Annotated in this window: 49 protein-coding genes and 6 pseudogenes (2 of these 55 running past the window's edge); 42 read left to right on the forward strand and 13 right to left on the reverse strand. The window is 41.2% G+C overall.

The features are described from left to right. The 5 genes and pseudogenes from DXA20_RS00510 to DXA20_RS00530 form a co-directional block, all read left to right on the forward strand. Positions 1-272 carry the 3' portion of a hypothetical protein gene (locus DXA20_RS00510; protein WP_118558921.1) on the forward strand. 379 nt of this gene lie to the left of the window's left edge, so the window shows 272 of its 651 coding nt (coding positions 380-651); the start codon falls outside the window, past its left edge; its stop codon occupies positions 270-272. Positions 273-345: 73 nt separating this feature from the next. Further along, a pseudogene (locus DXA20_RS00515) lies at positions 346-2,675 on the forward strand (VirB4-like conjugal transfer ATPase, CD1110 family). Positions 2,676-2,688: 13 nt separating this feature from the next. Next, complete coding sequence (locus DXA20_RS00520; protein WP_002594682.1) at positions 2,689-3,090, forward strand: DUF6075 family protein; 402 nt, start codon at positions 2,689-2,691, stop codon at positions 3,088-3,090. 6 nt (positions 3,091-3,096) lie between these two features. Beyond that, positions 3,097-3,864 (forward strand): class B sortase, encoded by a 768-nt coding sequence (gene srtB / locus DXA20_RS00525; RefSeq protein WP_118558922.1) that lies wholly within the window; start codon positions 3,097-3,099, stop codon positions 3,862-3,864. Between the two features lie 39 nt (positions 3,865-3,903). After that, positions 3,904-5,607 (forward strand): lysozyme family protein, encoded by a 1,704-nt coding sequence (locus tag DXA20_RS00530; RefSeq protein ID WP_118558923.1) that lies wholly within the window; start codon positions 3,904-3,906, stop codon positions 5,605-5,607. A gap of 64 nt (positions 5,608-5,671) precedes the next feature. Here the strand turns inward: DXA20_RS00530 and DXA20_RS00535 are convergent, their stop codons facing one another. Further along, the gene (locus tag DXA20_RS00535; RefSeq protein ID WP_015512786.1) at positions 5,672-6,124 is read right to left on the reverse strand and encodes a hypothetical protein; all 453 of its coding nucleotides are present in this window, start codon (positions 6,122-6,124) and stop codon (positions 5,672-5,674) included. A gap of 225 nt (positions 6,125-6,349) precedes the next feature. Here DXA20_RS00535 and DXA20_RS00540 point away from each other — a divergent pair, with 225 nt between their 5' ends. The 27 genes and pseudogenes from DXA20_RS00540 to DXA20_RS17310 form a co-directional block, all read left to right on the forward strand. Further along, positions 6,350-6,685, forward strand: coding sequence for a helix-turn-helix domain-containing protein (locus DXA20_RS00540; RefSeq protein WP_002594686.1), 336 nt, complete (start codon positions 6,350-6,352; stop codon positions 6,683-6,685). A gap of 202 nt (positions 6,686-6,887) precedes the next feature. Next, positions 6,888-7,094: a helix-turn-helix domain-containing protein gene (locus tag DXA20_RS00545; protein WP_101069754.1), complete on the forward strand. Its 207-nt coding sequence runs from the start codon at positions 6,888-6,890 to the stop codon at positions 7,092-7,094. Positions 7,095-7,166: 72 nt separating this feature from the next. Beyond that, complete coding sequence (locus DXA20_RS00550) at positions 7,167-7,769, forward strand: DUF1819 family protein (RefSeq protein WP_117886550.1); 603 nt, start codon at positions 7,167-7,169, stop codon at positions 7,767-7,769. A 3-nt stretch (positions 7,770-7,772) separates the two neighbouring features. After that, complete coding sequence (locus DXA20_RS00555; RefSeq protein WP_117886577.1) at positions 7,773-8,348, forward strand: DUF1788 domain-containing protein; 576 nt, start codon at positions 7,773-7,775, stop codon at positions 8,346-8,348. Positions 8,349-8,361: 13 nt separating this feature from the next. Further along, positions 8,362-11,979 carry a BREX system P-loop protein BrxC gene (gene brxC, locus DXA20_RS00560; RefSeq protein ID WP_117886551.1) on the forward strand — a complete coding sequence of 1,206 codons (3,618 nt, stop codon included), beginning with the start codon at positions 8,362-8,364 and terminating at the stop codon, positions 11,977-11,979. Between the two features lie 20 nt (positions 11,980-11,999). Beyond that, positions 12,000-12,467, forward strand: coding sequence for a hypothetical protein (locus DXA20_RS00565; protein ID WP_117886552.1), 468 nt, complete (start codon positions 12,000-12,002; stop codon positions 12,465-12,467). Further along, on the forward strand, positions 12,464-13,303 hold the full coding sequence (locus DXA20_RS00570; RefSeq protein ID WP_117886553.1) for a hypothetical protein: 840 nt from the start codon (positions 12,464-12,466) through the stop codon (positions 13,301-13,303). Before DXA20_RS00565 ends, DXA20_RS00570 begins: the two co-directional genes overlap by 4 nt. A 17-nt stretch (positions 13,304-13,320) precedes the next feature. Next, positions 13,321-17,054 (forward strand): annotated as a pseudogene (gene pglX, locus DXA20_RS00575) (BREX-1 system adenine-specific DNA-methyltransferase PglX). Positions 17,055-17,065: 11 nt separating this feature from the next. Further along, positions 17,066-17,947, forward strand: a complete 882-nt coding sequence (locus DXA20_RS00580) for a hypothetical protein (RefSeq protein WP_147403657.1) — start codon at positions 17,066-17,068, stop codon at positions 17,945-17,947. A 12-nt stretch (positions 17,948-17,959) separates the two neighbouring features. After that, positions 17,960-20,482 carry a BREX-1 system phosphatase PglZ type A gene (pglZ, locus tag DXA20_RS00585; protein ID WP_117886556.1) on the forward strand — a complete coding sequence of 841 codons (2,523 nt, stop codon included), beginning with the start codon at positions 17,960-17,962 and terminating at the stop codon, positions 20,480-20,482. A gap of 24 nt (positions 20,483-20,506) precedes the next feature. Next, a complete protein-coding gene (locus DXA20_RS00590; protein ID WP_118558924.1) occupies positions 20,507-20,938 on the forward strand; it encodes a hypothetical protein in 432 nt (143 codons plus the stop codon). Between the two features lie 54 nt (positions 20,939-20,992). After that, complete coding sequence (locus tag DXA20_RS00595) at positions 20,993-21,688, forward strand: hypothetical protein (RefSeq protein WP_118558925.1); 696 nt, start codon at positions 20,993-20,995, stop codon at positions 21,686-21,688. 153 nt (positions 21,689-21,841) lie between these two features. Beyond that, positions 21,842-23,872, forward strand: coding sequence for a protease Lon-related BREX system protein BrxL (gene brxL / locus DXA20_RS00600; protein ID WP_117886558.1), 2,031 nt, complete (start codon positions 21,842-21,844; stop codon positions 23,870-23,872). 63 nt (positions 23,873-23,935) lie between these two features. Further along, complete coding sequence (locus DXA20_RS00605; RefSeq protein WP_117886559.1) at positions 23,936-24,919, forward strand: helix-turn-helix transcriptional regulator; 984 nt, start codon at positions 23,936-23,938, stop codon at positions 24,917-24,919. A 31-nt stretch (positions 24,920-24,950) separates the two neighbouring features. Beyond that, positions 24,951-26,051: a PDDEXK nuclease domain-containing protein gene (locus DXA20_RS00610; protein ID WP_117886578.1), complete on the forward strand. Its 1,101-nt coding sequence runs from the start codon at positions 24,951-24,953 to the stop codon at positions 26,049-26,051. A gap of 251 nt (positions 26,052-26,302) precedes the next feature. Continuing rightward, positions 26,303-26,878, forward strand: a complete 576-nt coding sequence (gene lexA, locus DXA20_RS00615) for a transcriptional repressor LexA (protein WP_330413094.1) — start codon at positions 26,303-26,305, stop codon at positions 26,876-26,878. A gap of 130 nt (positions 26,879-27,008) precedes the next feature. Further along, positions 27,009-27,734, forward strand: coding sequence for an ImmA/IrrE family metallo-endopeptidase (locus DXA20_RS00620; protein ID WP_002594700.1), 726 nt, complete (start codon positions 27,009-27,011; stop codon positions 27,732-27,734). 555 nt (positions 27,735-28,289) lie between these two features. Then, positions 28,290-28,877, forward strand: coding sequence for a sigma-70 family RNA polymerase sigma factor (locus DXA20_RS00630; RefSeq protein ID WP_117886561.1), 588 nt, complete (start codon positions 28,290-28,292; stop codon positions 28,875-28,877). A gap of 105 nt (positions 28,878-28,982) precedes the next feature. Further along, complete coding sequence (locus DXA20_RS00635; protein ID WP_117886562.1) at positions 28,983-29,543, forward strand: type II toxin-antitoxin system PemK/MazF family toxin; 561 nt, start codon at positions 28,983-28,985, stop codon at positions 29,541-29,543. Next, complete coding sequence (locus DXA20_RS00640; RefSeq protein ID WP_117886563.1) at positions 29,536-29,757, forward strand: excisionase; 222 nt, start codon at positions 29,536-29,538, stop codon at positions 29,755-29,757. The genes DXA20_RS00635 and DXA20_RS00640 overlap by 8 nt, the downstream gene beginning before the upstream one ends. 93 nt (positions 29,758-29,850) lie before the next feature. Beyond that, a complete protein-coding gene (locus DXA20_RS00645; RefSeq protein WP_022146405.1) occupies positions 29,851-30,069 on the forward strand; it encodes an excisionase in 219 nt (72 codons plus the stop codon). A gap of 12 nt (positions 30,070-30,081) precedes the next feature. After that, on the forward strand, positions 30,082-30,300 hold the full coding sequence (locus DXA20_RS00650; RefSeq protein WP_022146406.1) for an excisionase: 219 nt from the start codon (positions 30,082-30,084) through the stop codon (positions 30,298-30,300). Between the two features lie 11 nt (positions 30,301-30,311). Further along, the gene (locus tag DXA20_RS00655) at positions 30,312-30,566 is read left to right on the forward strand and encodes an excisionase (protein WP_230398501.1); all 255 of its coding nucleotides are present in this window, start codon (positions 30,312-30,314) and stop codon (positions 30,564-30,566) included. 11 nt (positions 30,567-30,577) lie between these two features. Beyond that, on the forward strand, positions 30,578-31,819 hold the full coding sequence (locus DXA20_RS00660) for a tyrosine-type recombinase/integrase (protein WP_117886564.1): 1,242 nt from the start codon (positions 30,578-30,580) through the stop codon (positions 31,817-31,819). A 586-nt stretch (positions 31,820-32,405) separates the two neighbouring features. Further along, positions 32,406-33,263, forward strand: a complete 858-nt coding sequence (locus DXA20_RS00665) for a ParB/RepB/Spo0J family partition protein (protein ID WP_158577078.1) — start codon at positions 32,406-32,408, stop codon at positions 33,261-33,263. Between the two features lie 4 nt (positions 33,264-33,267). Next, entirely contained in the window at positions 33,268-33,948 is a 681-nt protein-coding gene (locus DXA20_RS00670; protein WP_158577079.1) for a zinc-ribbon domain-containing protein, read from the forward strand. A 523-nt stretch (positions 33,949-34,471) separates the two neighbouring features. Next, positions 34,472-35,287 (forward strand): annotated as a pseudogene (locus DXA20_RS17310) (N-6 DNA methylase); the annotation flags it as partial. Positions 35,288-38,441: 3,154 nt separating this feature from the next. Here the strand turns inward: DXA20_RS17310 and DXA20_RS00680 are convergent. The 12 genes and pseudogenes from DXA20_RS00680 to DXA20_RS00740 form a co-directional block, all read right to left on the reverse strand. Further along, entirely contained in the window at positions 38,442-40,340 is a 1,899-nt protein-coding gene (locus DXA20_RS00680; RefSeq protein ID WP_118558929.1) for a recombinase family protein, read from the reverse strand. Positions 40,341-40,394: 54 nt separating this feature from the next. Continuing rightward, complete coding sequence (locus DXA20_RS00685) at positions 40,395-40,586, reverse strand: hypothetical protein (RefSeq protein WP_002596259.1); 192 nt, start codon at positions 40,584-40,586, stop codon at positions 40,395-40,397. Positions 40,587-40,656: 70 nt separating this feature from the next. Continuing rightward, positions 40,657-40,887, reverse strand: a complete 231-nt coding sequence (locus DXA20_RS00690) for a YdbC family protein (protein ID WP_002596258.1) — start codon at positions 40,885-40,887, stop codon at positions 40,657-40,659. 45 nt (positions 40,888-40,932) lie between these two features. Then, the gene (locus DXA20_RS00695) at positions 40,933-41,787 is read right to left on the reverse strand and encodes a ParB/RepB/Spo0J family partition protein (RefSeq protein ID WP_118084890.1); all 855 of its coding nucleotides are present in this window, start codon (positions 41,785-41,787) and stop codon (positions 40,933-40,935) included. A gap of 8 nt (positions 41,788-41,795) precedes the next feature. Further along, positions 41,796-42,761 carry a MobV family relaxase gene (gene mobV, locus DXA20_RS00700; protein ID WP_001820668.1) on the reverse strand — a complete coding sequence of 322 codons (966 nt, stop codon included), beginning with the start codon at positions 42,759-42,761 and terminating at the stop codon, positions 41,796-41,798. 517 nt (positions 42,762-43,278) lie between these two features. Then, a pseudogene (locus tag DXA20_RS00705) lies at positions 43,279-44,311 on the reverse strand (AAA family ATPase). Positions 44,312-44,465: 154 nt separating this feature from the next. Beyond that, a pseudogene (locus tag DXA20_RS00710) lies at positions 44,466-44,940 on the reverse strand (RNA polymerase sigma factor). A gap of 83 nt (positions 44,941-45,023) precedes the next feature. After that, entirely contained in the window at positions 45,024-45,449 is a 426-nt protein-coding gene (locus tag DXA20_RS00715; RefSeq protein WP_000323895.1) for a sigma-70 family RNA polymerase sigma factor, read from the reverse strand. 94 nt (positions 45,450-45,543) lie between these two features. Further along, complete coding sequence (locus tag DXA20_RS00720) at positions 45,544-46,053, reverse strand: sigma-70 family RNA polymerase sigma factor (protein WP_105116765.1); 510 nt, start codon at positions 46,051-46,053, stop codon at positions 45,544-45,546. 599 nt (positions 46,054-46,652) lie between these two features. Beyond that, positions 46,653-47,872 (reverse strand): annotated as a pseudogene (gene tet(40) / locus DXA20_RS00730) (tetracycline efflux MFS transporter Tet(40)). A 50-nt stretch (positions 47,873-47,922) separates the two neighbouring features. Beyond that, a complete protein-coding gene (tet(O), locus tag DXA20_RS00735; RefSeq protein WP_117477955.1) occupies positions 47,923-49,842 on the reverse strand; it encodes a tetracycline resistance ribosomal protection protein Tet(O) in 1,920 nt (639 codons plus the stop codon). A 366-nt stretch (positions 49,843-50,208) separates the two neighbouring features. Further along, positions 50,209-50,583 (reverse strand): TnpV protein, encoded by a 375-nt coding sequence (locus tag DXA20_RS00740; protein ID WP_001129922.1) that lies wholly within the window; start codon positions 50,581-50,583, stop codon positions 50,209-50,211. 83 nt (positions 50,584-50,666) lie between these two features. Between DXA20_RS00740 and DXA20_RS00745 the strand changes: the two genes are divergently transcribed. The 10 genes from DXA20_RS00745 to DXA20_RS00785 form a co-directional block, all read left to right on the forward strand. Then, positions 50,667-51,581 (forward strand): hypothetical protein, encoded by a 915-nt coding sequence (locus DXA20_RS00745; protein WP_243100475.1) that lies wholly within the window; start codon positions 50,667-50,669, stop codon positions 51,579-51,581. Continuing rightward, on the forward strand, positions 51,578-52,222 hold the full coding sequence (locus DXA20_RS00750) for a class D sortase (protein WP_118558930.1): 645 nt from the start codon (positions 51,578-51,580) through the stop codon (positions 52,220-52,222). The genes DXA20_RS00745 and DXA20_RS00750 overlap by 4 nt, the downstream gene beginning before the upstream one ends. 115 nt (positions 52,223-52,337) lie before the next feature. Beyond that, entirely contained in the window at positions 52,338-52,955 is a 618-nt protein-coding gene (locus tag DXA20_RS00755) for a septation protein SpoVG family protein (protein WP_243100476.1), read from the forward strand. A 369-nt stretch (positions 52,956-53,324) separates the two neighbouring features. Then, a complete protein-coding gene (locus tag DXA20_RS00760; RefSeq protein WP_118558931.1) occupies positions 53,325-53,678 on the forward strand; it encodes an immunity 51 family protein in 354 nt (117 codons plus the stop codon). A gap of 117 nt (positions 53,679-53,795) precedes the next feature. Beyond that, complete coding sequence (locus DXA20_RS00765; protein WP_118558932.1) at positions 53,796-54,605, forward strand: CPBP family intramembrane glutamic endopeptidase; 810 nt, start codon at positions 53,796-53,798, stop codon at positions 54,603-54,605. Positions 54,606-54,712: 107 nt separating this feature from the next. After that, the gene (locus DXA20_RS00770; protein WP_015521659.1) at positions 54,713-55,408 is read left to right on the forward strand and encodes a DUF6033 family protein; all 696 of its coding nucleotides are present in this window, start codon (positions 54,713-54,715) and stop codon (positions 55,406-55,408) included. Positions 55,409-55,440: 32 nt separating this feature from the next. After that, complete coding sequence (locus tag DXA20_RS00775; RefSeq protein ID WP_012740998.1) at positions 55,441-56,232, forward strand: hypothetical protein; 792 nt, start codon at positions 55,441-55,443, stop codon at positions 56,230-56,232. An 87-nt stretch (positions 56,233-56,319) separates the two neighbouring features. Next, a complete protein-coding gene (locus DXA20_RS17025; protein ID WP_279222337.1) occupies positions 56,320-56,448 on the forward strand; it encodes a hypothetical protein in 129 nt (42 codons plus the stop codon). Between the two features lie 211 nt (positions 56,449-56,659). Continuing rightward, positions 56,660-56,896 (forward strand): helix-turn-helix domain-containing protein, encoded by a 237-nt coding sequence (locus tag DXA20_RS00780; RefSeq protein WP_118558933.1) that lies wholly within the window; start codon positions 56,660-56,662, stop codon positions 56,894-56,896. Next, positions 56,880-57,671, forward strand: partial view of a hypothetical protein gene (locus DXA20_RS00785; protein WP_147403658.1) — the 5' portion only. The gene runs 294 nt beyond the window's last position; the window shows 792 of its 1,086 coding nt (coding positions 1-792); its start codon is at positions 56,880-56,882; the stop codon falls past the right edge of the window. The genes DXA20_RS00780 and DXA20_RS00785 overlap by 17 nt, the downstream gene beginning before the upstream one ends.

Below are 57,671 nucleotides of genomic sequence, written 5' to 3' on the forward strand. Positions count from 1 at the left end.
TTTGCGAGGATACAGACGGGAACTATCATCGCCTTATTCACGATAAGCGACGTTTTCCAAACAGATATTTCTGGAATCAAGCACCTAATTCAAGAAACATTAGAGAGAAAGCGAAGTATATCAAAGAAAAAGGAAAATGGACATTAGTTAGAGAGCAGTATCTGAGAATAAAAAATCAGTATTTAACTTCCAACGACTACAACCATTCCTCTTTCATTTGCTATATTGAAGCAGTCAATAATGTATATAATTCAAGAAAGCACTGGAACTAAATAAAACCAATTTGATGTATCGTCACTATAATCAGTGGCGATATTTTTTTCCAAAAGGAGGTCATGAGTTTTTATGATTAAGACTCTTACGAACCTGTTTAAGCAGGATAAAGAAAAATTTGTTGTACCGAAAGGGGTGCAGGACGTGATTCCCGTGGCAGCTATCTTTGATGATGGCATTTTCAAAGTGGGAAAGGATAAATATTCAAAGACCTACCGCTTTACGGATATTAACTATGCAGTGGCAAGCCGTGAGGATAAGGAAGCGATGTTCCTTGAATATTCTGAACTTCTGAACTCTCTTGATAGTGGTGCAACGACAAAAATCACAATCAATAATCGTCGGCTCAACAGACTGGATTTTGAGCAGACAATCCTTATTCCGACAACCGGAGATAATCTGGACGAGTATCGAGAAGAATACAACAAAATGCTTCTGGATAAGGCAACGGGTGCAAACTCTATTGTTCAGGATAAGTATATTACCATTTCCATCAATAAAAAGAATGTGGAGGACGCAAGAACTTATTTTGCCCGTGTCGGTGCAGATTTGATTGCTCACTTCGGCAGGCTTGGAAGTAAGTGCGTGGAACTGGAAACAGACGAAAGACTTCGTATTTTCCACGATTTTTATCGTGTGGGAGAGGAAAGCTCTTTCCACTTTGATATTAAGGAAACAAGAAAAAAGGGACACGATTTTAAGGATTATATCTGCCCCGACACAATGGAATTTGAAAAGGACTATTTCAAGATGGGAAACCGTTATGGAAGAGTCCTTTTTCTTCGTGAATATGCGTCCTATATCAAGGACAGTATGGTAGCGGAACTTACTGATATGAACAGAAATCTGATGATGTCCATTGATATTGTTCCCGTTCCGACTGATGAAGCAGTAAAGGAAGCAGAGAACCGTCTGCTTGGGGTGGAAACCAATATTACAAACTGGCAGCGTAGGCAGAATGCCAATAATAACTTCTCTGCAACTGTTCCGTATGATATGGAGCAGCAGAAGAAAGAAATGAAAGAGTTCCTCGATGACCTTACGACCCGTGACCAGAGAATGATGTTCGCTGTTATCACGATGGTTATTACAGCAGACAGTAAGGAACAGCTTGAGAATGATACGGAAGCATTGCTTACCACAGCAAGAAAACATCTTTGCCAGTTTGCAACACTGAGATTTCAGCAGGTAGATGGACTCAACACGGTAATGCCATTTGGTACAAGAAAGATTGATGCGTTCAGAACACTTACAACAGAGAGCCTTTCGGTATTTATCCCATTCAGGGTGCAGGATATTTTCCACGAGAACGGTATCTATTACGGTCAGAATGTTATCAGCAAAAATATGATTATCGCAGACCGTAAGCAGCTTTTGAATGGTAACTCCTTTATTCTCGGTGTATCTGGTGGCGGTAAGTCATTTGCGGCAAAGGGAGAAATCATCAATCAGGTGCTTTCTTCAGACGCAGATATTATCATCATCGACCTGAGCGAGAGTATTCACAGCTTGTCAATGCAATGGGTGGAGAGGTAATCAATATTTCTGCTACTTCCGACAATCACATCAATGCAATGGATATGAATAAGGATTACGGCGACGGTGCAAACCCTGTCATTTTGAAATCCGAGTTTATTATGTCCCTTTGTGAACAGCTTATCGGAGGAACAAATCTCGGAGCGAAGCAGAAGTCTATCATTGACCGTTGCACGGCAAGCGTGTATCGCAGTTATCAGCAGAATGACTATCAGGGACATATACCGACCTTGCAGGATTTCAGGGCAGAACTTTTGCAGCAGGACGAACCGGAAGCAAAGGAACTGGCACTTGCCATTGAACTTTTCACACACGGTTCTCTGAATACCTTTGCAAAGCAGACGAATGTGGATACCAATAATCGCCTTATCTGCTATGACATTCTTGATTTGGGTAAACAGCTTATGCCGATTGGTATGCTTGTTGTCCTTGACTCTATCCTGAACCGTATCACACAGAACCGTGCAAAGGGTAAGAACACCTTTATCTTCATTGATGAGATTTATCTTCTGTTCCAGCACGAATACTCTGCAAACTTCCTCTTTACCTTGTGGAAGCGTGTGAGAAAATACGGTGCATACGCAAGTGGAATCACTCAGAATGTCGATGACCTTTTGCAGAGCCACACAGCGAGAACAATGCTTGCAAACTCAGAGTTCATCATTATGCTGAATCAGGCTTCCACAGACAGGCTTGAGCTTGCAAAACTTCTGAATATTTCTGACCTCCAGATGTCCTATATCACGAATGTGGAAGCAGGACACGGACTTATCAAGGTGGGAAGTTCGCTTGTACCGTTTGCAAACAAATTCCCTAAGAACACGAAACTTTATAAACTGATGACAACCAAACCAGGCGAAGCATAAGGAGGGATTTACAATGTCTAAAATTCAATTTCGCAATGCTGCACACAGAGATTTTGTATTGGAAAATCTGGATAAGTGCAAAGTCAACGACTGCTATCACAGAGCATTTTTCTATGTGATGGGTATTTCAGAAGAAACGAGAATGAACATCGGAAAGATGTTTGATTTTAAGAGGGACTGCATCATACCGGAAGGTATGCACGGCGGTTGGCAGACAAGTGGCACAGTCAAGGTCTGCCACCTTGCCTTTAATCTCTGGAATGGATTTACGGAAGAAGGCAGGGAAAATCTCTATACACCGGAGGAACTGTTCTGTTGTGGATATGCTCCGTATTTCATGGAGGGTATCAAGTTGAGGTATCCGGAGTATTGCAGAGATTTGACTCCACCTAAGAGAAACGATATGGAAAGGTAAGAGAAAATGAGCAGAAAAATCTATATTATTATTGCGATGGTGTTTACGGTAGTGTTGTCTGTAAGCACCTTCTTTATTATCCGTAATCACATTGACTCTGCCAAGCAGAATGAAGTCTATGATAACCTTGCGGAGATTGTGGAGGACGAGCCGCCAAAGGAAAATGAGGGCGTGACGTTTTCGGAAGATAAGGACTATCTTGCGGAATATTTTGAACTTTATCGGCAGAATGAGGATATGGTGGGTTGGATAAAGGTTGAGGATACCAATATCAACTATCCGGTCGTGCAGTCTGTAAATGAGCCGAACTTCTACCTGAAGCACAAGTTTGATAAGACCTATTCCGCTTATGGCTGTCCATATGTGCAGGAAAATTGTGATGTGCAGAAACCTTCAGATAACATCATTATTTACGGACACCACATGAATGACGGTTCGATGTTTACGGGACTGATGAAGTACAGAAACAAGAGCTTTTGGGAAGGTCATAAGACGGTTACCTTTGATACACTGACGGATAGACACCAGTATGAAGTGATTGCAGTCTTTAAGACGGTTGTTTATACAAACAGCTCTGACAGCTTTAAGTATTATGAGTTTACGGACGCAGAAAATGTGGCAGAGTTTGATGCGTATGTTGCCAAGTGCAAGGAACTTTCTCTGTATGATACCGGAGTATCGGCAGAGTATGGCGACAAGCTGATTTCTCTTTCTACTTGTGAATATTCAAGAAACAATGGCAGGCTTGTTGTTGTCGCTAAGAGAGTGGATTAAACCCCACTCTCTATTATTTTTCGAGAAAGGAGGAAACCGATGGCTGATATAAAAACAAGAGATACAAGCAAAGGTACAATCAAGACCATAAATAAGGCAGCAGTTGCCACGGAGCGAATGAAGAAAGCCTATGTGATGACGAAAGATAAGGCAGAACATTCCACCAATGCTTCGGAAAATTCCGCAGAGGAATATGCTTCCGATAAAATCGAAGCGGCAACGGATAGGGCTGTTCACGAAACTGCATACCGTGCGGATAAAGTCGGCAGATGGGGTGTGCGTGAAACAAGGCAGAATTATCAGAAAGCCAAAACGGGGATTGAGAATTTTAAGACCAAGCGTGCAGAGAAGCAGCTTCAAAAACAATCGGTCAATCCTGTCGGAAAACAGAGTATCCGAACTCTGGAACATACGGAGAAAACAATTAAGCAGTCTGCAAGGTCGGCAGGAAATACGACAGTCAAGACCGTATCGAAAGGTGCAACCAATACTGTTCAAAGGTCGGTCAAGACCGCAGAACAAACGGCAAAGACTTCTATTAAGACAACAAAAGAAGCTGCCATTATAGCACAGAAAACAGCAAAAACAACAGCCAAAGCAACACAGAAAGCGGCTCAGACGGCAAAGAAAGCGGCGAAAGCCACAGCAGATACCGTTAAAGCCACAGCGAAAGCTACTGTTGCGACAGTCAAAGCGATTATTGCAGGGACAAAAGCACTTGTAGCAGCAATCGCCGCAGGCGGTTGGATAGCGGTTCTGATTATTATGATTGTCGTGCTGTTTGGTGCTGCCGTAGCAATGTTTGGAGGAGGAAGTGACAGTAATTCCTATACTCCGGTAAGTGCAGAGGTAGAAGCCTATGAACCCATCATACAGAAGTATGCCAAAGAGTACGGCATTCCTGAGTATGTAGAACTTATCAAGGCGGTTATGATGCAGGAAAGCGGTGGCAGAGGACTTGACCCTATGCAGGCAGCAGAGGGAAGTTTCAATACAAGGTATCCGCACGAACCTAATGGAATTAAAGACCCTGAATATTCTATCCAGTGTGGAGTTCAGGAATTGAAAGCGGCTCTTACTTCGGCAGAAGTGGAAAGTCCGATAGATATGGAGCATATCAAACTTGCCTTGCAAGGCTACAACTTCGGTAATGGGTATATTTCTTGGGCAAAAACAAAGTATGGCGGTTATTCTTATGCCAATGCAGTGGAGTTTTCCACTCAGCAGGCACAAAGGCTTGGTTGGGACAGTTATGGAGATACCCAATATCCGGCTCACGTTCTGAGATACTATCCGTATGGGCGAGCCTTTACTGCCGGAGGTAATCAGGCGATTGTTGAGGTTGCCTTGACACAGCTAGGCAATCAGGGCGGACAACCTTACTGGAGCTGGTACGGCTTTAATAGTCGAGTGGAATGGTGTGCCTGCTTCGTATCTTGGTGTGCTGACCAATGCGGGTATATTGAAAGCGGACTTGTTCCGAAATTTGCAGGTTGCGTGGATGGTGCAAACTGGTTTAAGTCAAATGGAAAATGGCAAGACCGCACTTATGAACCAAAGGTAGGAGATATTATCTTCTTTGATTGGGAAGGCGACGGTACAACAGACCACGTTGGTATCGTAGAGAAGTGTGAGAATGGCACAGTTTATACCGTAGAGGGCAACTCAGGCGACGCCTGCAAGCAAAGACAGTACGCAGTCGGAAGCAGCAATATCTATGGATACGGTATTCCGGCATATTAAAAATTCCAGACGGTGTCTGGAAAATTGAAAAGATGGCTGCTCAGTTGAGTAGCCATCGGGTACATTATGAGAAATCAGTTGTTTCTCTGTTATTCAGGAAAATATGGTGTGTGTGATAAGTGAAGCTGAAAAGCATATCGGCATTTTCTTTACTGCCGTCTAAAAAGGAAATATCATCGGCAAGGATAAAAAGAATTGCTAACAGCTTCTTGATATATCCAGTGTAGCAGGCATAATCTACATAGATGTTGGCGATATATCCCTCGGCAAATTCTATCAGGTCAGCGTCAATTTCAAAGCTATTGGATAGTTCGTAAACGGTTTTGATAAATTTATCCTTGTCAGCAATTCGCTCTTTACTTGGAACACTTCTGCGGTTCTTCTGTATAAATTTTAAAAAATCATCAGCTTCCGTAAAGTCGGGAGTGACTGAGCTGTCAGTTCCCAAATCTGTTTTGTAATCCTCAAATTTCTCTTTTTCAAACCGATTACTGAATATTATCTTTTGTTCGTCCATTCCTTTTACCCCTAAGTTTATTCTATGGAGATTGTTTAACTTGGCTCTTGGGTTGTGATTTGTCTTTCGCCATTAACAATCGTGAATTACTACTTTTATAGTATAACATAAAAATAGTTGTGAATCATCACTAATAGTTGGCTTGACTTCCTTTGGGTGCGTGTGATTTGAAATCGACTTAACCTATACTATTAGTTATGGAAACACACTAAGGGAGGTGATGTGATGAAGCTCGATACAATCGGCAAGAATATAAGAAAGTTCCGACTTGCGAGAAAATTACGCCAAGAAGATTTGGCTGAGAAAACAGATTTGACAACAAATTATATTGGTATGGTTGAGCGTGGAGAGAAAATTCCGTCACTCGAAACTTTCATAAAGATAGTAAATGCTTTAGGTGTATCATCGGATATGGTTCTTACAGATGTTCTGGAAACGGGATATACAGTCAAGAACTCAATGCTGAATGAGAAGCTTGAAAAACTTGCTCCTGAAGATAGAAACAGAATTTATGAAGTCATAGATACACTTGTGAAGCAGTCAAAGCAAATACTTCCATAAAACACAGAAGTTCGTCCTAATCGACGAGCTTTCTTTTTTTGCTTTGAATCACTTTACTGTTAGGTGTCAGTAATAAATGACACCTAATCAATGACGAGTTGCGAATAAACGTCCATATATTGAAAAAATAGATTATTTATGGTATGATGTTAATCGAGTAACTGTAACCAGAAGAAGCGGAGAATACAAAGGAGAGTTACAGATGAGAATAAGCTATAATAAACTTCAAAAACTTATGATTGATAATCAGATGAAAAGACAGGATTTAATGCGTGCAGCAGAGATTTCATCATCTGTTGCGACGAAATTGAATAAGAACGAAACAGTATCTCTTGATGTCCTTATGAGAATTTGTAAAGTGTTCCATTGCGATATTGGAGATATATGTGAAGTTATATTGGACGAATAGAAGGAACATTGTTTCCAGTCAAAAATAAAACGGGATATTAAAGATTTAATGTCCATCAAAAGGATGAATTAGATGGTAGAAGAAACATATAGTGCAGGATTGATTTCCCAATCATTCTGGTTTGTTGAAATGAAGAAGGTCATCAAACTGATTGATGATGGAAAGTCTGAAGAAGAAATTAAAAAAATGTGTATAGAAGAAAATCTTTTTGGTGCGGCAAAAGAGTATCGAGCCAAAAGGATATATGGATACATTTGGAACAGAGCCAAAAGACTGGATAAGACACTGATTGACTTGTTTTGTACTTCTGACTTGGCAACCCAGAAGGTAATCAATTTGATTGCCGTTCTCAGGTCAGACCGATTGTTCTTTGAATTTATGTTTGAAGTGTACCGTGAAAAAAACATACTTGGTATTCCAGTAATCGAAGACGCAGACGTAAATATTTTTTTCAAGAATAAAGAAATTCAAAGTGAAGATATTGCAGCTTGGACAGATGGTACAAAACGTAGGCTTCGCTCGATATATTTTAACTATTTGACAGATGCGAACCTTTTAACGGTTGTTGATAAGAAGAAAACAATAACGCCACCAATTCTTGATATTGCTTTAGAACGTTATCTTGAAGCGTGTGGAGAGCGTGTAATTATAAAAGCAATTACGGGGGTGGACTAAATGATGTCGCTTGACGAACGATTAGATAAAGCAGAAGAAATGATACAAAAACCCTCGTTTAGAGAGAACAAAGGGTTAGGTAATGAAGTCGGATACTATATCTTTGATTATCCGGCTGAAAAAGAATTGTATATCCGAGAGAGGATAGAATACATCAAGAAAAAAAGTGAAAACTCAGATGATGATTTCAAGGTTGTAGTGTTTGACCTTTATGACATTATGATTGACATTCTTATCAAAAAAGGATATTTAGAAAAGTGTTATCAGTTTGAAAAGACAAAAGGCTTTGAGAGAGTATCAAAATCCATCAGCAATATGTTGAGGATAACATCATCGGACAGTCTGATAGTGAATCATATCAGGGATAATACACCGGAGAAAGCAGTTGTGTTTATTACTGGTATTGGAAAGTGCTATCCGATATTGCGTTCACATACGGTACTGAATAATTTACATCAGGTCATAGATAATGTTCCGGTAGTGCTGTTTTATCCGGGCAATTATGACGGTCAGGAACTGGTGTTGTTTGGAGAGATAAAGGACGATAACTATTACAGAGCGTTCAAGCTCGTGGATTAAGAGGAGAGGGAATATGATTATCAAGAATATGTTTTCAAAGCCTATTGACAGAGATATTAAAGGCGTAATCAAAGTTGGTCAGGATGACGATGCAAATATTAAGCAGGAGCTTGAAGAATATGTTGTGACAAGAGAACTTCAGAAGCATTTTTCTGATTTCTTTGCAAGCTACAAGAGAGGAATTACTGGAAATACAGACAAGATGGGCGTGTGGATTTCCGGCTTCTTTGGAAGTGGTAAATCTCACTTCCTGAAGATTTTATCCTATCTCCTTGAAAATAAAGAAGTTGGCGGTAAGAAAGCGATTGATTACTTCGTAGATGATAATAAAATTTCTGACCAGATGGTACTTGCAGATATGAAACTGGCAGGCACGATTCCGACGGATGTTGTCCTTTTCAATATTGACTCTAAAAGCGAAGTGAATGGCAAACAGTCTAAGGTTGCTATTGTTTCCGTATTGCAGAATGTGTTCAATGAAATGCAGGGATTTAGTGGCTCTAATCCGTTCCTTGCAGATTTGGAACGCAAATTGACAGAAGAAGGAAAGTACAATTTATTCAAAGAAAAATTTGAAGATAGCTTTGGTTCTGCTTGGGAGGAATCACGTAGCGACTTTGATTTCATTCAGGACGATGTGGTAGAAGTCCTTGATGAGATTGGATTTATGAGCATAGAAGCCGGTAGAAACTGGTGTGAGAAAGCTACTGGAGAATATACATATAAGGTTGAGGATTTCGCCAGACTTGTTAAGAAATATCTTGATAAAAAAGAAAGCAATCATCATATTGTATTCCTGATTGATGAGATTGGACAGTACATAGGCGATGATTCCAAACTGATGCTGAATCTTCAGACCGTAACAGAAGATTTGGGTACTGCTTGCGGCGGTAAGGCTTGGATTATCGTAACAAGTCAGCAGGATATTGATTCGATTACAAAAACAAAAGGAAATGACTTCTCAAAGATTCAGGGACGTTTTGATACCAGACTTTCTCTTTCATCAGCTAATGTTGATGAGGTTATCAAAAAGAGAATCCTTGAAAAGAACGAAGCAGGAAAACAGACACTTACACTGCTTTACGATGATAAGGCGACAGTCATCAAAAACCTCATTCTGTTTAACGATGGAGTTGAAAAGAAATTATATTCAGACAGAGAAAATTTTGCGGACATCTATCCGTTTATTCCATATCAGTTTAATTTACTTGGAAGTGTGCTGACTTCCATTCGTACTCACGGAGCATCTGGCAAGCATCTGGCAGAAGGCGAGCGTTCTATGCTTGCATTGTTTAAAGAATCTGCCGTAAAAGTTATGAATGATGAGCCGGGAACGATTGTGCCATTTAATATGTTCTATGACGCCCTTGAGCAATTCCTTGACCATTCTCATAAGGGTGTTATTTCCCGTGCCTTAGATAATGAGTATCTGAATCCAAATCACGAAAAAGAATGTTTTGATGTTAATGTACTGAAAACACTCTTTATGATTAAGTACGTTAAGGAAATCAAAGCAAATATTGAGAATATCACAAGTCTTATGGTATCGAATGTAAATGATGACCGTATGGCACTTGCACAGCAGGTAGAGGACGCTTTAAAACGCCTTGTTCGTCAGACGTTGGTTCAGAAGAACGGGGATATTTATGTATTCCTGACAGATGAGGAGCAGGAAATCAACAGAGCGATTGAATCACAGAACGTGGATTCCGGAGAAGTCATTGCAAAGGTATCTGAGATGATTTTTGATGGTCTTTACGATGAAAAGAAGTATCGCTATCCGGCATTCAACGGAAGATATGCGTTTGCTTTTAATCAGGTTGTTGATGATAAACCATATAAGGCAAATCAGAATAATGATATAACATTGAAAATTCTTACTCCGAACAGCGATGAGCGAGCAGATGAAACGACAATGAGAATTCTGTCTGGTCAGTCAAGTTGCGTACTTGTAGTATTGCCTGACGACAGAACATTTCTTGATGAAATCCGTTCTGCTTTGCAGATAGAAAAATTTATCCGCTTTGATGCTACAAATGCAGTTACACAGTTTGAAAGCATTAAGGAAGCTAAGAAAGTGGAAATGCGTGAGAGAAACGGTGCTGCAAAACTGTTCCTTTCAGAAAGCTTGAAGAATGCAGAAATCTATGTGAATGGCGATAAAATTCAGAGCGGAGCAAAGGAAATTGCATCCAAGATAAATGAAGCACTCGGCAAGTTGGTTTCAACTGTTTATCATAAGTTGTCTTATATTGATGCGGCAATGAGTGAGTCGGATATTCGCACATTATTTAAGAATAATGGACAGCAGCTTACTCTTGCAGGTACAAATACCGCTAAGAATGAATTGGCTTTGCACGATGTCAATGATTATATTGCTTTGAACACACAGCGTCACATGAAAACTTCTATGAAGTCCATTCTGGAACGTTTCTTGAAAGCACCGTATGGTTTTGTAGAAGCTGATGTGCAGTGGCTTGTCGCTAAGCTATTCAAAGATGGCGAAATTGCAATGTTCGTTAATAACGATGCAGTTACATTGCTTTCAAAGACTCCGGAAGAAATTATCCGCTATTTGACACGCAAAGAGTTTAATGAAAAGCTGATGACAGAGAAGCGTGTAAAAGCGAATGAAAAGCAGAAGAAGTCTGTCCGTACAGTAATGAAAGAACTATTCAATGTTACTTCGGCAAGTGATGATGACGATGCGATTATGAGAAGTTTTCTTGGTTATGCATCAAATCTGAAGAATGACCTTGAAAAATTGGATATTCACTATGCGACACAGCCTGCATATCCGGGCAAACAGCTTATTGCTTCTGGTAAAAAGCTGATGGCTGATGTTTTGCAAATGAAATATTCCAATGAGTTCTTCGCAGGCATTGACCATAAGAAAGATGATTTCCTCGATTTTGCTGAGGATTATGAGCCTGTTAAAAAGTTCTTTGCAGGAGAACAGAAGGGCATATTTGATAAAGCTCTGAAGCTGATGAAGATTTATGATGACAGTAAGACATTCATTGTAAATAGTGAGATTGAAGCAGTTGTTGCGGACATCAAGTCTATTTTGAAGAAATCTGTTCCTTATTCAGAAATCTTTAAATTACCGGAGTTACTGGACACTTTTATCAATCTTTACAGCAAACTCCTTAATGAAATGCAGAAGCCGATAGATAATGCCATTCAAGAAGCAAGACAGCGTGTTTTTGAAGAATTGCAAGATAAGAAATGCCACGATAAATTGGCTGATAAATATGTAAATCTGTTCAGAGAAATCAGTGACAAGGCAATGAGATGTAACAATGTGGCTACACTGCAAAATATCAAAGTGGAAGCAGACGCACTCAAAGTCCGCTGCTTAAATGAAATTGAAAAAGAAGAAGCGAAAATCATTGCAGAGGAACAGCCTGTTCACGTTGCAGAAACTGGAAACTATGGTGGAGAAACGATTGCTCCGGCTGCACCTGCTCCAAAGGTAAAGAGAAAGAAAACGGTTAGCATTAAATCTATCAACAATGCGACAACTTGGCAGCTTGAGAATGAAGCAGATGTTAAGAAGTATATTGCAGAACTTGAGAAAAAACTGATGAATACTTTGGAAGAAGACACGATTATCAACATTGAGTTCTAAGAGATTGGGAGGTGTATGCCTTGTCAACAGAAAATTTTACAATATCTATTCAGGGAGATAGCGAAGGATATGTGACTTTTGAATGCCCATACTGCAATTCAGAATTTAAGTTGCAAGCCGGAGAATATCAAAATGACGACGAGCCTTTTGAAGAATTATTTTGCCCTTATTGTGGTCTGGCGAAAGAAAAGAATGAATTTTTATCATCAGATGTAATCGAGCAGGCACAGGCAATCGCTTATAACTATATGGTAGAAGAATTGAACAAGACCTTTAAGAAAATGCAAAGGTCGGTTAATCGTTCTAAAGGTTTGATAAAGATAAAAATGGATTATAAGCCATTGAAAAAGGTTGCAACGAAAGAATTAAAGGATAAGGATACCACAGAAACAGAGTTTAAGTGTTCCTGTTGTGGTCGCAGAGTAAAGGTACTTTATTGTGCAGGAGCAGCAAAGGTGTTTTGTCCGTATTGTGGGGTGGATATATGAACAGATTAGAATTAAGAAAACTGAGTTTAGAATTTCGCAGATTATCAAGCAATTTGCTTAATAGCACAGATGACACGGCGGATATAAATCTTTCTCGATTCCTCAAATTTATAGATGGAAACGAGTTAATATCTGGAATCATTCAGGATAAAATATCAGGTGTCGATTATGATTTTAAAGAATGCTATGATATTGGCTCTGATGATTGGGCTGATTATACTCCGCCAGTAGATGAAGCCTGCCATATAAAGGCACAGTATGATTATTTGAATTTTATAAATAATGAGAATACAGTTAATGTCAGAAGTCAGGCTATGAATTATTGTTGGTCTGATAAGAAAATAAATACAATTATACAAAATTTTCTTGATATGGCATTTAAGCCACTTATAGATTTTATTAACGACCAACTTTCGATGGAAATGATTGTTTATGATGAGGAGGCAAAAGCTATGGGCGGAAATACATATATTCAGAATATTGAAACTGTCAATGGCTCTGCGAGTCAGCAGAACAGTGGCGTGATAAATACTTATAACACTACAAATGATACAAGTTCTATGCTTGATTTGATTGATAAATTATTGGCTTCATTACCTGAGATACAAGGTGTTGATGCAGAAGAAATTGAGAATGTAAAAGATGATTTGGAAATGGTTCAGGAACAGTTGAAAACCGATAATCCGAAAAAGAACCGTATAGGAAAAGCTCTTGTAGGTATCAAAAAGTTTGCAGGCGATTTTTCTATGAAACTTGCAGTAACACTTGCTGCCGGAGCAGTTACCGGAGCAGATTGGGGTATGTTACTGCAACAGCTTGAAAACTTTATTAGATAAGAGATGGAGAAAGCAAGATGAATAAAACAGCAATAAAAAATTTTTCTGTATGGGCAAGGGAAAAACTTATATCAGATATCATCTATAAGGCAAGTATGATTGGTATCACGGAAGATGGAATTGCAGATGAGTTACCTCAGTCAACAAATGACTTGCATTTTTTTGATATTGGAACGAAGAATTATGCTGAGGTTTCTGGCAAAGAAATTGAACAACGTGATGCATTAGTTAGTGCAATTAAGAAAAAAGAAAGAGACATTCAAAATTATAAAGAAGCATTTAGATATCTGATTGAAGAAGTTGCATATACTTGGTTCAATCGTCTAATTGCGATTCGTTTTATGGAAGTAAATGATTATTTGCCTTCCGGTGTTCGTGTGCTTTCTTCTGAAAATAAAGCAAAAAAAGAGCCTGATTTGGTAACGGCACCGTTTGATACCGATTTGGAATTTACATCATCTGAACAGGATAAAATAATCCAACTGAAAGACGATAATGAATTAGATGAGTTGTTCCGTATTCTTTTCATTAAGCAGTGCAATAAACTTCACGATATTTTACCTGATTTATTTGAAAAGACAGATGATTACTCAGAACTATTGCTTACAATTCCGTTCACAGACCCAGATGGAATTATATATCATCTTGTGAACGATATTGAAGAAGTTGATTTCCGCATTAACGATGAAATGTATACCGATGATGGAAAAATAAAAGCTGATGGTCAGGTCGAAATTATTGGTTGGTTGTATCAATATTATAATATTGAACCAAAAGCAGCAGTTTTTGGACGAGCAAGCGGCAAGAAAATATCGAAAGAAGAAATTCCGGCAGCAACACAGCTTTTTACACCGGATTGGATTGTTCGTTATATGGTTGAAAATTCATTGGGTAGAATTTGGATAGAGGGGCATCCAGATAATTCTTTGAAAGATACTTGGAAATATTATATTGATGAAGCAGAGCAAGAACCTGATGTTGTAGCTAAACTTGAAGAAATTAAATCAACATATAAGGAGTTAGCACCGGAAAGCATTAAGATAATAGACCCGTGTATGGGTAGTGGTCATATTCTTGTGTATGCTTTTGATGTACTTATGCAGATATATGAGAGCTATGGATATACGCAGAGAGATGCTGCACGTAGTATATTGAAAAATAATATTTTTGGTCTTGATATTGATAAACGTGCATATCAGCTTGCTTATTTTTCAATAATGATGAAAGCTCGTTATTATAATCGAAGAATTTTAACTGAGGGAATAGAACCGAACTTATGCTTTGTTCAAAATAGTACGTCGTTGTCAGAGTCTGCACTTGAGAAAATGGGGGACTGCAAAAATATTACCCAACAGCTTATTTCTGATTTTAAGTATGCAGCCGAATATGGAAGTGTAATGACAGGTTCTTTGTCGGAAGATGATTTAAAAATAATAAGCAACCAAGTTGGTTATATAGAAGAACACAAGAATGATGGCAACTTAATTGATATTATGAATTGCAATGAGGTTATTTCAAACCTTGCACCGTTGTTAAAACAGGCGATTATGCTTACACAGAAATATGATATTGTTGTTACAAATCCACCGTATATGCCGGTAAGCAATGCGGAAACGAGATTGAATGACTATGTTAAGAAAAAATATCCTGACAGTAAAACGGACTTATTTGCAGTATTTATTGAACGATGCAAGGAAATGTTGAAAGTAAACGGATACCAAGCAATGATAACAATGCATTCTTGGTTATTTATTTCCTCTTATGAGAAGTTACGTAAGAAAATATTATTGTCTGACATAATTAGTATGGCACATCTTGGAGCAAGGGCATTTGATGAGATAGCAGGCGAAGTTGTTCAAACTACAAGTTTTGTTATGAGAAAAAGTTATCTCGAAGAGTATAAAGGAACATATTGTAGATTGATAGAACCAACGTCTGAAAAAGGTAAAGCAGATGAATTTTTGGCTGAGAATAATCGTTATTATGCTAAACAAAAGGATTTTGAGAAAATACCGGGAATGCCAATTTCTTATTGGGTTAGTAAACAGATAATTAAAGCGTTTGATAAATATCCTTCCTTGGGAGAAATGGCATTAGCAAGAAATGGAATGAAGACAGGAGATAACAATCAATTTGTTCGTTTATGGTGGGAAGTCGCAGATAGCAAATTTAATTCAAAAGCGAATTCTACTAATGAAGCCGTGCAATCAGGAGCAAAATGGTTCCCATATAACAAGGGTGGAGAATATCGCAAATGGTATGGTAATAATGATTGCGTGGTTAATTGGGAGAATGAGGGAGCTTGCGTAATTGGAAAAGCAAAAATTGAAAAACGAAATGTACAGGATTACCCTAATAAATTAAAGTTTTTGCCATCTGCAACTTGGTCACTTATTACATCAAAGCCAGCATTTAGATATAAAAAATGCAATATTTCGGATATTGCAGGAATGTCATTTTACCCATATGATGATAATCTATATTACTATTTAGGCTTTTGTAATACAATAATTGCTTCTGAAATATTAAAGTTAATAGCTCCTACAATCAATTTTCAGGCAGGGGATATTTCCAGATTGCCTATAATTATAGAGAATGATAAGAAAGAAATAATTGAAAATTTAGTAAAAATGTGTATTGATATAGCTTCAAAGGAATGGGATTCTTTTGAAACTTCTTGGGACTTTAAAAAGCATCCATTGGTTTGTTATGAAGCAGATAAGGTGTCAGTAGCTTTTGAGATGTGGACAAAAGAATGTGCTGAGCGTTTTATCTGCTTAAAACTAATGAAGAAGAACTTAATCGCATTTTTATTGACATCTACGAATTGCAGGACGAATTGACACCGGAAGTAGAAGATAAAGATGTTACGGTTCGTCAGGCTGATTTACAGAGAGAGATTAAGAGCTTAATTTCTTATGCAGTTGGCTGTATGTTTGGTCGTTATTCTCTTGAACGTGAGGGGATTGTATATGCAGGTGGAAACTTTGATGATGTTTATTGGAAGTATAAAGGGCAGGCTGCATTAGACAAAAATGGCGAAGCAATAGAAGGCAGTTATGCTGGTATATCTCTTGCGGATTATCATTATCCTAAATTCCATGATACTGATGATTGGAAAACTGCAACAGAATTATCATTTGAACCTGATGCGGATAACTGTATTCCAATTACGGACGAGGAATATTTTGAAGATGATATTGTCGGTCTGTTTTGTGCTTGGCTGAAAAAGGTTTACGGAGAAGATACGCTTGAAGAAAATCTTGATTTTATTGCGAATGCCCTTGGTAATAAAGGAAAGACAAGCCGTGAAGTAATCAGAAATTATTTCCTGACAGATTTCATCAAAGACCATATTAAGACTTATCAGAAACGCCCGATTTATTGGCTTTTTGATAGTGGTAAGCAGAATGGGTTTAAGGCTCTTGTTTATATGCACCGTTGGAACGCAGACACCATTGGTAATGTTCGAGTTGAGTATCTGCATCGTATTCAGCGTGTGTATGAAAAAGAGATTGTCCGTATGCAGGAAATTATAGACAACAGCCATGATAACAAGGAAATTTCCAATGCCACAAAGCGTAAGGAAAAACTCCAGAAACAGATTAAGGAAACCAAAGACTATGATGCTAAAATCGCTCACTTAGCTCTTTCCCGTATCGACATTGACCTTGATGATGGCGTAAAAGTCAATTACGAAAAAGTCCAGACCGCCGATGGAAAGAAAATGCAGATTTTAGTAAAGATATAAGTGAGGTGGATATGATGGGTAAATGTGCATTATGTGGCGAAGATAAGGAACTGCAACTTAGCCATATTATTCCTAAATTTATAGGGAAATATCTGAAAAATACTTCGATAGGCAATATTCGCAGTCACGAAAATCCGAACCGAATTGCTCAGGACATCGAAAAGCATTATATGCTTTGTCACGATTGCGAAGAATTATTTAGTGCGTCTGAAAGATATTTCGCTAATACTGTCTTTTATCCGTATAAGCGAGATAAACACGAAATCTTTAACTATGACGAAAAACTTTTTTATTTCCTTACATCGTTATCTTGGCGAAGCCTTTATTTGGATATTGTAAATTTTGTTCGTGAAAAAAGTCTGAAACTGGATGTAATAGAAAGAATGATTGAAGCCGAAGGGATTATGAGAGATTTTCTCCTTAGCAAAAGAACGGATTTAAGCAATATTGAACATCATATTTTCTTCTTTGAACGAATAATGAATGTGAACGCACCTGATGATAATTTGTTAAAAACAGGACGACCTCATACCACCATTCATCGTTCTTTAACTTCGTATTCTGGCTACTCGGATAATACGATTTATACAATCTCAAATCTTATGGGTATTGTTGTAGTTACTCTATACTCAAAAGACGTGGATGAAATATGGAAAAACACACAAGTATTTAATGAAAAAAATATATTGGTAGCAGCAAACCAAGAAGTACAGAGTAGATTAGGAAATGAATTCGTATTTTGGATGGAACAATGTGAAAAAGATATAAATGTAATCAGCGAAGAAACGGAACAGAAAATATTGAAAAAGGTAATAGATTTAGGCGACGATATAAAAGAATATGCGATTTATCAGGATATTGTTGATGACAATCAGCTTGAAATTGATTTATAAGGCAGGTCAAACATGGCAGAACTAAACTTAAAACAGATTACAGACAAATTAAATAGTGAGTTTGCAAGTGATGTCCGTAAACTTGTGTTTTGGTATGATGCCAATGCGGAGTTTCAGGAGGATATTGACAGCATAGAATTGGAAAATGCAAAGGTTCTGCATCTTGAGCCGGACAATCAGTTCTATATCAAATACTTCTTGGAACGAGAGGATACGACAACCAATTATCTTGTGTACGCTCCTTTTGCAAAACCGAACATAAGGGACAACCATCTTGCAGATACAATCCGATATTCTAAAGAATTTTTTGCTGACCGTGCTTCCTTGCTCACGCTTGATTTGGGGATTGATGAACGGTACAAGCCTGTTATTCAGCATTATATTAAATTCTTTGCGAATAAAGACAGAACGCAGAAATTCTATGATTTGGAAATAGAGAATTTCAACAGAAGCACGATTGAAGTTGCATTGATGAGTGTGCTTTGCAAGGATAAGACCGCTTCGTTTGAAGAAGTGCTGCGTTCAATTTTAACAGACGATGGCTTGCTGGATAACAAATACCTAACAGAGTTTGAGAAGTATGATTTGCTTTCTGCATTCTGGCAGCAGGCAGATGTGGCATTTGGATATAATGACCCGAAGCCAACACTTGAAAAACTCGTTATCACGATGTTTGTTACATATGCGGCTAAGAGTATTCATACGGATATGCCGCAGGCTTGGAAACCATTTATTTCTTATAAATCCGGTAATATCATTGCATTTATGGATAACCTGATGAACAGTTATCTGTATGGTACACGTTTTGATGAGATTTCAGAGATTATCTATAATGCAATTAACGGTAAAAATTATCTTGAGAAGATGGAAGTGGAAACACTTGTAGCTTGCAATATCTTTGCAGGTGTTGATGAACTTCTGATTAGTTGGATTATCGGCAGACTTGAGAATGAGGATATAGGAGCAAAGCTGAATGGAAAGACGATTCCGGAGCTTTGTGTAGAACGCAGGAAGCAACATTTTGGAAAGAACTTCCGCAATGAGTATTTCATTCTTCAGAATGCCTTTGATATGATTGCTGAAGGTAAGTATCAGCCAGTTAGCGGTATCAAAAACTTGGTTAAGGAATATACGGAGTCAACTTATAAGATTGACCGTTATTATAGATACTTTTATTTTTACTTCGATAAATTGGAAGATACCACACAGTTTGAAAAAATCAGGGAACTGGTTGAGAATATCTATACGAATGAGTATCTGAATCGGATTACAGTGAACTGGAACAATGAGCTTGCAGACGCAGATGGAGAAACAGGACTTACGTTGCAGAGAGATTTCTTTGCAAGGCACATCAATTACTCAAAGGATAGAGTAGTAGTTATTATATCTGATGCACTCCGTTATGAGGTTGCACATACCCTGTTTGAAAAAATGCAGGCAGATGAGAAGTGCAATGCTTCTATCGGAGCAATGCAAGGTGTTCTTCCATCTTATACACCGTTAGGTATGGCTTCCCTGCTTCCGCATAAGACGATTGAATATAGTTCATCTTATGATGTGCTGGTTGACGGAAAAGCGTGCAGTTCCACGGAGCAAAGGGAATCTATTCTGAAAGAGTATAAAGTAAGCAGTAAGTGCATTCAGTTTGATTCAATGAAAACAATGAAACAGGCAGACCTTCGTTCTATCTTTACAGGACAGGACGTTGTGTATATTTATCATAATCAGATAGATGCCCGTGGAGATAAAGCGGCTTCTGAAAATGAAGTCTTTACTGCTTGCGAAGAAGCAATTGAAGAGATTTATACTTTGATAAAGAGAATTGCATCGCAGGCAAATACTTATCATTTTATTGTGACGGCAGACCACGGATTTATTTATAAGAGAGACAAAATTCAGGCAACAGATAAGATTGCCGGAGCTGCTTCAAAATCAAACAGTGTTGGACAGCGTTATTCCATATCTGCCGAAGAAATCAAGGCAGACGGAGTTTGCCATACAACAGTTGGTAAGGTACTTGGTAGTGTCGATGAACGTATCGTGTCATTCCCTCTTGCTTCAGATATTTTCAAGGTGGCAGGAGCAGGACAGAACTATGTTCATGGCGGCTGCTCTCCGCAGGAAATGCTTGTACCGATGATTGATGTGAAAGTGGATAAGGGCAAAAAGGAAACAAGCCTAGCAGAAATTGCTCTTGTAAGTTTGACTTCAAAGATTACAAATCTTATCACGACACTGGATTTTGTTCAGACAGAGCCGGTAAGTGATATTGTGAAAGAAACAAGTTACCGAGTATATTTCATTTCTGATAATAACGAGAAGATTTCTAATGAGAATATTGTTATTGCAGATAAGAAAGATAAAGATACGACGAAGCGTATGTTCAGACTCCGCTTTAACTTTAAGAACAAGAAATACGATAAATCACAGAAATACTACTTGGTTGCTTATGACGATAAGAATGATATAGAAGTTCTTCGTCACGAGATTATTATGGATATTGCATTTGCCGATGATTTTGGATTCTTCGGGTAATATCTGAAAAGGGGGTATCGCCTTATGGGAAGATGGGGCTTTTCTGATGCCTTAGCCTTTGCAGTTGCAATGACTGTTCGGGATATGAGCAGAGAGAAAGAGAAAAGACTGATTAAAACACAGAAGTTTTATCAGGAATGTTATGAAAAGATAGCCAGTGATAGCGAACGGGCATTCAATATTGTATCAAAGGTTGTAACAAAGGCATCACGCCGATATATTCCGAATGAGATAGCTTCGGGCAGTACCTACCTTGCGTTATATGCGTTTGCTCTTGTCATCGAAAGACAGGGCAGAGTGACAAAAGAGCAGAGTAAAATTATTAGGATTTACTTCAATAATATGAGCTTCCCATTTTCGGAGAGTGCATATTTAAGTGCAGCGAGAACCGGAGGAGAGGTTGGCAATTTCCGAAATGTCATATCTATAAGTAAGAGTTATGCAGGTGGCTTTTGAGTCAACTTCTTCCGGGCATTATACAAGTCCGGAACGCAGAAAGATTTGCAGGATATGATTGATTATACGACGTCAATCGTTATGCGGTTTTCGATTCTTGGAAATCCTGACAGTAACATTTCCAATGCAATATGTCAGAACTTTATTGACAGCGTAAATTATCAGATTAACCAAGTGCGTGAGATTTCCATTAAGGAAGTGGATTGGCTTGGGGTGATACCGATAGAAGACCGTTTGGAAGAAATGAAGTTTTTCTATGAGGATTTGATTGACAGGTCAAACATTACAAACGACATTTCAAAAGAAGAATTGCTTCCGTATTTGGAACTTCAGATTTTGAATTGTATCTGCGATGTTGTAATGATGACGAAACAGCCAAAGTCCGTGAAACTGAGAATGATGAATGATGCCGTCAGACTTTCAGGCATACATACTGGTGTAACACCGGAACAATATGTAAGAGAGATTGCTAACAATACGGAGATGGGGCAGTTTTATAAAACAATGTTCTCATCAGGTAATCCATTGGGTTCATTTTGGCTCGTGATTTTTACAATGGGTGGACAGCTTTATGGAACGGACGCAACTGATGAACCGATTGGAATTGTCAATAATATTTTTTCTATCCTGATTCAGATTGAGAATTATCTTGATGAAAAGTATAACTTCTTAGGAAAAGACAGCATAGCGAAAGAATATATGTTGCATATTATCGAGCAGCTTGCCGATAAGTGCGATGAGGAGGATTAGATTATAATGGATAACATTGAAAAAGATATAGCTCAGGGCTATGCCGATTTTGCAGATGATGAAGGAAGCATAGAAGAAGTAGAAACAGAGGAAAATATTGTAACAGAGAATAGCACATCATTTAGCTTTGAAGAAACTACCAATTTTTCTGAGATGAGTGATATAAACAGAAAACTCCGTACTTATTTTGATGGAAAAATTGTCCGTAAGGATTTGACGAAATCCATCAAAGAGGGAGCGAATGTTCCGGTTTATGTGCTTGAATTTTTACTGGGACAGTATTGCAGTTCTGATGACCCATCTATCATCGAAGAAGGTGTGGCGAATGTAAAAAGAATACTGGCAGACAATTATGTACGACCAGACGAAGCACAGAAAATTCTTTCCCTGCTCCGTCAAAGGGGAAGTCATACAGTCATTGATAAGATTACGGTTAATCTAAATATTAAAAAAGATACTTATGAAGCAGAGTTTTCTAACCTTGGAATTAAAGCAATTCCGATTAGCGAAGATTATCCGAGCAAATTTGACCGTCTGCTTTGTGGAGGTATCTGGTGTATTGTTCAGCTTGAATATGAATACATAGAGGAAGATAAGAATGCTTCTCCTATCCATATCCGTAAACTTACACCGATTCAGATGCCGCACGTTGACATCAATGAACTGAAACAAGGGAGAAAGGCGTTTACAAAAGATGAATGGATAAGCGTAATGCTCCGTTCCATCGGTATGGAACCGGATACACTGACCGAAAGAGAAAAGTGGTTGCTTCTTGCCCGTATGTTACCGCTCGTAGAAAATAATTTTAATTTGTGTGAACTCGGACCGAGAAGTACAGGTAAATCTCATTTATACAAAGAAATTTCACCGAACAGTATTCTTGTTTCCGGTGGTCAGACAACAGTAGCAAATCTGTTCTACAATATGGCAAGAAAGACAGTTGGTCTTGTCGGTTTGTGGGATTGTGTCGCTTTTGATGAGGTTGCAGGTATCAATTTCAAAGATAAAGACGGTATCCAGATAATGAAAGATTATATGGCTTCCGGTTCTTTTGCCCGTGGAAAAGAAGAAAAGTCTGCTTCTGCATCAATGGTATTTGTGGGTAATATCAATCAGAGTGTTGATGTGCTGTTGAAAACATCGAGTCTGTTTGCTCCGTTCCCGCCGGAAATGGGAACAGATACAGCGTTCCTTGACCGTATGCACTGCTATATTCCGGGTTGGGAAATTCCAAAATTCAGACCGCAGCACTTTACAAATGATTATGGTTTTATCAGTGACTATCTTGCAGAGTTTATCAGAGAACTTCGTAAAGAACAGTATGGCGATGCCTTGGATAAATACTTCCGCCTTGGAAAGAACTTAAACCAGCGTGATACGATTGCAGTCAGAAAGATGGTCGGTGGATTTATCAAGCTGCTTTATCCTGATGGAGAATATACCAAGGAAGAACTGGAAGAAGTTTTAAAGATTTCTCTCGAGATGCGTCGTAGAGTCAAGGAACAGTTGAAGAAACTTGGCGGTATGGAGTTCTATGATGTGAATTTCTCATACATTGACAATGAAACATTTGAGGAATTCTATGTATCCGTGCCAGAGCAGGGCGGTGGAAAACTGATTCCGGAAGGAATGTGTAATCCGGGACAAGTCTATACCGTGGCTCAGGGTAAAACGGGTATGCTTGGTGTATTCCGTTTGGAATCTCAGATGATGCCGGGTAACGGAAAGTTCGAGCGTTCCGGTTTAGGCTCTGATGGAAAATGTAAAGAAGCAACGAATACTGCGTTTAATTTCTTGAAAGCCAATTCTAACCGTATCAGTGGCTCTATCAGTACAACGACAAAGGATTATATCATCAATTACCAAGACTTGCAGGGCATTGGTATGACAGACAAATTGGCATTGCCAACACTGATTGCTTTATCTTCAGTGGCATTAGGTAAACCTGTTGCAAGCAGTCTTGCAGTTCTTGGAGAAATCAGTATCGCAGGAACACTTATCAAAGTTGATGAGCTTGCAAACAGTTTGCAGGTATGTTTGGACAGTGGGGCAAAGAAAGTTTTGCTCCCTATTGTATCAGCAGCAGACATCGGAGCAGTTCCATCGGATTTAATTGGCTGCTTTAATTTGATTTTCTATTCCAGTGCGGAAGATGCAGTATATAAGGCATTGGGCGTGGAATAAAAGGATAATGCGATGATAGATTTAAATTGTGCAGACGGTCTGCACAATTAGGAAAGGAAGGCTATGGAAACAAAGCCAAGGATTTTATATTTACAAAAGATTTTACTGGAAAGAACCGATGAAGAAAATCCTCTTTCCACAACACAGTTAATCAATATACTGAATGATGAATACGGAATATCTGCACATAGAACGACGGTCACAAAGGACATTGCTGCACTTCAGGAGTTTGGAATGGACATTGTTACTATCCATTCTACTCAGAGCAAATACTTTGTAGCCAGCCGTAAGTTTGAATTGCCGGAATTGAAACTACTGATTGATGCAGTAGAGTCATCGAAGTTTATTACAAAAAAGAAAAGCGAAATTCTGATTGAGAAGATACATACGATGACCAGTCCGGGGCAGGTGGCAAAGCTGAAGCGTAATAACTATGTGGTCAATCGCATTAAGCCGGATAATGAACAGATATATTACATCATTGACGCTATAAATGACGCCATCAATGCAGGCAAGCAAATTTCTTTCCAGTATTATGATTATACCGGATTAAAGAAAAAGGTTCTGAAGAATAAGGGCGAAGTATATAAGTTCAGTCCGTATAAACTTCTCTGGTGCGGGGACTATTATTATGTTCTCGGATATTCAGAGAAGAAAAGCAAGGTTATCAATTTCAGGGTAGACCGTATTGCTTCTAAGCCGGAGATACTGGATAAGGACATTATTCCTATGCCTGATGATTTTGATATTGAGAATTACACAAAGGAAGTATTCTTTATGTTCTCAGGCGAGAAAGTTCTGGTGGATTTACGGTGTGATAACAGCCTGATGAAAACAATGGTTGACCGCTTCGGAGAAGATGTAACAACCCTTGCGTATGATATGACTTCTTTCAGGATACAGACCGAAGTATCAGCCAGTCCGACCTTTTTCGGTTGGGTGTTTGGCTTTAATGGAAAGGTACAGATACTTGCACCTGAGAGTGTGAAAGAACAGTACAGACAGATGATTGCAAAAGCCGATGAGGATATGCAGGAAAGCGAATAATTTGAAAATAAAATCCAAAGGAGCGGTAGCTATGGAGAATAAATTAGAAAAAATCGGTCAAAATAGTTTTATGGATAATTTTGTTAAAACCGATGACATCTTAAAGGATATGTGTGGGATTATCGAGTCCTCACAAAAAGCTGCATATCAGGCTGTCAATACATTGCTCGTGCAGAGAAATTGGTTGATTGGTTACAGAATAGCAGAAGAAGAATTAGGTGGAGATGAACGCTCGGAGTATGGGCTAGAGGTAATAAAGAAAATTTCTAAAGAACTGACTCAGCGATATGGAAAAGGATATGATAGAAGTAATTTATATCATTGTCTGAAGTTTTATAAAACCTTTCCTGAAATTGTCGACACGGCGTGTAGACAATCCGGCGTTCTGCTTTCGTGGTCGCATTATAGAACATTATTACAGGTCAAAGACCCTGAAGCTCGTGACTGGTATGAGAAAGAAGCCACAGAACAAACTTGGAGTGTCCGTACTTTGCAGAGGAACATTTCTTCTCAGTATTATTACCGTATGCTCAAGACACAGAAAAAAGAGCTTGTAGAAAGTGAAATGAAGGAACTGACTGCACCGTATCAGAATGATAAGTTAGAGTTCATCAAAAATCCGGTAGTTGCGGAGTTCTTAGGGTTTTCGCAGAATACAGATTTTACAGAGAGTGACCTTGAGAAAAGTATTCTTTCCAATTTGCAGAAATTTTTGATGGAGCTTGGGAAGGGATATGCTTTTGTGGCAAGGCAACAGCACATTCATACGGAGAAGCAGGACTATTTTATCGACCTTGTGTTTTACAATTACATACTGAAATGCTTTGTCCTCATCGACTTGAAAACAGAGAAGATAACACATCAAGATGTAGGACAGATGGACATGTATATCCGTATGTATGACGAACTGAAACGCAGTGAAGGCGATAACCCAACAATCGGTATTGTTCTTTGTTCCGATACAGATGATGATATTGCCCGTTATTCTGTTATGCACGGCAATGAACAATTATTTGCTTCCAAGTACAAATTATACTTACCGACAAAAGAAGAACTGAAAGCGGAGATTGAAACCCAAAAGGCAATGTTTTATCTTCAGCAGCAGGATAACGAAGAAAAGGAAACAGAATAGAATTTGTGCAGACGGTCTGCACAAATTGCAAAATCTAAGTTCATTGAACAAAAAAGCCTTTATGGGCGGAATTTTTCAATGAAAATATTGAAAGATACTGAGGTGTTAGCAAATTGCGACACCTCTTTTCTTTTGCGAAAAACCTACTTGAAAAATTTTTCGTATCAGGTATAATAAAACTATCGAAAGCAAACTGCTTCCGATAGAAAAGAAAGCGAGGTGCAGGTATGAGAAGCAAGAGTCCTGAACTTATGAGTGAAATAAAAAAGTATATTGAGGATTATTACCTGCAAAACAGACAATCCCCATCGACTACAAAGATTGCTGAAGCTGTTGGCATTGCCAGAGGTACAGCATATAAATACTTGGTAGAGATGGCTGAGAAGAATATGATTGAGTACGACGGGCAGGAGATTAGTACCAATGTGACCCGTAAGTACAGTGGCGAACAGACACAGACGCCGATTGTAGGTTCTATTCCTTGTGGAAGTCCTCAGTATGAGGAAGAAAATATTGAAGAATATGTATCACTTCCTACTGCTATTTTCGGCAAAGGAGATTTCTTTATATTAAGAGCAAGCGGTCAGTCTATGATTGAAGCAGGGATTGATGACGGCGACCTTGTGGTTGTCAAAAAGCAGGTAGAAGCCAAAGAGGGCGATATAGTAGTTGCCCTTGTGGATAATCAGAATACATTGAAACGTTACTTCCGAGATGATGAGAATCAGAAAATCATTCTCCACCCGGAAAATAAGAAGATGAAAGACATCATTGTAGATGAGTGCTGCATTCAGGGTGTGGCTTGTCACATCATCAAAGAATTATAACAGAGGACAGACGAATGAGAACACTTGAAGGAATTCGCTATCTAATCAATTTGGATAGTGCGGAAATACAACAGAACTTTGCCGGAGGAGTTGCACCACCGGACAAGGTGGAGTCGGAGGTGGACACAACTTGAGTATTTATATGTCAAGAGCCGAGTTGGAAGAAATCAGCGAAGGCTTGATAACAGCTTATGCTAATAAGTTTAGCAATCGAGTGATTCAATCCATCGACATAGAACATTTCATTACAGAATTTCTTATGTTACGAATTGAATACGCTTCTTTCGCAGAAGATGATGCAGGCAGGATTGGCTTTCTGGCAGATGGAGCAACACCACTGCTGGTACATCAGGACGGAAAAATTATTCCCTTTGTTTTCCCGAAAGATACCATCGTACTTGATAAATTTCTTCTTGCTGAAAAGGAGCAGGGACGTCGCAGATTTACAATGGCACACGAAGCGTCACATCATATCTTGAGTAAGATGTATGCAATGCCGAGTGAAGGACGCTTTCATGCAGAGTATGACAGTGAGCGTAGTTATTCCAAAGAGGAACTGGCTCAGATGTTTGCGTCTGTTGAGTGGCAGGCAGATACAATGGGAGCTTCGCTTCTTATGCCGAGAAGAATTATTGAAAATGCCTTGGCGAAATATAATCAGTCAAATCCGATAAGAGTTTATGGCGATAATACCATCACTTCAAAGGATAAAGCAGTTATCCGTAGAATGGCAGCTTATATCGGAGTATCTTATACAGCCTTGGTTATCAGATTGAGAGATATGGGACTATTTGAGTATCACAATATCCTTGAGTACATTTCCAATGAGTTAAATCTGGGAGGTGTTTCGCAATGAGGGTACAGACTCAGGTAGCACCTGAAATACAAAAGAGATTGCTTCTGTCAAGAGTAGAAGCAGAAAGCCTGAAAGAGCGTGATATTTTCTGCCCGACTTGCGGGTTCAGGATACAGAGAGTTTTTTCAGACACAACCGGACATTTGAGTGTGAAGTGTCAGAAATGCAAGAATGTCCACATCTTAAATCTCGCTTACTTCCGAAGAATCCGTAGGAACGGATATGGCAGGAATTGCAGGCGATGAAGATTACAAGTAAATATTGAAACGATTTCTAATCGAGTAAGCGGAGATAAGCAATTTATTTGCTAAACTACCAAGCACCGTACGAAGCCGGATAAGTGAAGAATAGAAGTATTCCTTGCTGTCCAGATTCGACGGTGCTTTTTTGTTGCTGTTTTATTCGATTATGCTTCGTGCAGTATTAGGTCTTTTCCCTTACTTGGGAAAGGACTTTTATGTTTTATAACGCTTGGCAGTGCCAGATAGCTGAGTACCCATAATCTCCGAATTTTGAAACTTATCAATTTTTCAAAATTCAAAGGAGATTACGGAAATGACAAACAAACTTACATTAGCAGAACAAGAAGAATTATTTGCAAAGGATTGTAAACTGATAAATCTTAAATACGAATATAACGGTTATACCGGAGATGAGAAATGGGCGATTATTACGGAATTATCTGTAAAAGAGCTTTGGGAGAAGTATTACCTTGTTATAGAAAGATATTCTCCGTTTGTTCATCTTTCCATTGCTCAGGGAGAGGTAATTGACGATGCAAACCGAAATGAGGACAAGTATGCAAAGAGAAGCAGTCGCACACTTGACTGCTATGGATATGACGATGAAATGTCCTCACAGTTCCATAAAGAACTTGCCATTATGTTTGACGACCCGTTTGAAAGAGCAGAGGAAGAAAGACTTGAACTGGAAAGAGAAGAATTGCGTCAGTGTGAAATCAGGAAAGCAAGAATAGCACTTTCGATGTTGCAGCCACTTCAAAGGGAACGCCTTATGAAGAATGTGTGCTGCGGTCTGAGTTCCAGAGCGATTGCAAAGCAGGAGGGCGTATATTACAGCTCCGTGGATAAGTCCATTGCTGCGGCAAAGAAAAACTTTATCAAATTTTATGAAAATCTCTGATTTTGGGTGTGCATTTCAGACCCCTTTGTCCAAATGAGTGAAGGGGTTATTTCATTCCGGATACAAATGACACTTTAAAAATTTGATTCTTGTGAGGTTATGTATATGAAAGAAAAAATGATTTGTCGTGGGGATTTATTCTACTATGACTTTGGAGATAACAGTGGTTCAGTACAAAGTGGAGAGCGTCCGGTACTTGTCGTTCAGGCAGATGATTACAACCAGAATGCTCCAACGATTATTGTTGCGGCAGTTACAAGTGTAATCAAGAAAAGATATTTGCCATCGCACATTATTCTCGGCGAGAAGTTTGGACTGAAGAAACCGTCAATGGTTCTTCTGGAGCAGATACGGACAGTCAATAGAGAGGATTTGCGTGAATACATAGGTACGGTAGATGATAATAAACTTTTCAGGCAGATAAACGCAACTTTGAAAAAGACTTTTGGACTTTGGGTTTACAAGCCGGAGGGGAAAGAAAATATTCGCTGCCTATGCCCGAAGTGCCTGAATGATTATATTCATAATCCGGACTATATTGTAAGGCGACTCAACCCATTTGCAAAGCGAAAAGACAGATGTGATAAGTGCGATGGGGATGGTTGGGATTATGTTGTTACCGACAGATATTCATCAAAGAAAGAAAAGAGGTGTAAGAATGTCTAATAACAGTGTAAAGAAGCTGAGTTATAATGTACCTCTTTGGCATAAGCCTAATTTGTCGATTGAAGAAGCATCTATATATTCCAATATTGGAACAGGAAAACTTTATGAAATGACGGAAAAGCAAGATTGCCCGTTTGTACTTTGGATAGGAAGCCGCCGAATGATAAAGCGAAAAATTTTTGAGGAATATATTGCAAATCAGTATTCTATTTAATGAAAAAGTCAAATCTGCGATGAGCAAATTCGCATCGTTGGCTCAGTGTAGATTTTTAAGTATGCTGTAACCACGCAAAGGAGGTTACAGCATATGAACAACGAAAAAGATGAAACAATCTATAATGTCCCACTTTGGGAGAAAGTAATGCTTACAATTGATGAAGCCGCAGCTTATACAGGTGTTGGAAGCAGAAAAATCAGACAGCTTACCGATAATGAAAGATGTCCGTTCGTTTTATGGAATGGCTCAAAGCGACTTATCAAGAGAGAAGAATTTGTTGAATTTATAAAAAAGCAGTATTCGATATGAGGAGGTATTATTGTGAGTAATCCAGTAAAAAAAGAAAGATTAGAAGTACCGATATGGCATAAGCCGTATCTGACCATTGATGAAGCTACTGCCTATACCGGCATTGGCAGAGAAAAACTTCGTGAAATGACAAGGTTTGCTGATTGTCCATTTGTGTTATGGGTGGGAAAACGCCGAATGATAAAAAGAGAATTGTTTGATGAGTACATTGAAAAAATGTATGAGATTTAGGAGGTGGAACGATGAATGTGGATTTTGCGGATAAAGAAATGATTGCTTATCGGGAAAGCCTTATAGAAAAGAAAAAAGAGCAGCCATTTTGGAAAAAGAAATGTTTGTCGGTAAACGAAACAGCCGCTTATACAGGCATCGGAAGGGGAAAAATACGAGAGTTAATGAAAAGGAAAGACTGCAATTTTATGACGACAGACGGTTATCAGGTGTATGTCATCATCGACAAATTTGTGAAATTTTTAAATAGCAGGAATGAAATATAGGAGGAACAGCCGTGGCAAGACCAAAACGAAAAGATAAAACAAGGACAGTTCTTCGCACGGGAGAACTTCAAAGAAGTGATGGAAGTTATCAGTACAGTTGGACTGATGAAAACCATAAAAGAAGATATGTCTATTCAAAAACACTTGAAGCACTCAGGATTAAAGAGGAAGCGATTGAGAAAGACAAAAGTGATGGCATAAAAGCGGAAGCACGATATGTTACACTCGATGATTTATATGAGTTATGGAAAGACTTGAAGAGAGGATTGAAAAACAACACTTTTGAGAATTACAAATATATTTATGAAACCTTTGTACGTCGGCAAATCGGTTCTAAGAGAGTCTCAACATTTTTGAAATCAGATATTAAGAGATTTTATAATTATCTGGTTGACGAGCGAGGATTGAAGCCTGCAACAGTTGATGGTGTCCACAACATTCTTCATCAGATATTTGATATGGCGGTTGATGATAACTATATCAGAAACAATCCGACAAATAATGTTTTGAGGGAATTGAAAAAAGCTCATTGCTTCAAGACAGAGAAACGCAGGGGACTTACTCGACCTGAACAGGAATTGTTTATGGATTATCTGAAGAACTCTAATACAGCAGTGTATTGGTATCCGGTGTTTGCAGTAATGCTTGGAACGGGATTAAGAGTTGGAGAAGTTACAGGACTCAGATGGTGTGATATTGATTTGGAAGATGGAATTATAGATGTTAATCACACGTTGGTTTATTATGACCACAGAACTTCTGAAGGAAAAAAGGGCTGCTATTTCAATGTGAATACTCCAAAGACAGAAGCCGGAAATAGACAAGTTCCGATGCTCGATTTTGTTAAAGAAGCATTTGTTATGGAAAAACAACGACAAGAACTGCTAGGGGTTCACTGCGAAGCAACCATAGATGGATATACAGATTTTATATTTCTCAATCGCTTCGGACAGCCACAACATCAATCGACTTTGAATAAGGCAATCCGACGCATTATCCGTGATTGCAATGATGAGCAGTTTTTGAAAACGGAAAATCCAGAAGTGCTTTTACCGCATTTTAGTTGTCATTCGCTCAGACATACATTTACAACGAGAATGTGTGAAGCAGGTGTAAATATAAAAGTTATTCAGGATACACTCGGACATAAGGATATAACAACAACCTTAAATATCTATACTGATGTAACAAAGGAACTAAAAAGAACCGAGTTTGATGGACTGGATAAATATTTTAATAATTCAATAGCGTAGGAAAAAGTGGCGTACTTTAAAATGAAAATTGGTACGCTGCTTTTTTTGGTCTGATTGACTTATTCAATAATAAAGATTATAATTTAGTAAGCAATCCGATTGAAGAACCCATTCTCTCAATCGGGATTTACATCAAATACATCAAATACATCAAATAATACAACTACTTATGCGGAAAGCAATTAATTTTAAAGGTAAACAAGGCTTTTTATTTGGTTGTAAACAGCAAAGTAGGGAGTTGCTCAGGGATATGAGTGGTTTTAGAACTGCGTCGGAGAAAGTCCCGACGATGAAGAGCATCGACAAGTAAAACCCAGTGTTTATGCGGGTTTGCAGACATTCATTGCAAGCAAATGACATCAAAAAGACATCAAATTCGCAACCTTAGTTACAACTTCTTGCATTAATTTGCAAGGAAAATCAACAAAGGAAAGAATTTTGAACACATATTAAGACACTTTCTAGTAAGGAAGTGTCTTTTTTTGTCTCTTGCTCCTAGAAAAAACAAAAAAGGAGGATTTCGATGTCAATGCGAACAAGAGCAGGGAAGAAAATATCCCTGACGAATTATGAAGAATTACTGGCTGTGCCGACAATCGAAGGCGCAAGTGATATTCCGCTGGATCAGTTACATGAATTTAAGGGACATCCCTTTCATGTAGTGGATGATGAAGCAATGGATGAACTGGTGGAATCAATTAAAGCAAAAGGTGTATTGTCTCCGGCAATCGCGAGAAAACGACCGGAGGGAGGATTTGAACTAATCTCCGGTCATCGGAGAACACATGCCGCAAGACGGGCAGGACTTGATAAGATCCCGGTATTTGTAAAAGATTATTCAGACGATGAGGCGGTATGCATTATGGTGGATTCTAATATCCAAAGAGAAAGAATACTGCCAAGTGAGAAAGCGTTTGCTTTGAAGATGAAAATGGATGCCATGAGGCATCAGGGATTTAGAAGTGATTTGACTTCAGATCAAAATGAGCTGAGGTCAACTTCAGACCAAAATGGTCCGAAGTTAATGTCAAATCAAATTGGTATGATGTATGGAATGTCGAGTTCACAAGTTAAGAGGTATATCCGCTTAATCCATTTACTGCCGGAACTGTTATCACTGGTAGATCAAGAGAAGATTAAAGTGACCAATGCAGTAGAGATTTCCTTTTTATCTGTCGATGTGCAGAAACAGGTCTTAGCCTACATAAAGAATGGACATTCATTGACCAAAAACAAAATTATGCAGCTTCGGAATTGCGATACTGATACCACCGATTCTGCCGAAGTTGACAAAATATTACATGGTCAGACAAAGCCGGTAGAGATAAGACAGATTGTTTTGACTAACAGAGAACTTGGAAAGTATTTTCCGAATCAAGTTACAGAGAAAGAAATCAAAAGACAGATCATTCACTTGCTGGATGAATGGAAGGCAAGGGGGTGAGAGTGTGAGAAGTGTTGAAGAGAACTCTCCAGAGCTTGCGAATGAATGGGGACCGGACAATGGAAGCTTTACACCACAAAATGTGTCCTATGGATCAAATAAGAGCATCCAGTGGATTGGAAAGTGCGGACATACTTGGATCACATCTCCAAAAGCAAGGGCACATGGAGAAGGGTGTCCCTACTGCGCCGGAAAGAAAGTTTTAACAGGTTTTAACGATCTGAAATCACAGTATCCGGAACTGGCAGAGGAATGGTCTGATAAGAATGAATTACATCCTGATATGGTTACGACAGGTTCCTCAAAAAAAGTTTGGTGGAAATGTCATATATGCGGTTATGAATGGCGGGCGGTGATCAAAAATCGTGTTGGAGGAAGCGGATGTCCGAATTGTGTGAATCGCATACTGATAAAAGGAAAGAACGATTTTGCAACCTTACATCCGGACAAGGCATTAGACTGGTCAGAAAAGAATGTGCCTAAGAAGCCTAATATGTTTTTTGAGTTTTCTAATTACAGGGCATGGTGGAAATGTCATGTTTGTGGATATGAGTGGCAGGCACCGATTGCAAACCGGAGTGGAGGAAGTGAATGTATGTGCTGCTCCGGGATGCGGTTGGAGGCAGGCATGTTGGAGATGGAAAGATGGTACATGCAGCGAACGAAAACCGGGGTGTGGTGTTAGATCCCCTTCGGACAAACCATGTGGTATTTTATGCCAGACATTGCTTCGTGGAAGTGGATTTCAGAATGGAAAAGAGAGAATTTATGAATTCTATCAGAACATTACAGATAAAAAGGAAAGAGTGTCAGCCATCCGGAAGGAATATGGACAGGGTGGTGCCGGCTGGCCACTGGAAGGTTACGGACTGCATGGATATGATACCTTTCACGGGAAAGGACTCCGGCTGCAGTGGAGAGATGAGGAAGGCGAAAAGGAAGGTTATGTAAGCTGGACAACCATTGAGGCAGAGATCGGTGCACTGATCTTAACCGGGGACTATTACCAGCCTGTGATAAAGGAGGATATCGAACCGGATTACGAGGAAGAAGATGAAGTCATTGATGCAGAGTATTGGGAGATTCTTGAAGAGGAGCATGAGCTTACCGATGATGAGATTGAGGAAATCTTAGAGGAAGACCGCAGGCGAGCGGATGAACGCTATGAGTCGGAGCATCCCGAAGAATATCCGGCAGAGAATTATCACATGGATTCTTTTACGGAAACCCATGCCGGTCCCAAGGCACGATTTGACTGGAATATCACGGCGATCAAAACCTTGAAAAAGGTGGAGCGTGAACACCGTCCGGCAACGGTAAAAGAGCAGGATATTTTAGCCAGATATGTCGGCTGGGGTGGACTGCCGCAGGCATTTGATACGGATAACGAAAGCTGGAAACAGGAGTATGCACAGTTAAAGGAGTTATTAACGGATGCAGAGTATCGGGCGGCAAGAGAAACCGTGACGGATGCGTTTTATACACCGCCGGAGATAGCAGGGGCAATGTATCAGGCATTATCGCAGTTTGGATTTACCAAGGGAAATATTCTGGAGCCGAGCATGGGGATTGGTAACTTTTTCGGCAGTATGCCCAAAGAGATGGAAAGAAACTGTCAGTTATATGGTGTGGAAAAGGATGATATCAGTGGTCGTATTGCGAGGCTGCTGTATCCCAAAGCGGATATCCAAATTGCAGGATTTGAGACGGTAGATTATGAGGATAACTTCTTTGATGCTGTCATTGGAAATGTGCCATTTGGAGACTTTAAGCTGTATGACCGCAAGCACAATGCGATGGAGTTTAAGGTACACGATCACTTTATTGCAAAGTCGATTGATCATGTGCGACCGGGAGGTATTGTGGCGGTAATTACCACAAAGGGAACATTAGATAAGCAGAATAGTACGGTGCGAAAATATCTTGCACAAAGGGCAGAACTCATAGGAGCAATACGACTTCCAAATACTGCTTTTAAGGCAGATGCCGGAACGGAAGTGACCAGTGATATTTTATTCTTTCAGAAACGGGAGAGAAAGATTGTGGCAGAGCCGGACTGGGTACATCTGGGACTGACAGAGGATAAAATCCCGGTCAACAGTTATTTTGTGGAACACCCGGAGATGATCCTGGGGCACATGATACGGAATACGGGCAGATTTGGAGAAAACAGTAATCTGACAGCCTGTGTAAACGATGATCCGGATTTTGATCTGCAGGAAGCACTTACCTGTGCGGTTTCTAATATTCATGCTCAGATCACTGATTTTGAACGCACAGTAGAGGAGGGGGAAGAACCGGAGGAATATCTTCCGGCAGATCCTGATGTGAAGAACTTTACCTATACATTCATTGATGGTGTTCTCTATTTCCGGAAGGACTCACGAATGGTCAGACAGGAGGTGGGAGATAAGGTGCTTGAAAGAATTAAGGGCATGGATGCCATACGTACCGCTACAAGACATTTGATCGACATTCAGTTGTCCGGGTGCAGTGAACAGGCATTAAGGCAGGCGCAGGAGGAATTAAATACCGTATATGACCAATTTACAAAAAAATATGGTTATATCACAGCAAAGGGTAATGCCAGAGCCTTTCGGGATGATGGTGATTATCCTTTACTTTGTTCATTGGAAATGGTGGATGAGGACGGCGTGGTGTCAAAGGCAGATATGTTTACCCGGCAGACCATTAAGGCAAAGCAGGCAGTGGATCATGTGGAAACAGCCGTAGAAGCACTGAATGTATCCGTGAATGAGTTTAACGGTGTAAACATCGCATTTATGCTCAGTATTTACCAGCCGGATCTAACTTTAGTAAAAGAGAAGCTGGCAAAAGAGAATAACACTACACCGGAGGAGATTCATTTTTCGGATGATCTGGCAGCAGAGCTCTCCAGAGCAAAACTTATTGAGGAGCTGAATGGACTGATCTTCTTAAATCCGATGGAGTATAACGAACACGATCCGGATCATGGCTGGGAAACAGCAGACGAATACCTGTCCGGCAATGTCCGGGATAAGCTGCGACTTGCAAATGCTGTGGCAAAGGAACAGCCGGACCTGTTTGCGGATAATGTGACTGCTTTAGAGCAGGTACAGCCGAAAGATCTGGATGCATCTGAGATCGATGTGCGTATCGGAACAACATGGATCGAGCCGGAAGATTATGAAGCGTTTATTTTTGAACTTCTTGACACACCACGCCGGTCACGGGCAGTACGGAGTACCTATTATAGTTCCGGCATACAGATCCATCTGAATAAATATACGATGGAGTGGTTTATTGAGAATAAGTCATATGACAAATCCTCGGTGGCTGCCAGTAAAACCTATGGTACTTCCCGCATGGATGCCTATACGATCTTTGAGACAACGCTAAATCTCAGAACCGTAACCGTGCGTGACCGCATTGAGGATGGAGATGGCAGATACCATTATGAGATCAATCAGAAGGAAACGATGCTTGCAAGAGAGAAGCAGAACCAGATGAAAGAAGCCTTTAAGGAATGGATCTTTGCAGAACCGGAGCGGCGTAATAAGTATGTGAATTATTATAATGAAACCTTTAACAATGTCCGGCTTCGGGAATATGATGGCAGTCATTTGGAATTTCCGGGGATGAATCCGGATATTCATTTGAAATCACATCAGGTTAATGCGATCGCCAGAGTGCTGATGGGAGGAAACACGCTGTTAGCACACTGCGTCGGAGCGGGAAAAAGTTTTGAGATGATGGCAGCCTGTATGGAACAGAAACGGCTTGGTCTTGCAAATAAGACAGCGATGGTTGTACCAAAGGCATTGATCGGGCAGACGGCAAGTGAGTTTTTAAGGCTTTATCCGTCAGCAAACATTCTGGTGGCAACCGAGCGGGACTTTGAAAAGAGCAGGCGGAAACAGTTTATCTCAAGGATTGCGACAGGAGATTATGACTGTATCATTATGAGCCATTCGCAGTTTGAAAAGATTCCTATTTCACCGGAGCGCAAGGAGGCGATGATCCGGAAACAGATTGAGGAGATTGCCCATGCGATTGATGAGATGAAGTCACAAAACAGTGAGCGATGGACAATCAAACAGATGGAATCACAGAAAAAGCGGCTTGAGGAGCAGATCAAAAAGATGACCTCGGAAGAGAGGAAAGATGATCTGATTACCTTTGAGGAGCTTGGTATTGATTCTATTATGGTCGATGAGGCACATGCGTTTAAGAACCTTGCCATCTTCAGTAAGATGAATGTTTCCGGTATTACCGGGACCGGCAGCCAGAGAGCCATGGATATGTTTTTGAAGTGTGAATATATCAACGAGTTAAATGGTGGCAGGGGCATCGTATTTGCAACCGGAACACCGATCAGCAATACGATGTGCGAGATGTATGTCATGCAGAGTTTCCTGCAGAAAGATACCTTGGAGCAGCTCGGCATTTACCACTTTGACAGTTGGGCGGCAAACTTTGGAGAACAGACCACAGCATTAGAGCTTACTGTTGAGGGAAGCGGATTTCGTTTTAAGACGAGATTTAATAAGTTTACAAATCTGCCGGAGCTTATGAATCTGTTCAAAGAGGTGGCAGATATTCAGACAAGGGACATGTTGGATCTGGATGTGCCGGAACTTCGTGGCGGTAAGTATATCATCGTGGAGAGTGAGCCGGACTGGTATGTGAAGCAGGTCATGGAGGAATTTGTTGCAAGGGCAGAGCGTATCCGAAGCGGAGGGGTTGATCCCAGTGAGGACAATTTCTTAAAGATCACTCATGAGGCAAGGCTTCTCGGTACGGATGCACGGCTGTTGATGCCGGATGCACCAAATAATGTTGATGGAAAGCTTAATAAGGTAGTGGAAAATGTGCTGTATGAATACCGGAAAGCAGAGCAGGAGAGTATCATTGGCACACAGCTTATCTTTTCCGATATCGGTACACCAAGATCCGGTTGGAAAGAAGAGATGCTTACCGTTTCATGGGCAGAGGCAGATACCTTTGATGTGTATAATTATCTGAAAACAGAACTTGTAAAGCAGGGTATCCCGGCGGATCAGATTGCATTTATTCATGATGCCAAGACTGACGCTGCAAGGGATGCCCTTTTTCGTGAAATGAGGTCTGGAACAAAGCGGATTCTGATCGGTTCCACCGATAAATGCGGAACCGGTGTCAATGTGCAGACACATCTTACGGCAATGCATCATGTGGATTGCCCATGGAAGCCTTCCTCAGTCGGTCATTTTTTGCGGACAGTTCAATACATGCCTGTCTGTTTCGCTCCCTGCTCCTGCGTTTGCTCTCGTTTGATTTCTCCCTCTGTATCTTCTTGGCACAAGCAGGACAATACTTCGATATGCCAGAGCGGGGAACATATTCAACACCGCACACCGTACAATTCTTAGGCTTTAACGCAGTCCACCGCTTTGTCGGTGTGATATGTAATTCACCGACAAAGCCGATGAATTTATAATAAATCTTGATTTCCTGCCGCACCATTCCGTCTGTAAGTTTCTCACGTTCCGAAACAAGTATCTTGTCTATAAGTGCGTTTATGATGGTTGCGTCCAGTTCCTTAATGCCTTGATAGTTGCGGATTAGGGAGAGGAAATCACGGACACCCTGCGTCTTCTCATAGCTGTCGCTGAGCGTTTCCGTTACCTCTTTCAGCCTTGCTTCAATTTCAAGCTGTTCTTTCTGGTATTTTCCCGACATCATCTCAAAATTCCGCTCGGTAATACGCTCCATCACCTTATCTTCATAGAGTGAGGAAAACAGCCTGTCCAGTTCTGCAAGGCGTTTGTTCAGTTTTCTTTGCTCCTTTTCCAGTGCCTTTGCCTTGCTCTGGTCTGTTTCCGTGAGCCGCTTTTCAATCGCCCTCACTGCCTTTTCATCATTGACTGCCATATCCGCAAATCGGTTGATGTCGGTGAGGACAGCGTTGAACAAGTCCCTCGCTTCAATGCTGTGTGCGGTACACATGATATTACCGTATCTGCCATAATTATTGCAGGAATATTGTACGCAGTCGATGATGTCGGGGCGTTTCCTCCTGTTGGCACTCATAGCCCGCATCGCATAGCCGCAGTCCGCACACTTAATAACGCCTGCAAAGATGTTCTCAAAGCCGCCCTTGTTTTCTGGTAATCTGCGGCTTGTAATAAGCTGCTGTACGGTATCAAATTCCTCCTGCGTGACTATCCCCTCATGGGTGTCTGGTATCACTTCCCATTCTTCGGGCAGCTTAGAGGGGCGTTTCTTGCTTTTCATGTTGGCGGCAATCCGCTTGTAGCCTGCAAGGTTTCCCGCATATATCGGGCTTCTTAAAATGCCCCTTACGCTGTTCTCGCTCCAAATATAACGGTTCTCCTCATTCTCCTCAAAATACCTCTCATAGCCTGTTGCCCCCTGCTCCGCCGCATAAGCGGCGGGGCGTAAGATATGCTGTTTGTTGATGTGCTTGCGGATTTTGGCGATTCCGTTGCCCGCTAACGCAAGGTCAAATATTTCCCTTACCACATGGGCAACTTTGTCATCTATCAGCAGATGGTTGTGGTCGGCGGGGTCTTTGACGTAACCGTATGGTGCTGTCGTCCCCATGAATTTCCCCTGCTGAAACCTCGCTCGGTACGCCGATTTTATCTTGACCGACACATCGGCGGAATACATTTCGTTTAGGATGTTGCGGAAAGGCGTGATGTCCATAGCGGATTTATTGAGCGTGTCCACGCCGTCATTGACCGCTATATACCTCACATTATGCTCTGGGAAAAACACTTCCAGATACAGTCCGCAATCAAGATAGTTCCTCCCCAGACGAGATAAATCTTTCGTGATAACGCAGTTTATCAGACCGCTTTCAATGTCCTTAATCATGTTCTGGAAACTTGGTCTTTGGAAATTTGTACCAGAGTAACCGTCGTCCACATACGTTTTTGCTAAGTGCCATCCCTGCTTTTTCACATAATCCGTGAGGATGGATTTCTGTGTCGCAATGCTCGCACTCTCGTTATCCGTGCCATCGTCTTTTGACAAGCGGCAGTACATGCCGACTTCATAAATCTTGTTCTCCATTCTTATTCCTGCCATACTGTAAAACCTCCATATCTGTCCTATCTGTTTTCATGTTCCATTGCGTACATTCTAAGCGGACAGCCCCTCATTGTCGAAGGTGTCGCCCTCGGCAATCTTCTTCCGAATATCCTCGGAAATAATCGGGATAAACGCTTCTGTGACTGTCTGCGTGCCGACATATTCACGGCTGATTATCATCTGAACTGGTGCTTTCGGCACGATACGCTTTCTCTTTTTATCTGCTTTCTTATCCTCGCCCATACTTAAATCTTCCTTTCCAGACAGGGCAGGAGAACGTCTGGAAACGCCCCGCCCTGTCAATCAGATACCATCAATCCCCGCTGTTTACTTCTTTCTGTAATGCTTCAAGGAGTGCTGCTGCTTCATCAGCGTTCAACGTGATACCCTTTCCGCACTTCTCACGGTTCGGGGAAAAGCTGCGGATGTCATATTTCGGCTCTCTTCCGTTCCATGAGATAAGATTGATTTCTTTTGTGTAGCCGCTGTCGCCCTTAGACAATACGGCGATTTCCTTTACAATCTCATACTGGATTTCTTTCATTCTTCATACCTCAATTTTCTGCATTTACCTCCCGAAAAGAGAAGATTAGCGGCTGTCCCTGCCCCGTTTCCTCTGCAATTCACGCTCCAAAAGTTTAATGATGGTTTCCTCCATCTGCTTCGGCGTTGTGTTCTTCGGAAAATACTTTTTCAGCTTGCTTGTGTTGATTTTCAAGGTTTCTTTCTGGTTTCCCTTTTCCTCCGTCATAATTGCAAATATCGTATCCATGTCAAGCCGCCCGCTCTGGCTTAGGCTTTTCATCCGCTGTGCCTGTGAGAGTGAGGGCGTTGCTTCTTCGCTCTCCATCGTGGCAAAGAGGTTTTCCTGCTCGTCTTTCTTCAAGAAGGACAGTTCCACCGCAGGCGTGAGGGCGATTTTCCCCTCGTCCACCATCTGCAAAATCGGCGGTATCAGTTCCGTCAGGCGGATAAAACGCTGCACGGTCATCCTGCCCACGCCGAAGCCCTGTGCCACCTTGTCGTCCGTCCGCAACTTCGTCACAACTTGTGACGAGGTTAAGTCTGTGCGGAAACCCTGCCGCTTCATGGCTTCGGATTTCATCTTGTAAGCAAACGCCCGCTCCGATGGCAGGATATTCTCACGCTGCAAATTGCTGTCTACAAGGGTGATGATGGCTCGGTCACGGTCTAAGGGCAGGACAAACGCAGGCACGGTATTTATCCCTGCAAGTTCAGAAGCACGGACACGCCGCTGTCCTGCAATCACTTCATAACCGTCCCCGTCCTCTTTCGGGCGTGTGATTATCGGCGTGACAATGCCAAATTCCTTGATGCTTTCCGCTAACTCTGACAGTGTTTCATCTTCTGCCACATGAAACGGATTGTCGGGGAACGGGTACAAGTCTTTGGTCTTTAACACCTTAAAATCCTGTTTCTTCATTCACATATCTACCTTTCTTTCGCTCTGCTTCTATGATTTTTCTGCAATTCTTCCAACACTTCGGGCGGTATTTTTGACAGCAGCCGCCCCATCTGCTCGTTGGTTCTCTGCAATTCAAATATCTTCTGATTCGCTTTCTGCACCTTTAGTTCCTGCTCGTACTTTTCATCACGCATACGCCCCGCATAGTCTGATTCCTGCCCAATTCTCTCTTTCAAACTGTCGATATACGCCTGCTGTTTCCCGATTTCCTTAGAGAATTTCTCCACGTCTGGCAGCCATGCAGAGAGTAAATCTAACGCTTTATCCCTTTTCTTCCCTGCGTTAAAGGCGTTGATGTCGGATAGGGCAGACACGATTTCTTCATACTGTTTATCAAGCCTGCCGCCTAATTTATAGAGCCATGTGGGGACGTGTTTCCGCTTGGTTTCCATTGAGGACTGCCCCCGTTCAAGCTGATTCCACCGTGAGGACATCCGCTCATGGTAGGCGGTCTGCCACTCGGATAATGATTTCTGGTTGCCTAAGATAGCTTTCGCTGACAGCTTATTGTCTGGCGTAATCGGCACAAAGCAGAGGTGCATATGGGGCGTTCTCTCGTCCATATGGACGACAGCGGAGAGGATATTCTGCTTTCCAACACGCTCCGAAATGAAGTCAAGAGCCGTCTGGAAATACGCTTTTTGTTCTTCGGGCGGTAACTGGTTCATAAATTCTGGTGAAGCTGTGATGAGCGTTTCCACCATCATCACGCTGTCTTTCCTTGTCCTGCACCCCGCTTCGGCTACCATGCGGTTAATCTCTTTCTTGTAGGTGTACTTTGGTGGTGCTATGAGATGGTAATTGTTTTTAGAGCGTTCCATATCTATATCTGGGTTGCTTTTGTAGGCTTCTTTCTTCCGCTCGTTGTGGCGTTCACAAGCCGCAACGCCGCCCGCTTTTCGTTTCTGGAAACGCAGGATTGCATAAGGCATAGGCGGATTCCTCCTTTCTTTCGGCGGGTGACCGTCCTTTGGGGTGACAGCGGTGACGGTGGTGACAGCAGTTTTGGGATACCCCCTGCCGACTGCCGCAACTGTCACCCTCACCCCCTGCATGACGGTCATGTCGATGATGACGGTGTTTTTGGGATACCCCCCTCGCAAGAGCCGTCACCGTCATGCCGCCATTCTTTTATCCGAAGCCGTAAGGCGTAGGATAGCAGGGCACAGCCCTGCCTTAAGGGAGTCCAGAGGGAACGTCTGGCACACGACTTTGCAGGGCAAAGTGTAGTGTGTTACACCCTGTAAACGCAGTCGGAAAAATCGGAATGATTTTTCTGACCGCAGGGGTGGTTTTACACGACCGAAAAGGGCGAGTAAATCTCACGCCTGCATTTTGCGTTTACGGGGTGTTCTCCCGTAGGGATGACAGCGGCAGGGTATCCTAAAATCACTGTCACCACCGTCACTGCTGTCACCCGCAGGGCAGAGCCGCCAGCTTTACATGGCTTTAAGCGTCAATGACAGTAACAGGGGGGTATCCTAATATCGCTGTCACCACCATCACCGCTGTCACCCGCCCTCCTTGCAAGGGCAATCCGCCTGCCGTCTTTCCTGCGGCTGTACTGGTAGCAGATACGGTTCTCGCTTAAAAATGTGGTGCGGTATTCATTCAGCCATTTCGTAATCACCGTGGGTATGGTTTCCGTTTCCCCCATAGCGGCTAACAGTTCCGTTGCCGTGCCTATCCATTCTTCCTTATCCCTCATAAAATCCACCAACCGAAAAAGGACATCTGGTATCGTTTCTTTCGCAAGCTGCTCCTGCGTTTTCCGCTCCACAAGCTCCCAACGGCAATCACGGAAACGCAGCGTGTATTCCTGATAAGGCGTGTCCCTGCCCGTCACATACAGCTTGGCGGTGTCAGACGCACGTTTCTCCTTTTCCAGAACAAAGGTAGCGTCCGCACTCCCCGTTAATCCTGTCGTCCCAGACACCTTGTTGAACACGTCGCTGTCATTCTGCTTTCGGATGTGGTGTACGACAATGACCGCCAGAGAGTGCCTGTCGGCAAAGTCTTTGATGAGGGAGATGTCCCCATAGTCGCTTGCATAGGCATTGTCTTTTGAAGCTGTACGGACTTTCTGCAAGGTATCAATGACAATGAGCCTGCTGTCTGGGTAATCTTTCAGATAATCTTCAAGCTGCACGATAAGACCGTCTGACAGCTTGCAGCTTGCCACGGCAAAGTGGAGCCGCCCGCTTGCTTCGTCCGTCAAACGAAATAACCTGTCCTGTATGCGGCAGAACGTGTCCTCAAGGCAGAGGTAAAGCACATCGCCCTCCATTGTCGGCATATCCCATAAAGGGATTCCCTGCGACACGCATAAGCATAGCTTCAGCATGAGCCAGCTTTTGCCTATCTTCTGTGAGCCGCAGAACAGCGATAAGCCTGTCGGGATAAGGCTGTCCACCACAAAGGATGGTTTCTCAAGCGGTTCATAAAGGAGCGTTTCGGCGTTGACTGTCTGTAACTTCTGCATGGCTTTCCTCCTTTCGGGCGGTGTCTTTGTTTTCGTTGCACATAGGCGTTGACCTCCTTAAAAATAGATTTACTCCCACGGAAAAAAGTGAGAGTATGTAATGCCGCCAATCCCACACAAATAAAAAACAGATTTCTTTTTCGGGCGGTGTCGGTCACGGTTGGAGATATTTCTTCAATTTCCGCCTTTACTTTCTCCTTTGCAATCGCAACAGATTTCTGTATTGCCGAAGCGGTGCAATGCTCCATAGCGGCGATTTGGTAAAAATTGAACTCATACTCGTAGTAGAGCAGGAAACGCCGCCTTTGTATCTCTGGAAGGCTCCCAACCGCCTTATAGAGCGTTTCATTCCGTTCTTCCTCAACCATGCGTTCATCAAGGCTCTTAGGCACACGCAACGCCCGTCTGTAAAGGGTTTCGTCCCATACCTCGTTAAACTCCCTGTGCCGCTCGTCCCATTAGAAAAGATTCCTGTTCCTGCGCTCCATCTGCCGAAACTCCATAAAGAACTGTTCCGACACTTCCAACTCGTGGGATTTGCCCTGCCCGTCCTTAAAGCTGATAAAATACCTTGTGCCGCTTTCCGTGGATTCCTCCCGAAGCGTGTATGCCTTAACCCTGTATGCCATCCTGTTGTCCTCCTGCAAAAAATGAGTGAGGGGATTTCCATCCCTCACCCAGTAGCCCGCAGGATGGCAGGCTGTTTTAGAAGCTATAAAATTTTCCGCAGCTTCTTCCGCAGATGGTCTAACCTCGCATAGATGGCACCAGTCGTCAAATGCACAAGCGGGGCAATCTCCTTTGTGGAATACCCCTGCATTTTCAGCAGGACGATTTTCAAGGTACGCCCGTCCACCGTGACTAATACTTGATAGAGATTTTCGCTCTCAATCTCTTCCAGTAACTCCGCAACCGTACCCACTTCCGCCTGCCGCTCCCTGCCTGCCATGTCCTCAAGATATTCCGCAACGTCATTCGTCCATCGGTAAAACCGCCTGTTGGAATTGAAGTCTGCCCTGTCCGCCATGCGTATCTGCTCAATGGTCGCTTCATCAACGCCGCACTCACGCAGCAGCTTTTCCTCCGCTTCTTTCCAGATACGCCATTTCCTGTCCTCCCGTCCGTGGTTGTATGCCATTCTTACTTCCTCCAATCAGAATTGATTGAGAGGGCAGAGAAAAGCCCCCTCATCTTCCCAAAGGAAAAAACAAGGGGGCTGAACGCCTTAAATTTTAATTTTCTATTATCTTTCTTAGTTTTATTAGGATTCTGGCTTTGCGTTTGTTTACAACGCTCTGGGTTATGCCCAACCTCGCCCCGACTTCACGCTCGGAAAGTCCGTCAAAAAAGATTGCCTGTATCAGCTCCTGTTCACTATCCGACAGCAAAGGCAGGGCGGCTTTCAGCCTGTCCACCATGACCGCATTGACAACGGTTTCTGCAATGTCCACCGCTTCATCAGTGATAAAGTCCAGAGGATTCCCCTCGCTGTCCGTAAATCCGTCGAGAGATAGCAGTCTATTCTTTGTATCTAATTTTTGCAGATAACGCCACCGTTCCTTGTCACGGTAGAAGTCTGTGTATTGCTCCCTCACGACTTCAAGCAGACAGCCTTGAATGGGGATAAACAGCTTGTCCATATAGGTCTGGTCGGATTCCCTGCAACGGCAGAACTCCGTGTAGGATAATTCCACATAGCCGCCACTTTCTCTGATATATACCTTTCTTGGTGCATATTTCACCATAAATACCTCCCATCTGAATTTTTGAAATGTAAAAAATCCAGATGGAGAGGCGGAGAACGACACCGCATATCAGAAACAGCCCTACGGCACTTTCCAACAAAAATCGACAAAAGAAAAACCGCAAAGGCTCTGTGACCTTTACGGTTATAGGAAATAGTAATTCTATTGTATGGAGATTGTACTTCTACTTTCAAGGTGAGAAGTACCGTTGCACTGGCAGAAATTTTTTTAACTGGTTTCCTGCCGTTCTCTGATATGCTATGTATTGATAAATTTTGCTTCGTATGAGCAGATAGATAACTGCCCGAAAAAAGGACATAAAAAAATCCCTCCAAATTTAAAAACAAATTCAGAGGGTAATTTAGGGTATAACAAAATAACCCACCCGAATATCGTTTTTTTTATTTGGTGAGTTTGTTCTTTCAAATACGAAACAAATGCTCATGTACGGTAAAGTATCACAAGAAAATTATGTCGAATTGACAGCCGCCTCCGCTATACCGAATAAGGAAATAAAGAGTCCTCAAATTTTGCGCTACTAAATGAAGACGAGCGGAAGTAATCTCCCGCTCGTCAGTAAACTTAACTATGCCATATCAATCCCGCTTCTTTCCCGCCACCGGCACTAAGAACAGCGCGGGCAACAGCAGGAAAGCGGTACAGACCAGCCCCCAGGGTATGGACACCTGCTGGGCTACCAGCCCCACAATAGGCCCGCCGATGATCTGCCCGAAAGAGTCCAGCTGTCCGCTGGTGGAAAAGACTGTGGCGCGCATTTTCTCATCCACTTGGTCGTTCATCCAGGCGGCCAGCACAGGCTCCTTGATGGTGCGCATAAGCCCCGCCAGCAGGAACACCAACAACATGAACCAAAAGCTCCGCCCCACCGCGAAGAGAACCAGGAACAGGATATACCCGGCGCTGGTGGACATGACCACACTGGTTCGGCTGACAGTCCCTTTTTTCTCCATGCGGGCGATGAGCAACTGAGAAGCCAGAATACCTAAGCCGTTGCCGATAAGACTGATAACACCGAACCAAGTGACGCTGTTCAGCGGCCCGATAACGGGTATTACCGTGTCATCCAGAAAATGAGCGGTGGAGAGCCGGTCAAAGCCTTCACTGGCAAGTCCCCCGCATAGTGTGATTGCTAAGAGCGCCAGCAACACAGGTGCGCCTTTCACAAAGCCCAGGTTGAGCTTGAACAGGCAGACAAAGTCTTTAAGCAAGCCCTGCCGTTCCTCAATAGCAGGGGAGAAGTTGGTTTCTGGCATGATGCGAACCATCACCAGCCCCAACAACAAGCACAAACTGCCCCCCAAGATGAGAGGCATTTGCAGGTTTATGTTTCCCAGCAGTGTGCCCAGCACCACGCCCAGAACGCCGCCGATTTGCCCCATTTGACTGCCCCGCAGGAACACCTTGTCTATGGGTTTGTCCTCTTCCTCCGAGGCAATCCACGCCTCCAGAGCGCCGGTGATGAAGGTATCACCGCAACCCCAGACAACCTGGCCAGCAGAACCGGCGCGAACCACGGTAGCGCACCCTCCATCAGAAAGCCCAGGCCGTAGAGGAACATTCCAATCAGCACCGAGCGCCGACGGCTATACAAATCCGCCACCACACCGGTGGGCATCTCGAACAGAAAGCAGGAGGTCTCCTGAACCGTCCCTACCAGGACAAGCTGGAAAGCATCCAGCTGCACCACCTCCAGGTGGTACACGATGGAAAGCACTGTGGACATAGAAACCGCCAGGGAACAGACAAATCGGAACAGCAGGTAGACAGAATATGCCTTTGAATTTTTAGCAAACATGAAGTTACATTCTCCTTTCAAATCTCATTTTATATGACTTTTGCAAGCTGTTAAGCTAACTTGTGGAACATATGCCGAACCTTATCTATACGGCTATTCGGGCGGCGGGGTTGGCAAATAAATTTACCAATAGCTGGCTGGTATCCTTTTAACTCTGTCAAGCAGACTCCCTGCCCATTTGTGAAATAAGTTAAATCGTTCCTGTATTCTTGAATACATCTAGCAGGGATTTCTCCTTTCAGAATGACCTCGTCATTCTTTATCTGAGTACTTACAATATCTGCACAATACCTTGGAGCATCATGATACGCCCGTGAGAGATATTCCTGCGGTGCATAAATTTCAAAGTGGAGATATGGCTCTAATAGTTCTGTCCCTGCTTTTTTTAAAGCCTGCTCCAATACGATAGGGGAAAGCAGCCGAAAGTCTGCGGGGGTACTTACAGGACTATAATACAATCCATATTCAAAACAGATTTTACAGTCTGTCACTTTCCATCCATACAGCCCCTGCTCGCAGCCATAAAGAACCCCCTCCATAACCGCATTTTGGAACGATTGATTTAAATATCCAAGTGAAACTCTGCTTTCATACTGCACTCCGCTTCCAATAGGGAGCGGCTCTATGGACAACCCGACAGAAGCCCAGAAAGGATTTGGCGGGACTTCTATGTGGATGGTATATTCTGCTTTTCTAAGCGGTCTTTCCATATATATAACAGTAGGCTCTTTTATTTCTGCCTCCACATGATATTTTTCCTCAAGGATGGCACAAATGACTTCCATCTGCACATTCCCCAAAAAAGAAAGTATAATCTCATGCGTTGTAGTATCCACATAATATTTTAAAAGAGGGTCGCCATCTGAAATTTCTGTAAGTGCCCCAAGCAATATTTCCCGCTGTTCAGGTTTCTTTACTGCAATCGTTGTTTGGAGCATAGGGAGAGGATTTTCAATAAATTTTCTCTGCGGCAACAGCATTTCGTTCCCCAAAATACTGTTTAGCTGCAAAACATCATTTGGTAAAATTACAATATCACCAGAGCAGGCTGTATCGGATGGATATAATTCACCGTTTGTCGGAACACACATCTCTGTGATTTTTATTTTCTCTTTTTCAGATATTCTAATAACATCCCTCAAATGCAATGTTCCGCTATATATACGCACATAAACAAAACGCCGCCTTTTCTCTGAATATTCAATCTTAAAAACCTGCCCGCATAATTCAGATTGACCTTCAGGCGTTGATGAATAAAATTTACTGGCAATCACTTCTATAAGCTGCCGAATCCCCAGATTGTTTTTAGCGCTTCCGTGATAAACGGGAAATAACGTTCCGTTTTGGAATCTCCTGTTTTCTTCCTGTTCCAGTTCTGACATTTTAAACGGTTTCCCTGACATATATTTCTCTAATAGTTCATCGTTTCCCATAATTACCGCATCCCACTGTTCCATATCGTCATTGTCCGTTACATTTATATGGGGATGCTGCCCAACCTTTTGCTTCACTATAATTTCCGAAGAAAGCTTTGCTTTCATTTCCCGATATACCATTGGCAAATCAATCCCCTCTTGGTCAATTTTATTGATGAAAAAGATTGTCGGAATCTTCATTGTCTGTAGTGCATGAAACAGTATACGGGTCTGTGCCTGTATGCCATCCTTTGCAGAAACTAATAATACTGCTCCGTCTAAAACGGATAAAGAACGGTATACTTCCGCCAAAAAATCCATATGGCCTGGCGTATCTATAATGTTGACTTTTACATCCTCCCACTGAAAAGATGTCACTGCTGTCTGGATAGTGATTCCCCTTTGACGCTCCAAATTCATTGTATCTGTCCTTGTTGTGCCTTCATCTACGCTCCCTAGTTCTGCAATTGCACCACTGGTATATAATAAACTTTCCGTTAATGTTGTCTTTCCTGCGTCAACGTGAGCCAGAATGCCTAAGTTAATTATTTTCATGTGATTTTCCTCCTATCAACACCCAAAAAAGGGCATAAAAATACCCAGTGATAAATACTCCTATCACTGGGTAAATAACTCCAATAGCCCCAAAACACTTATATGTTTTCGGGCATATAAAATTACATGATAAAAGTATTCTTAAACTGGGTACAAAAAACTAAGCCCCATATTAAAAGTGAAACGGGACTGCTACTTTTTGTTCCCACTATCAAATTGACAGTTTATTTAAGAATACCTTGCCGCATATTTATTAACTCCTTGTATAATACTGAATCTAATTATATTCCTTAACCCTTTATTTGTCAAGCTGACAAACTAAAGCAGAAAAAGCGGCAGGATTTCCCCCTGCCACTAATCATCTGTTTATGCAAAAATAATTTCCTTTTCCACAATCTCCCTCGCACAAGCCCTTATGTTATTGAGGCATCCTGTCCATTCTAAGGCGTTTTCTGCCTTTAGCTGTTCCGTTATGCCCTGTGCCTGTTTCATACCCTCTATGAGCCTTTCAAAGCGTTCCTGTGCCTGTCTGTTGATGTCGGCAAGGTAGGCGTTTAGCCTGCCGCTTGTAAGAAGATTGGTGTATGTAACTTTACGGTACTGTTTTAGATAATCTAAATGCCGTTGCCCCCAGATGCCTATTGCCTGTTCTTCTTCGGCGGGTACAGTTAAGCACGGTATCAAATAATCCCCTTGCCTTTCGTATTTGCCGCCCAGTTCCTCAAATAATGATTTTGCCATTGTCTGTTACCTCCACATTCTTTTTTATTTTGAATGTCCGCAAAATCCGTCCTACATCTATCGAGCAGAGAGAAGGAAGAGGCTTGCGGCAGGGAAATGAAAACAGTGAAGTGGCGGTATACCGTTATGTCACCAAAGGAACCTTTGATGCATACAGTTGGAGCCTTGTGGAGAACAAACAGCGTTTTATATCACAGGTGATGACCAGCAAGTCCATTTCAAGGAGCTGTGAGGATATCGACGAAGCAACACTATCGTATGCTGAGATTAAGGCTGTGGCAACTGGAAATCCATTGATCAAAGAAAAGATGGAAGTGGATAATGAGGTGCAGAGACTCAAGATGTTAAAGGCATCCTATGATAGTCAGCATTACAGCCTGCAGGATCAGTTTATGATCAAATTTCCGAAACTGATCGCTGCGGCAAATGAAAAGCTGAAATGTGTTCATGCAGATATTAAGAAACGGGATGAACAGGTGCTTGCCACGGATGAGGAGTTTGCCATTAAAGTGGGAAATATGACCTTTCATGAGCGTGTGGATGGCGGCACGGCTGTGTTGGCAGCAGTCAGTAAATGCAAGGTTGGAGAGACAACCGGAATCGGAGAGTACCGTGGTTTTGAGGTGCAGGTGGAGAAAAACTTTATCGGAGTGAATTACCTGATCCTGCATGGGCGAACTGATTACAAGGTGGAATTATCCAACTCCCCGGTGGGATGTATGGTCAAACTGGAAAACTGTTTCAACGGAATGGATGGAAACATTGAATTTCTGGAGAAGAAGTTAGAGCAGTATCAGCGTGATATGGAACAGGCAAAGGCAGAATACGAAAAGCCGTTTGCCTACGAGGAAGAATTGAAAAGCAAGACTGCCAGACAGTTTGAACTCAATACCCAGCTTGATCTGGAGAATAAATCGATCACAGAAAAAAACGGGCAGGAGATCAGTCAGGTGGCAGAGAATGATTATCCGTATGGAGAAAGGAAGGATTACCGATGAAGAGACGAATAAAAAAGGATATTGTGTTGATTTTACTGGGGGTTGCCATTGTCGCAATCCCCTTTCTTTTGCGGATGAAAGAGCAGGAGAGAAGTAACCGTTATATGAAAGCGTTTGAGGAGGAACAGAATGAAGAGAAGCAGAACAAAAAAGATCATAAAAAGAAAGATTCCCTTTTATTACAGGAGGGTGTTATCGGGATTATTGAAATACCGAGCTTAGATATTAAATATCCGGTATTTGAAGGAGCCGGCAGTGTGCAGCTTAATGAGGGCATTGGTCATATGACCAATACGACAGAGCTTTGTGGAAAAGGAAACTGTGTTCTTGCCGGACATAATGGCAGCCGCCGTGGAGTGTATTTTACTTATCTATGCAACATAGAAGCCGGGGCGAAGGTCATGCTTATGAATAGAAAGAAGGAAAAGCACGAATACACGGTAAAAGAGATGAAAGTTGTAAATCCATACGATGAATGGGTAACAAAGCAGACAGAGGGGGAAAGCCTTACGCTCTTTACCTGTGCGGAGCATGGCACAAAACGATTTGTAGTGAAGTGTGAGCCGGTAAATAATACTGATCAACAGGATGGAGAAAAGACGGATCGGAGGAAAGGGGGTGGTGCCATTGGAAGTAAATAATCCGGAAGTGAAGTCAGTTAGGAATGATGAAAGGAAGGTTGGTTTGTATGAATTATGAGATTACAGTTAATCAGTTAAACAAAGAAGATGGAACATCCGTGCATTTGCATCGGTAGTGTTTGAGGAAAGTTTCAAGGTCAGCAACATTGCTGTCATTGAGAATAGGGATGGTCAGTGCTTTGTATCCATGCCGAGATATGCAAGCAGTAAAGACGACAGCGGATATAAGGATATCTGTCATCCGATCACAAAAGAATTTCGAGAAGAACTCTATGAAGGAATCATGAAAGCCTATGAACAGGTGCAGCAGATAGAAGAGAACCGTCTGCAGCTTAAGATCAGTCAGGTGGATCAGGAGAAATCACAGGAACTAAAGTTCAATGTAAAAGTTACTCCATTTGAACGGGATGGAAGCAACATCCGAGGGCTTGCGAGAATTTATCTGGAGGACTGCTTTGTGATCAATAATGTATCATTGTTGCAGGGAAAGAACGGACTCTTTGTGGCAATGCCGTCCTATAAGACGAAACAGACCGATGAACAGGGGAAGAGTATCTATCAGGATATCTGCTTTCCGGTAACGAAGGAATTTCGGGAAAAACTGTATGGAGCAGTGAGAAAGTCCTTTGAAGAGAGCAAGGAAAAGCAGAAAAGCGGTGACGGTAAGGAACAGCCGGAACCAAGTGCAGGGCGTGATGGCTGGCAGGAGGCGAAAGATACACCGTTTCGATGAGGAAAAGTAAGCCGGGATAAAGGGGCATCCTGTGGAGAGATTCATAGGATGCCTTTTTCGGTGGAGAGGAAAAGGATATTGTGATATAATATTCAAAGGAGAAAGTTGCATATGAATTGAAAATTCTTTTTTAGAAGTATATAAAGAATTGTATTGTCAATTGCATGAATCTCTGTCTGATCTAGTGTGGTATATTTGTTAGCAATCAATACCAAAGGGTCAGAATAAAATAGATTTATGCACTTGCTTTTCCCATAAAGGAAAGTAATAGATAAATAGGAGAAGCGAGGGATGCTTCTTGTCCATAGGACAAGAAGATGGAAACAGAAGTAAACTTAACAAATCGAAAGTTGAAAGGAGTACATTGCTATGAAAGTTACAGAACAATTTGAAAAAGAAATTACCCCGTTTTTCTGGATAGAACATGAAGAAAGTGCTTCTGTCTGCCTAAATGTAGGAGAATACCTACAAGAGATTTTTGATACTCGTGCGGATGAAGGATTTGAGGGGAACGGTTATGATTGGGGGAGTTTAGCACAAGTTTTTTTGGACGAACAGTGTTTAGATTTGCAAGAAAAAATATGCTTTGACCCAGAGGGCAGCATGTTCTGCGTCTATTCAAAAGATAAAAATGCGTTGGCAGACTTTGTTCTTCGTTTCAAAAAAGCCTGTGAGGATAAATCCTTTATTTTAGACTTGTTCAGTCGTGCTGAATTAGACTAAAAATTCAATTCGTTAACTTCAACTTTGGAGAATTGAGAAAATCGGAATTTTCTAGATTGATGTTAGTAGATTATAATCTGTTAGAAAGATTGCATTAACAATGAAAGGCTTGAAAATATGAAGGGTATATGGAAAGCAATTGCTTATTTTGTTCTGTATTTTGGATTGACAATGATTTTACAAGTATTGTTATCTATTGTATTTTGTGCAATAGGTGCGGCGAACGGTCTCCATGATGAAACTTTGATAATGGAGTTTGCTAATAATAATATTTTAGGGATGACTGTAATTTCGGGCATACTGACTGTATTGATTCTGTATTTTGTTTTTAAACTTCGCAAAAAGCAAGTTAAGAAAGAATGGAAGCTTAACCATTTTAAAGTGAATAATGTTGTTTTGGCGTCGCTGATAACATTTTCGTTCTCGTTTCTGTTTGCATTATGTACGTACAACGTATCTATGGAAAACTCACTGATGATATTAAAGTCAGTTGGTTTCTATAACGAAGTAATTCCGTTGTTTGGTACTATAATGATGGTGGTTAATTTATTAGTGATAGCACCGATTTCGGAGGAGATTGCACTTAGAGGAATTGTTTATTCAAGCGTTGAAAAGACCACAAATGCAGTTACAGCTATTATAGTAAGTTCTATATTGTTTGGTCTGATGCATTTAATGGCAGGTGGAATTGTGCTGGCAGTTGGTGCGGCACTAATGGCGTTTGTTTTTGGATATATATTCTATAAGTTTAAGTCATTATGGGTATGCATTATAGCCCATGCCGTTGCGAATTTGCCAGATTTTATTCTTTACAATAAGCCAGATATTTCTGGAGGTATATTCTGGGGATTGGTGATTTTTTTTGTATGTGTGTTTATTATGGGGGTATGTGCTATTCAGAAAACAACTCAAAGAGATAATGTATAGTCACGCCCAAATTTGAATTTTACGCACTATTAACTTTTGGATATAAAGTGCCGATATTACAGATATAGAAACGGATTTCTGTATCAATTTTCAAGGAGGATGATACCATGATTAGAGCAGCTAATTTAACACAGGTAACAGATTATTATAAGAGCAATACTGTTAGTAAGCAAAATAACACAGAGAAAGCAAAAGATGTGCAGCCCAATGCACAGAAAATAAAATCCAGCGAAGATAAGTTATCTTCTAAGGCACAGAAATATCTGGAAACATTGCGTAAGGATAATGCGGATTTCGATTTTATTATTGCTGATAAAGGCGATGATTTCAGAGGATTAGTAGACCAAAGCGATAAGGAATTTACAGTTGTTTTTTCAAGTGCTGAACTTGAAAGAATGGCATCCGATGAGAAATATGCACGGGAAAAATTGTCTACGGTAAAAACTGCAGTTGAGATGTCAGATAAAATCAATGAACAGTTTGGGTTTGAACGTGCTTGGGGAACGACAGACAATAGTGGAACTGTATTAAATAAGTTAACTATGTCCTTTGATGATGATGGAAAGATGACACTTTTTGCTGATTTGGAGAAGATTACAGAAAAGCAGAAAGAACGGCTTGAAGAATTAAAGGAAAAACGTGCAGAGGAGAAAAAGCAGGAAAAGAAGGATGTAACTGTTAAGCGGACTACAATTCAGGCAAATTCAAAAGAAGAATTACTTGAAAAGATTTCTGAACTGGATTGGAGTAAGATAACAGAAGAAAAGGCAACACAGGGTATGAAGTTTGATATCACTATTTAATCGTAGCATTAACCGGGAATTGGAGGTGTGCTATGATTGCAGGTACAATACGAAACGCTGTGAATCAGATGCAGTTAGTAAATGATTGGGAGCAAAAGAAGGCTACCGGGGATGTTGTAAAGAAGCAAGAGGGTATGACTGTAACAAGTCAGGAAGAAAGCATGATTCAGCATTTCCGAGAGCAACTTGAGCGAGACAAAGAAAGTTCTGCATATAGTCAGATTTATAACAAGATTGCAAGCGGTCAAGAATTAACAGCTTCAGAAGAAGATGCTATTCGTCAGAAAGACCCTAAAGCCTATATGGAATATAAAGCGGCAAGAATGGAACAAGAAGCTTATGAGCGTAGGTTGGAGAGATGTAAGACAAAAGAAGAGGCTCAAAGGCTTCAAGTAAATGAGATGAATGGAAATTTGGCAGAACTAAAAAGTATCGTGAATAATCCAAATATTCCAAAGAGTGAAAAGCTTAAGGAAGCTCAACGTATCATGGGAAATACTTTTAGAGCTGTAGAGTCATTCACAAGATTTGTAAAAAGTACAGAATATAGGGATTTGCCAACAGAAGAGGAAATTGTAGAGACATCTATAGAAAAGGGGCAGGTTGCAGAGGATTCAAACGATACTGAAATGTCTGAACAGTTAACATCAGATACAACTGTTTCAGTAGATGAGGCAGCAAAAATAGTAAATGATTCGAAGCGAGATTTACAATTAAGTGATGTTCACCAAATTGAAAAAGATGTTATAGAGGAAATGAAGGATATCGAAATAAAGCATTTTGGTGAGAAGAAATCATCGGTCAGAATAGACATTACGGTATAGGAATAGTCTGCGTGAAATTTCAGTAAGCCGGCGTGTTTAACTGAGAGACGAATTTGAATTTAACGCTTGAAAAAAGGAGAAATAAACATGGCAAAGAAAGAAGAAAGATTTGAAGTTACATTTAGAGACGGAAGTCAGCTTAAGGATGAAGGAGTTCGCCAAATCCTTGTAGATAAGGAGACTGGGGTTCCAATACAAAGGAACATTAAAGAGTAATGTTGTGAAATGTGGTAGTATCGTTGATATGAAAATATATGCAATTGTCAGAGAGTAATTCAATTTCCAGCTTTTTAACTTAATATACTAGAAAACAACATAGTATGTAGTTATCATATTGTGTTGTTTTTTTGTTGACAAACCATACAATGAATGGTAAGGTGGAAGTACAAAGAAACCATACAATGAATGGTAAATGGAGGTGGCATGGATGAGACAAAGAGAGATTTTAAATGCAGCAAAAGAACAGGCAGGGATGACACAGAAAGAGTTTGCTAAATATTTTGGTATTCCTTTGCGGACTGTAGAAGGATGGTTTACCGAAAAGCGGGAGATTCCCGATTATTTGCTTCGATTGATGCTGTATCGGCTGGAGATAGAGCATAAGGTAAGTAATTTAATGCAATATGTTCCTTTTCCGGAGGAGAAAGATGAGAATGGCAAATGAGATGGAGGTGTGTGATATGAGCAAGAAGTTGATAATGGGAGCCGTGATGGCATTAGCATTGGTAGTATGTATTCCACATACTGCCTCTGCAAAAACAAAATGGAAACTATCTGCCACTTCTAAAAATTTACAGGTGGGAAAAATAAGTAAATTGACCGTGAAAAATGTTCCGGAGAAGGCGAAGATCAAGTGGAAAAGCAGTAAGAAATCTGTGGTAAAGATCATAAAGACGGGTAAGCAATCAGTGAAGATGAAAGCCTGCAAGTCTGGAACAGCATATGTTACCGCAAGGTACAAAGGAAAAACAAAGCGGTGCAGGATCAAAGTAACTGCAAAGAAACAAGCTACTCCTAAAGCGGATACTCCGAGTCTGAATGCGACATCAGTAGACATTTACCATGTGGATGATGCATTGAAACCATATATGACAGTAGATCCGGCACATAAGACAACCTTTCAATTTCAGGTCACCGGAACAAAATTGGAAGTGGAGAAGTGGAAAGTGTCTACGGAATCCGGACTAACAATCTCTGATGACGGTCTGCTGACAACAGTTTGGGGACCGGGGTATGGCACACCATATCTGACAAGTACGGTAACAGCAATACTGGAAAACAATCAACGGCTGACAGCCACGGTAAGAGTATATGCTGAAAGTAACTTTTATGTGGATAAAGTGCTGACTGCATTTGAACAAAGGAATATTACTTCTTCTATGACAGGTAAGGAAAAAGTGGAGAGGGCAGCAGCTTACATCGGTGAGACAACGGATTAT

The organism is Roseburia sp. AM59-24XD, assembly GCF_003478445.1.
Taxonomy (GTDB): domain Bacteria; phylum Bacillota; class Clostridia; order Lachnospirales; family Lachnospiraceae; genus Jutongia.

Bases quoted from the DNA above. Each gene is read 5' to 3' on its own strand.
- DXA20_RS00520 (WP_002594682.1), top strand. From the start codon at position 2,689: ATGTCTAAAATTCAATTTCGCAATGCTGCACACAGAGATTTTGTATTG.
- srtB (WP_118558922.1), top strand. From the start codon at position 3,097: ATGAGCAGAAAAATCTATATTATTATTGCGATGGTGTTTACGGTAGTG.
- DXA20_RS00530 (WP_118558923.1), top strand. From the start codon at position 3,904: ATGGCTGATATAAAAACAAGAGATACAAGCAAAGGTACAATCAAGACC.
- DXA20_RS00535 (WP_015512786.1), bottom strand. From the start codon at position 6,124: ATGGACGAACAAAAGATAATATTCAGTAATCGGTTTGAAAAAGAGAAA.
- DXA20_RS00540 (WP_002594686.1), top strand. From the start codon at position 6,350: ATGAAGCTCGATACAATCGGCAAGAATATAAGAAAGTTCCGACTTGCG.
- DXA20_RS00545 (WP_101069754.1), top strand. From the start codon at position 6,888: ATGAGAATAAGCTATAATAAACTTCAAAAACTTATGATTGATAATCAG.
- DXA20_RS00550 (WP_117886550.1), top strand. From the start codon at position 7,167: ATGGTAGAAGAAACATATAGTGCAGGATTGATTTCCCAATCATTCTGG.
- DXA20_RS00555 (WP_117886577.1), top strand. From the start codon at position 7,773: ATGTCGCTTGACGAACGATTAGATAAAGCAGAAGAAATGATACAAAAA.
- brxC (WP_117886551.1), top strand. From the start codon at position 8,362: ATGATTATCAAGAATATGTTTTCAAAGCCTATTGACAGAGATATTAAA.
- DXA20_RS00570 (WP_117886553.1), top strand. From the start codon at position 12,464: ATGAACAGATTAGAATTAAGAAAACTGAGTTTAGAATTTCGCAGATTA.
- DXA20_RS00580 (WP_147403657.1), top strand. From the start codon at position 17,066: ATGATGGGTAAATGTGCATTATGTGGCGAAGATAAGGAACTGCAACTT.
- pglZ (WP_117886556.1), top strand. From the start codon at position 17,960: ATGGCAGAACTAAACTTAAAACAGATTACAGACAAATTAAATAGTGAG.
- DXA20_RS00590 (WP_118558924.1), top strand. From the start codon at position 20,507: ATGGGAAGATGGGGCTTTTCTGATGCCTTAGCCTTTGCAGTTGCAATG.
- DXA20_RS00595 (WP_118558925.1), top strand. From the start codon at position 20,993: ATGATTGATTATACGACGTCAATCGTTATGCGGTTTTCGATTCTTGGA.
- brxL (WP_117886558.1), top strand. From the start codon at position 21,842: ATGAGTGATATAAACAGAAAACTCCGTACTTATTTTGATGGAAAAATT.
- DXA20_RS00605 (WP_117886559.1), top strand. From the start codon at position 23,936: ATGGAAACAAAGCCAAGGATTTTATATTTACAAAAGATTTTACTGGAA.
- DXA20_RS00610 (WP_117886578.1), top strand. From the start codon at position 24,951: ATGGAGAATAAATTAGAAAAAATCGGTCAAAATAGTTTTATGGATAAT.
- lexA (WP_330413094.1), top strand. From the start codon at position 26,303: ATGAGTGAAATAAAAAAGTATATTGAGGATTATTACCTGCAAAACAGA.
- DXA20_RS00630 (WP_117886561.1), top strand. From the start codon at position 28,290: ATGACAAACAAACTTACATTAGCAGAACAAGAAGAATTATTTGCAAAG.
- DXA20_RS00635 (WP_117886562.1), top strand. From the start codon at position 28,983: ATGAAAGAAAAAATGATTTGTCGTGGGGATTTATTCTACTATGACTTT.
- DXA20_RS00640 (WP_117886563.1), top strand. From the start codon at position 29,536: ATGTCTAATAACAGTGTAAAGAAGCTGAGTTATAATGTACCTCTTTGG.
- DXA20_RS00645 (WP_022146405.1), top strand. From the start codon at position 29,851: ATGAACAACGAAAAAGATGAAACAATCTATAATGTCCCACTTTGGGAG.
- DXA20_RS00655 (WP_230398501.1), top strand. From the start codon at position 30,312: ATGAATGTGGATTTTGCGGATAAAGAAATGATTGCTTATCGGGAAAGC.
- DXA20_RS00680 (WP_118558929.1), bottom strand. From the start codon at position 40,340: ATGGCAGGAATAAGAATGGAGAACAAGATTTATGAAGTCGGCATGTAC.
- DXA20_RS00685 (WP_002596259.1), bottom strand. From the start codon at position 40,586: ATGGGCGAGGATAAGAAAGCAGATAAAAAGAGAAAGCGTATCGTGCCG.
- DXA20_RS00690 (WP_002596258.1), bottom strand. From the start codon at position 40,887: ATGAAAGAAATCCAGTATGAGATTGTAAAGGAAATCGCCGTATTGTCT.
- DXA20_RS00695 (WP_118084890.1), bottom strand. From the start codon at position 41,787: ATGAAGAAACAGGATTTTAAGGTGTTAAAGACCAAAGACTTGTACCCG.
- mobV (WP_001820668.1), bottom strand. From the start codon at position 42,761: ATGCCTTATGCAATCCTGCGTTTCCAGAAACGAAAAGCGGGCGGCGTT.
- DXA20_RS00715 (WP_000323895.1), bottom strand. From the start codon at position 45,449: ATGGCATACAACCACGGACGGGAGGACAGGAAATGGCGTATCTGGAAA.
- DXA20_RS00740 (WP_001129922.1), bottom strand. From the start codon at position 50,583: ATGGCAAAATCATTATTTGAGGAACTGGGCGGCAAATACGAAAGGCAA.
- DXA20_RS00750 (WP_118558930.1), top strand. From the start codon at position 51,578: ATGAAGAGACGAATAAAAAAGGATATTGTGTTGATTTTACTGGGGGTT.
- DXA20_RS00760 (WP_118558931.1), top strand. From the start codon at position 53,325: ATGAAAGTTACAGAACAATTTGAAAAAGAAATTACCCCGTTTTTCTGG.
- DXA20_RS00765 (WP_118558932.1), top strand. From the start codon at position 53,796: ATGAAGGGTATATGGAAAGCAATTGCTTATTTTGTTCTGTATTTTGGA.
- DXA20_RS00770 (WP_015521659.1), top strand. From the start codon at position 54,713: ATGATTAGAGCAGCTAATTTAACACAGGTAACAGATTATTATAAGAGC.
- DXA20_RS00775 (WP_012740998.1), top strand. From the start codon at position 55,441: ATGATTGCAGGTACAATACGAAACGCTGTGAATCAGATGCAGTTAGTA.
- DXA20_RS17025 (WP_279222337.1), top strand. From the start codon at position 56,320: ATGGCAAAGAAAGAAGAAAGATTTGAAGTTACATTTAGAGACGGAAGT.
- DXA20_RS00780 (WP_118558933.1), top strand. From the start codon at position 56,660: ATGAGACAAAGAGAGATTTTAAATGCAGCAAAAGAACAGGCAGGGATG.